The organism is Candidatus Accumulibacter sp. ACC007 (assembly GCF_907163205.1).
Lineage (GTDB): Bacteria > Pseudomonadota > Gammaproteobacteria > Burkholderiales > Rhodocyclaceae > Accumulibacter > Accumulibacter regalis.
Genome location: NZ_CAJQUD010000006.1, coordinates 339,179 through 396,849, shown reverse-complemented (window position 1 = coordinate 396,849; position 57,671 = coordinate 339,179). Strand labels below are relative to the sequence as shown.

The following is a 57,671-nucleotide window of genomic DNA, read 5'->3' as shown; positions in this document are numbered from 1 at the left end:
GTCGAAGATCAGCTGTTGCTCCCAGAGGCTTTCGACGAGCGCCTCCTCGGCTGCGCGGCGCGCGGTGATGTCCTGGAACAGCCAGACGTGACCTTGGTCATGGTTTTCCGGGTCGAGCAGGCTACCGGTGACCTGGCACCAGATCGGCGCGCCATCGGCCTTGCAATACTCGATCTCGCCGATGAAAGTCCCGCCCGCGCCGCTGCCGCGGACAACGCGTTCGTCGGCTTCACGCCACGCCAGCTCACTGGCGAAACAGACGCGCATTGACTGGCCGATCAGCTGCCCGGGCAAATAGCCGAAGATCGTCTCGAAACTTGGATTGCAGCGCTGAATGATCCGCTCGCGGACGAAAACGATGCCGATCGGCGCCCGTTCGAAAATCAACGTCTGTTCGCGCAGCAGTGCGTCCATCGCACGGCTCGCCTGACGCTTCTCGGTGACGTCCTCGTACAACCAGATGTAGCCATCCTGGGGCTTCGCCGGATTGATCATGCTGCCGGTGATATGGCTCCAGATCGCCGCTCCGTCGCGGCGGATAAACGTCGTCTCCCCGCGGTAGATGCCGGTCTCGGAAATTGCCGCGTAAGCCTTGCGGCCGGTCTCCAGCCAGGCCTCTTCACTCGGGTAGTAGATACGCGTCAAGCAACCGATCAATTCGTCTGGCTCATAACCCAGGATTTCGGCAAAACGTCGATTGCAGCGCTGGATGGCACGGTCGCGCAGGATGACGATGCCGGTTTCGGCGTTCTGAAAAATGAGCTGCTGCTCGCGCAGCAAGCGTGCGCCCGCTTCGCGTGCGTCCACCTCCTGCGTCACGTCACGCACGATCCACACGGCACCCTGGCCCGGCGCGGCAGGGTCGATCGCGCGGGCGATGAGATGCGCGACAAAGATACTGCCATCGCGGCGCGCCAGTTGCGTTTCGAGATCGAGGATGTCACCGACGCGCAGGGCCGCGCGCGCTTGCCGGCGCAAGGTCTCACACGCCGCGCTATCGGGGTAGAAAACGAGGTCCGGCTGCCCGACAAGCGTCCCCGCCGGCCAGCCAAAAAGCTCCTCGGCGCGGGGGTTGCAGCGGTACACGCGACGATTGCGCGTGCACACCACGGCAATCCCCGAATGCTCGAGGATGGCCTTGTACTCAAGTAGCTGTTGTTCCAGGGAACCGGACTCTCTCATGGCAACCGACGGCAATTGGTGCGGCCAGAGTCTACACGACTGCGGGAGGTCACGGTGGAGCAAGGCTCACGGTGTACAAGAGCTTGGGCAATCACGGTCCTGGCAGGACCATCGGCCGCCTCTCACAGGCGAGCGAGATGACGCGGCAAGTCGAGAATGGACGCCAGGCGCACGTCCACCCAGGCCGCCTGGCGCGTTGCCGCGCTCACCCAGACCGTTTTCATGCCGAGTCGCTTGGCAGTACGCAGGTTGGGCAGCGCGTCCTCGACCATGATGCAACGCTGCGCGTGCAGACGCTCGCTGCGCAACAGGTGGCGAAAACCGGCGACTGCCGGCTTGGGTTGAAAGCCGATGCGCTCGACCGAGTAGACGGCGTCGAAACAGCGGCGAATGCCGGTCATTTCCAGGACCGCCTCGCTGTAGCGCCCCGGCGCGTTGGAGAAGACGATCTTGCGCCCTGGCAAGCGACCGAGCATGGCCTTCAGGGCGCGCTCGAAGACCAGCATCGGCCGCAGATCGGGAAAGTCGTGCGTATGGCGAAGAAAATGGTTCGGATCGATCGCATGATGACGCATCAGACCGAGCAGCGTGGCGCCGTAGCGCTGCCAGTAATGCTGCCGAAGACGCGTTGCTTCGTCCTCGTCCACGCCGAGGTGCTGGCAGATGTACGCCACCATCGACCGATTGATGTGCGGAAAGATATGCGGGCTGGCGTCGTGCAGGGTGTTGTCGAGATCGAAAAGCCAGACCGGCAAGGAAGCGCTCAGCAGAATGCCCCGGTCAATGCGACTTGATCATCGTGCCGACGCCGTGATCGGTAAGGATCTCCAGCAACAGCGCGTGCTCGACGCGGCCATCAATGATGTGCACGCTCTTGACGCCGCTGCGGGCGGCATCGAGTGCCGAACTGATCTTCGGCAGCATGCCGCCCGACAGCGTACCGTCAGCAACCATCTCGTCGATCTCGTTGGGGGTCATGCCGGTGATCAGCTCGCCGCTCTCGTCGAGAACGCCTGGCGTGTTGGTGAGCAGGACCAGCTTTTCGGCCTTGAGGATTTCGGCGATCTTGCCGGCAACGACGTCGGCGTTGATGTTGTAGGTTTCGCCACCCTTGCCGACGCCGATCGGCGCCACGACAGGAATGAAACCGCCTGACTCGAGATGGCCGATCAGCGACGGATCGATCTGCGTGATGTCGCCGACCTGGCCAACGTCGATCAGGTCACCAAGGTTCTCGTGGTTGGCCAGCAACAGCTTCTTGGCACGAATGAAGCTGGCGTCCTTGCCGGTCAAGCCGACGGCCTTGCCCCCGGCCTGATTGATCAGGTTGACGACGTCCTTGTTGACCTGCCCACCGAGAACCATCTCGACGATCTCCATCGTTTCGGCATCGGTGACACGCATTCCCTGGATGAACTTTCCCTTCTTGCCGACCCGGGCGAGGAGGTTTTCGATCTGGGGGCCACCGCCGTGCACCACCACCACGTGCATCCCGACCAGCTTGAGCAGCACGACATCGCGCGCGAAGCACTGCTTGAGGTGCTCGTCGGTCATCGCATTGCCGCCGTACTTGACGACGATGGTCTTGCCGTGGAAGCGTTTGATGTACGGCAGCGCCTCGGCGAGAATGGCAGCTTCGTTGGCAGGGGTGAACACACGATCGCTCATGGCTGGAGTCCTTGTAATGACCGGCGCATTTTACGCGGCAGAGTTGGAAATAAAAAGGCGGCGTGCGCGGTGCGCTAGGCGGAGAGCGCGATGAGCCCATCCAGGGTACCGGAGGCCAGCGCTCGGCGCTTGCCTGCGCCTTATCGCGGCCGTTTTGCGCCCTCACCGACGGGCCCGCTGCACTTCGGTTCGCTGGTCGCCGCCGTCGGCAGCTATCTCGACGCCCGCGCCAACGGTGGCCAGTGGCTGCTGCGCATCGAGGACGTCGACCAGCCGCGGACGCTTCCCGGCGCCGCCGACGAAATCCTGCGCACCCTCGAAGGCTTCGGCTTCGTATGGGATGGCGAAGTACTCGTCCAGAGCCGGCGCCTGGATCTCTATCACGCCGAACTGGTGCGCCTGCAACTCGACGGCGAGGTCTACCCTTGCGCCTGCTCGCGAACGGAAATCGCCGCCTGCTCGCCACCGCGAGCGGTCGACGGCGGCCTGGTCTACCCGGGGACCTGCCGCAACGGCCTGACTGGCGGCCGTGCGGCGCGCGCCTGGCGGCTGCGCGTGCCCGACAGGAAGATCGCTTTTGGCGACCGCGTTCAGGGCCATGTGGAGCAGAATCTCGACCGCGCCGTCGGCGACTTCATATTGTTGCGCGCCGACGGTCAGTACGCGTACCAACTGGCAGTCGTCGTTGACGACGCCGCGCAAGGAATCAACGCGGTGGTCCGCGGCGTCGATCTGCTCGATTCGACGCCGCGGCAGATCTGGCTGCAGCAACGCCTGGCGCTGGCCACGCCGACCTACGCGCACCTGCCCGTGGTGACCAATGCCAGCGGCGAGAAGCTCGCCAAGCAAACGCAGGCGCCAGCCGTCGATCGGTCGGCCGGCAGCGCTGCCCTGGCGGCGGCGTTGCGCTTTCTTGGCCATACCGTACCGCCGGAAATCAGCAGCGGACCGCTGCGTGACTTCTGGCCCTGGGCGATTGCCGCCTGGTCGATCGAGCGCGTTCCCGCGCTGCGTGGCATCTTCCCGGGCTAGCGCTTGCCGCCATAACCGACGATGCCAACCATGATCCGTACCAGGTTGTAGCTCGCCCAGCGCAGCAGGCGCGAATGCCAGGGCAGGCGTTTCCAGCTATCGACCGGCAGTTCGCGCGCCCCGTTGCGCATTGCCTGGTCGAGACTTTCGCGCAGACTTTCAGCGAACAGCGAATCCTTGACGACGATATTCGCTTCCCTGGCCAGGAGCAGACTGAAGGGATCGATGTTCGACGAGCCGACGGTCGCCCAGTGGCGGTCGACGACCGCCACCTTGGCATGCAGGAAGCTGCGTCGATACTCGAAAATGCGTATGCCGGAGCCCAGCAGGCGGCCGTAAAGCGCCTGCGTGGCGTAGTGCATGAGCCGATACTCGATCCGCCCCTGCAACAGAATGACGACGCGAACGCCGCGCTTTACCGCGTCGTGCAAGGCGCGGCGAAACCGGCGACCGGGCAGGAAATAGGCGTTGGCGAGGAGAATGTCTTCCCGCGCAGCGCCGATCGCCTCGAGATAGGCCTCCTCGATATCGCGGCGGTGGAGAATATTGTCACGCACCAGAAATGCTGCGGTCTGCTCCCCGCACGGTGCGAGATCGGTCGGCACGCCTCTCGTCACGCGGTAACGACGATTGAGCTTCGCCCACAGCACGATTTCCCATAGCCGATGTTGCGCCTGCTGGATCGGCGCCAGCAAGGGGCCTTCGACGCGAACCGCGTAGTCGTAGCGGGGCGGAATCTGATAAGGCGTATTGAGATCATCGATGACATTGATGCCGCCAACAAAGGCAATTTCGCCGTCGATCACCGCCAGCTTGCGGTGCAAACGACGCAGACGATGGCGGCGCAAACGGAAGCGCGCGATGTCGGGTCGGTAGACCATTGCCTGCACGCCTGCGGCGACCAGCCCCGGTTGCAGGCGGTCGGCAAACTCGCGGGCCCCGAAGCCGTCGACCAGAACGCGTACCGTGACACCGCGTCGGGCAGCCATCGACAGCGCCGCAGCCACCGCCTGGCCCGTCGCATCGTCCTCGAATATGTAGCTTTCCAGGTGCACGTCGTGCCGTGCGCCGTCGATCGCCCTGATCAGCTCCGGAAAGTACTCGCTGCCGCTGTTGAGCAAGGTCAGGCGGTTCCCGGGCAGGAACTCAGCGGCCATGGAGTCGGCTCCGGCTGCGCCGCGTGCACCAGCTTGTTGCCATCATCTGCCCTGCGACCTCGAAAAACCCACTTAGAAACGCCGGCCAACCGGGTCCGCCACCGCCCCCATGCGCACCACGCCCATCACTCCACCATCGCCGCGACGGAGTCCAGCGCCCATTTTCAACGCTTCACGAAGCGGCGTCCAGCGCCATGCACAAAGCGGTTCGCGCAGCTCGGAGCGCTTGGGCGCCGTGAAAATGTGCCATGCCCATGCCCATCGGCAGCGCACCAATCAAGGAATCGACGGTCACAGCTTGCCGGCGGGAGAAACGAGGGTGAGAATGCGAGTTTCTCCCCTCGGCGAACAGCCGCCTGGCCAGGCTTGCGCCTGATCGCAGGCCCGGCACCGGATGGTCGGAGCCTTGATCCACGTCAAGGCCGAGCGGCCGGCACTGCTCTCTAATACACGGTTTTCTTTCGGGAAGTGCACGATGTTTCGAATCTCCCAGTACATGCAGGAACTTGTCGCACCCAAGCAGCCCGGCCCCAAGCAGAACCCGCCGGCGCCGGTGGTGATCTGGAATCTCATCCGCCGCTGCAACCTGACCTGCAAGCACTGCTATTCGATTTCCGCCGACAAGGACTTCCCCGGCGAACTGAGCACCGACGAAATTTTTTCGGTGATGGACGATCTCAAGCGTTTTCGCGTTCCGGTGCTGATTCTTTCCGGTGGCGAGCCGCTGCTGCGAGCGGACATCTTCGCCATCGCCCAACGGGCGAAAGCGATGGGCTTCTACGTCGGGCTGTCGTCCAATGGTACGCTGATCGACGCGACGAACATCGATCGCATCGCCGAGTGCGATTTCGACTACGTCGGCGTTTCGCTCGACGGCATGGGCGCGACACACGACAAGTTCCGGCGCATGGAAGGTGCCTTCGATGCTTCATTGAAAGGCATTCGCCTGTGCCGTGACCTCGGTCTGAAGATCGGCGTCCGCTTCACGATGACCCAGGACAATGCGCACGACCTGCCGCGCCTGCTCGAACTGGTCGAGGACGAAGGCATCGACCGCTTCTACTTTTCGCACCTCAACTACGCTGGCCGCGGCAACAAGAACCGCAAGGACGATGCCCAGCACAAGCTGACGCGCTGGGCGATGGATCTGCTCTTCGATACCTGTTGGGATTATCAGCAGCGCGGCCTGCACAAGGAATTCACGACCGGCAACAATGACGCCGACGGCGTCTACTTCCTCTACTGGGTCAAGAAGAAATTCCCCGACAAGGCGGCCAATATCCGTGCCCGGCTGGCGCAATGGGGTGGCAATTCATCGGGAGTGAATGTTGCCAACATCGACAATCTGGGCAACGTCCATCCGGACACCATGTGGTGGCACTACAACCTCGGCAACATTCGCGAGCGGCCCTTCTCGGAAATCTGGACCGACGTTTCCGATCCCCTGATGGCCGGTCTGAAACAGTTTCCGCGTAGCGTCTCCGGACGTTGCGGCGACTGCCAGCACTTCGACATCTGCAACGGCAACACGCGCGTGCGCGCCCAACAGCTGACCGGCGACGCCTGGGCCGAAGACCCGGGCTGTTATCTGGACGACGAGGAAATCGGTGTCGAGCCTGGCCGCGAACGCCTGACCGTCACCCCGCACATCAGACTGCGGAGAGCCTGATGAACTGGCGCCTGGGAATTTCTGCCGTCTGCCTAGCAGCGTCTCTTGCCAGTGGATCGTCGTTCGCCGGCGCAGCCGATGTTCCCGGCGTACAGGCACTGTACAAGGAGCACTGTGCCGCTTGCCACGGCGAGACGCGCTTCGGCGGTATCGGTCCGGCGCTACTGCCGGAGAACCTGGCCCGACTGCGCAGGCCGGAAGCGCTGAAAGTGATCGGCGAAGGACGCGTGGCAACGCAAATGCCGGCTTTCGGCGACAAGTTGAGCGCCGACCAGGTGCAGCAACTCGCCGACCTGATCTACAGCCAGGTGACGCCGGCGCCGCAATGGGACGAAAGCGAGATTCGCTCCTCGCAGATGGTCAACGCCGACGCCGCCAAGCTGCCCGACCGGCCTGGCGCCGGGCTGAAAGGCGCCGACCCGCTCAACCTCTTCATCGTCGTCGAAACCGGCGACAATCACGTCTCGGTACTCGACGGCGACAAGCTCGAACGCCTGTACCGCTTTCCCAGCCGCTACGCGCTGCACGGCGGACCGAAGTTCTCGCCTGACGGCCGCTTCGTCTATTTCGCTTCGCGCGACGGCTGGATCACCAAGTTCGACATCTACAACCTGGTCGTCGTCGCCGAGATTCGCGCCGGCCTGAACACGCGCAATGCCGCCGTGTCCGGTGATGGAAAGTGGGTGATGGTCGCCAACTACCTGCCGCACAGCCTGGTCCTGCTCGACGCCAAGGACCTCTCGCTGGTAAAGATCATCCCGACGCTCAACGCCGCCGGCGACAAGACTTCGCGGGTGTCGGCGGTTTACGACGCGGCGCCGCGCAAGAGTTTCGTCGCCGCACTGAAGGACGTTCCCGAAGCCTGGGAGATCAGCTACGATCCCGACGCCGAACCGGTTGCCGAAGGTCTCGTTCACGACTACCAGTACCGGGAAGGACACTTCACACCGGCCATGTTCTATCCGCGGCGAACGATGCTCAAGGACTATCTCGACGATTTCTTTTTCACCCAGAGCTACCACGTGATCCTGGGTGCGTCGCGCTCGGCAAGCAAGGGACAGGTGATCTTTCTCGATGGCCGCAAGAAAATCGCCGACCTCGACCTGCCGGGAATGCCGCATCTTGGCTCGGGCATCACCTGGCAGTGGACCGACGCGACGGGTCGCGAACGGGCGGTGATGGCCTCGCCGAACCTGAACGAAGGGGTGATCACCGTCATCGACCTCGAAACCTACAAGATCATCAAGGAAATCAAGACGCTCGGACCGGGTTTCTTCCTGCGCAGCCACGAGAACAGCCGCTACGCCTTCACCGACTCGATGATGAGCAAGGAAAACAAGAATGTCCTGCAGGTGATCGACAAACAGAGCCTGGAAGTGGTCGGACAGATCAGGGCCAAACCGGGACAGACGCTGGCCCACGTCGAGTTCACTCGTGACGGGCGCTACGCGCTGGCCAGCCTCTGGGAAGACGATGGCGCAATAGTGGTGATCGACGCACAAACGCTCAAGGAAGTGAAGCGGATTCCGGCCAGGAAACCGGTCGGCAAGTACAACGTGTGGAACAAGATATCGCGTTCCGAAGGCACCAGTCACTGACCCTGGCCATGAAAACAAACATCAAGCCTTCCGCGCGCGGCCTGCTGGCTGCCGCACTTCTGCTCTCTTGCACGACAACCCTGGCGGTACCGAAAGCCGCCGAGACTGCCACCGCCGAGGTAAGCCTCGGCGAAGCCACGGTGCACCCGAAGCCGGCAGCGAAAGCAGCAAAGAGTTCGTCATCCGTCAAACCCGTCGCGGCCAAGTCGAGCGCCACGACAAAAGCGCCAGCGCAGAAGGGCGCTTCGGCCAGGACCAATGCCAAGGCGAAGACCACAAGCAAGGCGCCAGCGAAGAGCAAATCACGGAAGTAGTCATGATCCAGCACCATCGTGACGCCTTGCCGGCGCGCTTGCTGTCGGCAGATCGCCGGTGATGCGCCTGCTGGTCAGTCCAACCTCCCTCCCGGAGTTCCCGATGTACAGGTTTTCTTGTTTCCTGATCGCGCTGGCCTCCTTGCTGGCTTCCCCACCCGTTCCCGCGCAGCTCGCGCGCATCGAGCTCAGCGCCGGCTTTCACCGCATCGAAGCCGAAGTGGCCGCCGATCAAGCCAATCGCGCCCAGGGTCTGATGAATCGCCGCAGCATGCCGGCCAACCACGGGATGCTCTTCGTCTTTACCCAGGCAGCCCGCCATTGCATGTGGATGCGCAACACCTTGCTGCCGCTGTCGGTCGCCTTTCTCGACGACGAGGGGCGCATTCTGAACATCGAGAAAATGCAGCCGCAGAGCGAGGACAACCACTGCGCCGCCGCTGACGCACGCTACGCACTGGAAATGAACCTCGACTGGTTCGCCAGCAAGGGAATCAAGCCGGGGGCGCGCATTGCCGGTATCGACAAGTCGCCGCGTGCCCAGTAAGCGAAGCCGGGCGGGTGTTCGACAGCAGCGCATCCCAGGGGCTTTGGCGCAGCCGGTTGCTGCGCACCCCCGCCAACGTCGCTTTCATCCCCTGGCTGCGAGACCGCGCCTCGCTGACCGCGCGCATCCAGGCCAGAGGAGGCTTCGCGGTACGTGTGCTGCGCCAGGGCCTCGGCCTGCCAACCACCGACGAGGCGCGGCTGCTGGGTATCGGGCCGGGCGTACTGGCATGGATTCGCGAAGTGGCTCTGCTCTGTGATGAGCAGGTGGTCGTCTTCGCCCACACCGTGCTGCCGTGTCGGCCACGCGGCCCGCTGCAGGTCTGGCTGGCGCGCCTGGGCAACCGCTCGCTTGGCGCGCTGCTCTTCGCGCACCCCGGCTTCAAACGCGGCAAGATCAACTTCCGGCGCCTCGATGACCGCCATGCCCTGTTCGCACCGGCGCTGCACGCCCTGCAACGTGACGCGACGGCGGCAGACAGCCTGTGGGCACGTCGGTCGCACTTCCGTTTTGGCGCACAATCGGTACTGGTCACCGAGGTTTTCGCAGCGCGGATACTGAAACTGAGCGAGGCAGGCAAAAAGGCGCCGCCTGCAGCGAGCTGATGCTATAATGCGCGGCTGCACTGAACGGCCACAGGCTGCACGGTGCGACGAGCATCGCGAACCTGGCCGTAACTCTCAAGCCCCCCTGCCTTCTGGTGTCGATTCATTCAGCGCCGCACTGGCACAAAGCTTTTGTGCCGATAGCTGCTGACTTCCGTGAATCGATCGAAGCGATCGAATCGATCGAAGCTTCTCTCAGCTTTTCGTTGGTTGGCGTTGCATTTGTTTCCTGGCAACGCACTATGCCCTAGAGGTAGCGTGCGGCGCATCCATCGAAAAGAGAACCATGACTTTTGCAGAAATCGGCCTCCACCCGGCCATCCTCAAAGCCCTTACCGATTCCGGTTACAGCGAACCGACGCCGGTCCAGAAACAAGCCATTCCGGCAGCCCTCGAAGGCCGCGACCTGATGGTTTCCTCGCAGACCGGCTCGGGCAAGACAGCCGCCTTCATGCTGCCGGCGCTGCATCGCTTCGCGGCGCAGGAACGCGCACCCGAAGCAGCCCGCCCGACGAGCCCGAGCAGCCAGGAACGTCGCCCGGCCCGCTCGCGCGGCAACGATCGCCAGCGCTTCCAGCCAGCGCAGCCGAAAATGCTGGTCCTGACGCCGACCCGCGAACTCGCCCTGCAGGTCACCGCCGCCACCGACAAGTACGGCCGCCAGGTGCACCACGTGCGCGCCGTTGCCATTCTCGGCGGCATGCCTTATCCGAAACAGATGGAACTCCTCGGCCGCAATCCGGCGATCCTGGTCGCCACGCCGGGCCGCCTGATTGACCACATGAGTTCGGGAAAGATCGACTTTTCGCAGCTGGAGATCCTCGTCCTTGACGAAGCCGACCGCATGCTGGACATGGGTTTCATCGAAGACATCGAAAAAATCGTGTCGGCGACTCCGGCCGGTCGCCAGACGATGCTCTTCTCGGCGACGCTCGACGGAACGGTCGGTGAGATGGCCAAGCGGATGACCCGCGACGCGCTGCAGATTCGCGTCGATGCGACCTCCGCCCGGCACGACAACATCGAGCAGCGCATGCACTTCGTCGACGACCTGTCGCACAAGAACCGCCTGCTTGACCACCTCCTGCGCGATGCGTCGATCGATCAGGCGGTGGTGTTCACCGCCACCAAGCGTGACGCCGATACGGTCAGCGATCGCCTCAACGTCGCCGGCCTGAACGCCGCGGCTCTGCACGGTGACATGCACCAGGGCGCCCGCAACCGCACGCTCACCGCCATGCGTCGCGGTCAGGTGCGCATCCTGGTGGCCACCGACGTCGCTGCACGCGGCATCGACGTGCCGACGATCACGCACGTCTTCAACTACGACCTGCCGAAGTTCGCCGAGGACTACGTGCACCGCATCGGTCGTACCGGCCGTGCCGGCCGCAATGGTCTGGCCATCTCGCTGGTTCATCACGCCGAGCACTTCAACGTACGCAAGATCGAGCGCTTCACCAAGCAGTTGATCCCGGTCGCCGTCGTCGAGGGTCACGAGCCGACGCGTCGGCCAGCGCCGGCAAAACCCCGACCGACCGGCAAGGCGGGCTGGAAAGGTGGCGACAACCGCCAGGGCAAGCCATTTGCTCCCCGCCGCGAAGGCATGCCGCGGACGCCTTACCGCGAAGGACCGAAGAGTGGCCATGGGGGTGGCGCGAACGCCAACCGCCGAGCCTACGGCGACCGCTGATCGACCAAAGCCGCCACGGAACTGAAAAAGCCCGCCGAGTGCGGGCTTTTTTTCGACCCCTCGCCGACCATGCGCCGCCGGTCGGCGGCACTCATCCAGGGAAGGCATGTGCTCCACGACAGCAATGCCGTCAAGCGCGTCAGCGGCAGTCGGAAACGTCAGAAGCGACTTTGTGCAGCAACCGCCGGCAGCCCGCCGTCCGCCGACCGGGTAAGACGGTCTTCGATTCCGGCAAGCGAAGTGACGATGTTGTTCCCCGACTGCTCGACTGCCGACAACAGCTCGGTCTCGACGCGATCGAGCCGGGCCAGAAGTGCCGGGTCAGTACCGCCCGACGCAGCGTTGCTCGCGTTCTGCCTGGCCATTGCCTGCAACTCGGTGGTGATGAAACCCCGCAGGTCGGTGAACCGAGAGGCCTCGGCCCGATCGGCCAGCTCCTGGTTCGCTTTCAACTCCTGCGCATGGCGACGGGAATCGAAGAGCGCCGACGCCTGCACGTAGATCACAAAGAGCAGAAAATACGCGGTCAGCACGCTGACCACACCCAGCATGATCACCCCGATCGGCGCCTGCACGTCGGTCACGCCCAGTGACAGGGTCGTCGGGGTAATGAACGCGTCCCAGTTGAGCGCGGAAAAGCCCGCCGTAGCGGCGAGGATGAGCAGCAGAAACAGGGTGCGAAACTTCATCGGGTAGTCACTCCTTCATGGGTTGCCGGAAAAGGACTCGCGCGGCGTGGACCGTAGCTCGATAGTATCCCAGGATTGGCGAATGGTCGCCATCTGCCGCCCGCCAGAGCCAAGGGAAGAATGCGCCCGCTCAGGGAACTGCGGCCGAACGCATGCGCGCCAGAATGACCTCGCTCTTCGCGGCCAGCGCCGGGGCGTTGCGGTTGCGGTCGTAGAAGCGCGGCCGGGGAACCATGGCCGCCAGGCGTGCCGCCTGTTCGGCCGACAGCTGGCTCGCCGCGGTGCCGAAATAGTGGCGGGCAGCGGCTTCGGCACCGAATACGCCGCTGCCCCACTCGATGACGTTGAGGTACACCTCCAGGATGCGCCGCTTGCTCCAGACGGTTTCCAGCATCAGCGTGATGACCGCCTCTTCGGCCTTGCGCAAGGGGGTCTTGGCCGGGCTCAGGAAGAGATTCTTGGCCAGCTGCTGCGAGATGGTCGAGCCGCCGGCAACCACGCGGCCTTTCTTCTGGTTCTTCTCGATCGCGTTCTGGATGCCTTCCCAGTCGAAGCCTTCGTGGTCGAGGAACTTGCCGTCCTCGGCGGCGACGATGGCGCGCTTGAGGTTGGGCGAGATCTGCCCATAGCCGATCCAGCGCTGCTGCAGCCGTGCCTGTGGATCCGCAACGCGCAACTCGGCGAGGCGAATGTCCATGAAACGCGTGCCTTCGGGATTGACCCAGTTCCACCACAGCACCCAGCCGAAAAGCCAGAACTGATAGAGCAGAAGCAGGCCGATGACAGCGAGCAGAAGCCGCTTCAGCCAGACGCCGGGAGCGATCATCCGCCCCGCCCCGGCCCGCTCCCCCCCCGTAGCGCGGCGATCACCGGCACGCTGTCGGGGCGGACACCACGCCAGAGATGGAAGGCTTCGGCGGCCTGCTCGACGAGCATGCCCAGGCCGTCGGCGAGTCGCGCCGCGCCCTGCTCTCTGGCCAAGGCCAGGAAGGGCGTGTCGCCTTGGCCATACATCATGTCGTAGGCCAGGCTGGCGGGGGCAAAAAAACCGGCCGCCACAGGCAGCGGTGGTAGCGCACCGGCGAGGCTTGCCGAGGTGGCGTTGATCACCAGGTCGAACGATTGCCCGGCGAGTTCCGGGTAGCCGCAGCCGCGCGGGACGAGACCGGCGGTGACCGCCGCGAAACGCTGCGCCAGGTCCTGCGCCCGCGCGATGTTGCGGTTGGCGATCACCAGGAGCTCCGGCCGGTGGTCGAGCAAAGGCGCGATGACGCCGCGCGCGGCGCCACCGGCGCCGAGCAGCAGGACACGTTTGCCGGCGAGCGAATACGCCAGGTTGACGCTCAGGTCGCGCAGCAAGCCGGCACCGTCGGTATTGTCGCCAAGAATCTCGGCACCGTCGAAACGCAGCGTGTTGACCGCCGTCGCGAGCTCGGCGCGAACGGTCAGCCGGCCCGCCAGGTGAAAAGCCTCTTCCTTGAACGGCACCGTGACATTGGCGCCACGCCCGTCGGCGGCGAAAAAAGCGCGCACGCTGGCGGCAAAACCGTCGAGCGGCGCCAGCAGCGCCTCGTAGCTGACGTCCTGCCCGCACTGCGCCGCAAAGGCCGCGTGAATCAGCGGCGACTTGCTGTGGCCGACGGGATTGCCGAAAACGCAGTAGCGGTCGCTCATCGTGGCCCTATTTCTTGCTCTCGAGACTGTCGCTCTGGGTGAAACGCAGGCTGCGGGTGAACACCAGAATATCCGTATCGTGCTGGATGGCGGGCGGGAAGTCGCCGTACGGCGCGGCCATGGTGACGATGCGGCGGGCGGCGTCGTCAAGGATCCGGTGACCTGACGAGCGATTGATTTCAATGCCGGCGAGGCTGCCGTCGCTCTTGATGCTGACGGTCATCACCAGCGTGCCGTAGAGCTTGCCTCTCGCCGCGTCGGGGTAATTGAGCGTACCGACGCGCTCGACCTTGCTCCGCCAGGCCTCGATGTACTGCGCGAAACGGTATTCGGTGGCCCGCGTGCCGATGAACTTCTTGCGTGGGCGCTGGTTGTACTCGTTGAGCTCCTTGTCGATCGCCCCTTCGAGACGGGCCATGGCCAGCGCGCTATGCGCCAGATCGCGGCCGCTGACAGCGGGTGCCGGTGTCGGCGTCGGCTGCTCTTCCTTGTCCGGTTTGGCGGCGACCGCCGTCCGAGTACGCGCTTTTGCGGCCAGCCTCTGCTGGTGCGCTTCGAGTTCCTGGACGCGTCGTTGCGAGTGTTCGAGGTCGTCGCCATCCTGCGCGCGGGGCGCCGGCGGCAAGGGCGTCGTCGCGCGATGCTCCTGCTCGGTGTTGCCGCCCCCGTCGAGGTTGGTTTGCGCCAGCACCTGCGCTTCGGCCGGCTTCCGCGGCGAGCGACTATTGACCAGAATGATATCCAGCGCCTGCTCCTGAAACGCCCGCGAAGCATCCGGAAAGCTGAAACGCACTGCCAGCAGCACGCCATGCAGCAGCAAGGAGATCGCCACGGCCAGCCACAGACTGCGTGCTGCCAGCGGCGATCGATAGCGGTCGCGGAGCACGGCGTTCACCTCAATCGATTGCCTCCAGCAGTCCGTCGTCGGCGCCTTCGATCGCCGCTGCCGCGGGGAGCAGCGTTTCGACATAGCGACAGTCGAGTTCGAGGGTCAGCAAGTCGATCGACTCGATACGCAACAGAATTTCCTGAGCGGGCTTGAGTTCCGGCGCCGACGGAATGCGCTGGACCAGCGGCAGCTGCTCGAGCCGGGCCAGATTCTCGCGACCGATGATCGTCGCCTTGATCGTTTCCACGCCATGCTGCAGCAACCAGCGCAGGCACCAATAGCGTTCCATGTTGCGCTGGAAGTCGGCGTAGGCGCCGTACGTCATGTCGAAATCGCGCAGCGCGGCGAACAGATCGTCCGAGCGGGCGGCAAACGGTGGCGTATCGCCGTTCAGATAGGCCACCAGCTGCCATTGATTGATCAGGTCGACGTAGCGCCGCAAGGGCGACGTCGACCACGCATACTGCTTCACGCCGAGACCCTCGTGCGCCTGCGGCGAGGTACTCATGCGCACCTTTCCGCCGGGCGTCTGGATGCGATAGATCGCGGTTACCCCCTTGTTGGCGAGCAGGCCACCCCAGGTACTATTGGCGACGATCATCATTTCGGCGACCAGCTTGTCGAGCGGGCTGCCGCGTCGGCGAGCACTGATCTCGACGCCACACGCGTCGGCATCGTCGAGGTCACCCTGGATGCGGAAGTTGTAGTCGAGATGGGTCTGCGTCGCCGAGGGCTTGCCGCGTCGGCCTTCGCAAGCATTGGCCAGTTGCCACAGGGTCATCAGTTCGTCACGAAAGGCGAACTCCGCAAGGCCGGCAGCTATGGTGGCTTCGTTGAACAGGGGTTCGAGGTCGTGGTGGCGCAGATTGGCCACCACCGGGACCATCTCGACACGCGACTCAAAGGCGGTGATCTCGAACTCGGGAGTCAGCGTCAGGTACAGCGAAATGGCGGCACAGTCGCGCCCGGCGCACAGCGTAAAGCCCTCGACCACCTTTTCCGGGAGCATGGTGATCTTTCTGCCGGGGAGATAGACCGTCGACAGGCGGTCGCGGGCAATCGCGTCGAGCGGCGATCCTGGTGCAATGCCCAGCGACGGCGCAGCGATATGAATGCCGACCCGCCAGCCGAGTCCGGGCAGCGCCTGTAACGAAAACGCATCGTCGATCTCGGTGGTCGCCGCGTCGTCGATCGAGAAAGCGCGCACATCGGCGCGCGGCAGACCGCTCGGCAAGGGTGGCGCGGCACAGGCGGCAAAACCGGTCCCCTGCGGGAAGTACTCGAGCAGAAAACGCTGCAGATGATAGTCGTGAGCCGAGGGGATGGCGCCACACCTGTGCAGCAGATGCAGCGCCGACAGGCCGCTTTCGCTACACGCCGCTTCGAGCGCCTTGGTCTCGCTGCGGTTGCGATCGGGCTTGTAGAGTAACTGGCTGAGAATCGGCGTAAACTCTGGCGGCAGCGTGAAGGCCTTCAGTTCAGCGACCATGCGCCCTATGCTCAGCGCCTGCTGACGCTTCTTTTCGAGACCGGCGAGAGCGGCCTGGAGAATGTCGGCCGGTGCTTTGCGGAAGCGACCCTTGCCCTTGCGATGAAAATAGATCGGCGCCGAATGCAGGGCCAGCAACAAGGCCGCTGCCTCGACCGAACCGGCAACGTGGCCGAAGTACTCGTTGGCAAAATCAGAAAAGGAAAACTCACCGTCGCCGAGGCACTCCCAGAGGAACTCCTGCTCGATACCGGCAGCGAGCGCCTCGGCCTCAGCGAGCAGGAGCGTCGGCGCCGGTTCGCTGTAGCGCAGCAGAACGCTGGTCGCCTTGATCTTGCTGCGCTTCCCGGAAGCCGTCTCGACCTGTAACGAGGTGTCATTGTCGCCCAGAATGCTGGCCGTCCGGAAGGCACCCTCTTCTTCGTATAGAACGTGCATCGCTACGATTGTAACCCACAGAATTCAATGATTTGCGGCACAAAGTCAGGAAAGCGGGCGAAGCTGTGATTGCCGCCTTCGACGACCAACTGTCGACAGCCGGCGTAGCGTGCGACGGCTCTCCGGTAATCGAGCACCTCATCGCCGGTCTCGACCAGGAGCAGGTAACGCGACGGCGTGATCAGCGGCGTGTCCAGCGCCAGCAACTGTTCGCCGTGCTCGGCGCCAAACTCGAAGCGGCAGCCGCTATAGTCATTGACGTGCGCCCCGAGCAGCCCCTCGAGCAGGGAGGGGGCCATCACCGCCGGGTTGATCAACACCGCTTGCAGGTCGCGCCGCTCAGCCAGCCAGGCCGCGTAATAGCCACCCAGCGAACTGCCGACCAGGGTCGTCGGCACCTCATCGCTGTCCAGCAAGGCTTCGACGGTGGCGATCGCGGCACGCGGCACGTGCGACAACATGGGGCAGAAAAAACGGTCGCCGAGGCCGGCGGCGGCGAGGAACTCGGCGAGCAGGCGCGCCTTCCACGACGCCGGCGACGAGCAGAAGCCGTGTAGATAGACGATGCGCGGGCCGGCCAACTCAGTGCTCTCCCCAGGAAATCAAATCGTACTGCCAGGTGACGAGGATCAGGATCCCGAAGGCAATGCGGTACCAGGCGAAGATCGAGAAGTCGTGCGTGCTGATATAGCGCAACAACCCGCGCACGGCCCAGAAGGCGGAAATGAAAGCGGCGACGAAGCCGACCACCCACATCCCGAGATCGTCGACGGAGAGCAGCGCGCGTTCCTTGTACAGCTGGTAGATGCTCGCCCCGATCAGCGTCGGCATGGCCAGAAAGAAGGAGAACTCGGTGGCTGCACGGCGCGACAGCCCGAACAGCAGGCCGCCGATGATCGTCGCTCCCGAGCGCGACGTCCCCGGAATCAGCGCCAGAGCCTGCGCAAACCCAAGTTTTACCGCGTCGGCGAGCGACAGGTCGTCGATCGACTCGACGCGGATGCGATGCTCGCGGCGTTCGGCCCAGAGAATGATCAGGCCACCTACGATGAAGGCAGTCGCCACCACCGGAGCATTGAACAGATAGGCCTTGATCGTCTTGCCGAAAAGCAGGCCGATGATCGCCAGCGGCAGGAAGGCGACCAGCACATTGAGCGCGAAACGCTGCGCGGCGCGATCACTGGGCAGGCCGCGCAGCACTTCCATGATCTTGGCGCGGAACTCCCAGCACACGGCAAGCATGGCACCGGACTGGATGACAATCTCGAACAGCTTGCCGCGCTCGTCGTTGAAATCGAGCAGGGCGCCAGCAAGGATGAGGTGGCCGGTCGACGAAACCGGCAGAAACTCGGTGACGCCTTCGACGATACCGAGAATCAGAGCTTTCAGCAGAAGCAAAGGGTCCACTTGGCACCTTCGAGAAAAACTCGCATTTTAGCACTCACGGTCGAGTTGCCTGCTCCAGTGCCGACAACCAGGCGATCGCCTGCAGCCGGTCGTCGCCGCACATCTCGCCGGACGGCTGCAGCCCGGCGCAGAACGCTGGTCGCTCGGGCCGCCCCCACAAGCGACAGCGCAGATCGTCGGCGAGATTGACGCAGCGTTCGCCAGCCGGCTTGCCGCTGGGATGACCGGGCATCGGCGTGGTGATCGAAGGCGCGATACAGCACGCCCCGCAACCGGCGCGGCAGCTGCCAGGCACAGGCAGCGAGCGCTCCTTGATTACGATGCTGCTGCGCCGACAGGCGCCGCGGCTTGCTCTCCTGCCGCGCCGTCGCTGCTGCCGTAACCGAGACGCCGGGAAAGCGTCGCCGCCGCCTCCCGCGTGCCCTGGGCAACGGAGCTCTCCAGCTCGACGCCGAAACTGCCGACGAGGCCGAGCGCGGTGACTGCCGCAACCATCCGCCCGGTGTGCCCGAAAACCGGTGCGCTGACGCCGTTGATGCCCCGCGTCATGCTGCCCGCCGCACGCGAGATGCCGTTACGGCGGATGTCTTCGAGTTGCAGCGCCAGGGCCGCCATCACCTCCGTCGCCGTCTTGCCCGCAGCCTCGGCAGTGGCCTGCACCTCGGCGTCGAGCATCTTCTTGAGGTAAGGCGAACGGTAGAAAGCGGAAAACGCCAGCCCGGTCGCCGAGGTCGTCAGCGGCAGCACGACGCCGGTGCGCAGGGTGACGGTCACCGCGCCGCCGGCTTCGACCCAGCGCACACAGGTGGCGCCGTGATTGCCCCACATGGCCAGCGCAACGGTGGCGCCGATCTGCTCGCAAAGATCGTCGAGCACCGGTCCGGCCAGGCGCACCGGGTCCAGCCGCGCCAAGCTGGCCAACCCCAGCTCCAGCGAAAACTCGCCGAGGTCGTAACGCCCGGTATTGGCATCCTGCTCGACCAGGCCCATGCGCATGAAACTCACCAGATAGCGACGTGCCTTGGCTGCCGGCATGCCGGCATTGCGGGCAACATCGCGCAGCATCATCGAGCGTGGGCTGGCGGCCAGGGCACGCAGCAGACGCGTGCCGACCTCGATCGACTGGATGCCCTGGCGCTGCTGAATCGCGTCAGCGCCGTCGTGGGCAGCCATTTGCGCTGTTCAACAGGTGTTGAGTGCTGGTGACGGGAGTCGACAGGCGCGGCTCAGGCAAGCGCCTGCAGCGCAGCGTCGTAGTCGGGTTCGTCCTTGATTTCGGCAACCAGCTGGCTATGCATTACCCGGTCATCACCGTCGACGACGATCACCGCACGCGCAGCGAGGCCGGCCAGCGGGCCGTTGCTCAAGGCAACGCCATAGTCCTCGAGGAACTCGCGACCGCGCATGGTCGACAAGGTCAGCACCGATTCGAGCCCCTCGGCAGCGCAGAAACGACTCAGGGCAAAAGGCAGGTCAGCCGAGATGCAGAGCACGACGGTGTTGGCCAGACTGCTCGCCTTCTCGTTGAAGGTACGCACTGACGTTGCGCAGGTTGGCGTGTCGACGCTCGGAAAAATGTTCAGGACCTTTCTCTGGCCGGCAAAAGCGCTCAGCGAAACATCGGCGAGATCCTTGCCGACCAGCGTGAACGCGGGCGCCGTCTGACCCTTCTGCGGGAAATTCCCGTTAACCTGAAACGGGTTGCCACCGAGAGTTACTGTGCTCGTCATGTTGATTCCTTTTCGTGGAGAAGGGGATGGTAAGAGTGGGCAATCAATAGGCACCGGGCGGGTACCAGGCCTGACCGTTCCGGTCAGCGCTCGTTGGTCATTATTTCACACGACAAGTTCTCCAGCGAGATTGACGGCGTCGCTGGCCAGAAGCTGGCGAGCACTGTCGCCTCTACCCCCCCCCCCCCCCCGAACGAGCAATCCTCTGCTACGATGCCGCGCTACCCGTTCCGCCGGCAAGGGCACCGAGGCAGGAGAACAACCCAGCGGCACTTGCGAGAGTCAAGCGTATGCCACCGAGTATCAAGGCTTTGAACAGCAGCGCAGCAATGCTATCAGCCAGCCAGCTACGCAAGCGGTACACCATGGCGCTAGCCGTAATCGCCATGCTGACGATCGCCGCGCAGGTGGTGATGCAGTTCGTGTTGGCCGATCAGAAGTACGACTCGCACGTGGTCAACATTGCTGGCCGGCAACGCATGCTCAGCCAGAAAATCACCGCCTTGAGCTATTACATCTCGACCGCCCAATCCGGGAACGAGGACACCCGTTACCGCAGGCAGCTCGCAGACGCGCTGAACCTGTGGGAACGTACGCATGCCGGATTGTTGCGGGGCGACAGCGAACTGGGCTTGCCGGGGCGCAACAGCAAAGCGGTGGAAAACCTGTTTGGGCCGCTGCGCGCGCACCATGAGGCCATCGCCGCTGCCGCCCGAGCGATTCTGTCGGCACCGGAAAGCGTCGCCACCCTGGATCGGAATATTGACACCATCAGGCAGCACGAGGCCGATTTCCTGGCGGGCATGAGCGCCATCGTCACCCTCTATGACCGCGAGGCGAACGCGAAGGTAGTCTTCGCCCGGTGGCTGGAAATCGCCTTGATGAGCACGACACTGCTGGTCCTGGTTCTCTCGGCCGCGTTCATCTGCGCGCCGGCCACGCGCCGTATCCAGCGCGACATGACCGAGCTGGCCGCTCGCGAAGAAGACCTGGAACGTCTTTTTTCGGCCAGTCCAACCGCATTGCTACTGGTGCTCGGCGAAAAGCTGACCATCCTGCACGCCAATCAGAAAGCCATGAATCTGCTTGGACTGCCGCCTGACCCGACACAGGGCGTCAAACTGGCTCCCGTGCTGGCCGGCGGACACGACGCCAATCAGCGATTCCTCGAAAAACTCGGCCAGGGGGAGACGCTCAACGAGTGCGAGGTTCTTCTCGTCGACGCCGTTGGTGAGGTGTTCGAGGCCCTGGTGTCGGTTAACGCCATCAGTTTTTCCGGACAGGCGGTCATGGTGCTCGGCATCACCAGCATCAGCGAGCTGAAAAGGGCACAACAGACTCTCGAACACTATGCCACCTTCGACGAACTGACGGGGCTACTGAATCGACGTACCGGCATGATGATGCTGGGAAAATCGATGTCGAGACTGCACCGGCAGGGTGGTCGGCTGGCGGTCTGTTTTGTCGATCTCGACGGACTGAAGGCGACCAACGATGACTTCGGGCACGCTGAAGGCGACTGGCTGATCAGCACCGTCGCCAGGGTGTTGATCGAAAGCATCCGTGCCAGTGACGCCGCCGTTCGACTCGGTGGGGACGAGTTCCTGCTGGTACTGCATGACTGCGATCTCGACGAAGGAAGCCGCCTGCTCGACAGAGCCGAAAAATGCCTTCAGGAAACGGCTGCCGCTGCAGGCAAACCCTTTCCCATCGCTTTCAGTTACGGCCTCGCCATCTACACGCCGGAGAATGGCACGACGGCGGACGAACTGATAAGTGCGGCCGACAGCCGGATGTACCAGGCGAAACTGGACAAGAAGCGGCTTCGTTGCGCCTCGTAAAAAGGTTCTCGACGTTCCCGCGCAGCGGCCGGGCCACGCCAATCGCTTGCCCTGGACCATCTGGCGACAGCCAGTCGCACACTGCTTCCGGCAAGCAGAAATGAGTTTTTTGCGTGCGTTGGTGTAGTGTTGCACGCAGGGTCGAACCTATACATCCCAGCCACCACAGGGGTTGCGCCCCGCTTTCAGCAGTCGCCAAAAGTCTCATCAAGATGTAGCACTACGCACTGCGCGCGACCGCTGGCCTGCGGTCAGCGAAGTCGACGCGCGAATCTCGTCCATCTCTTCGCCAGGCAGAGAAATGCGATGAACGAAATCCCCCAAATCACTCAAATCACCACCCTCGGCAGCGCGTCCGCAACGCTGCCTTTTTCCGCCTTCGTGCTGGCCAGCCTGGTGCTCGCCGCAACGCCGGGACCGGGAGTGATCTATATCGTGGCGCGTACCCTGGCGCAGGGCAGGCGGGCCGGACTGGCTTCGCTGACTGGCGTCGCGTTCGGCAATCTGGCCAACGCCATCGGGGCGTCGATCGGCCTGGCGGCGCTGTTCGCCATCTCGTCGCTGGCGTTCACCGTCGTCAAGTATGCCGGCGCAGCCTACCTCGTCTATCTGGGCGTCAAGGCGATCTGCGCCCCGTTAGCGCCGCAGACCGCCAGCGCCACCTTCGGCGCAGCCAGTCTCGCGCCAATTTTTCGCGATGGCTTTGTCGTCGCCCTGCTCAACCCCAAGACGGCGTTGTTCTTCGCCGCATTCCTGCCGCAGTTCGTCGACCCGGCCGCGTCAGCGCTGCTGCAGACCCTGCTTCTGGGATCGCTGTTCGTGCTCATCGCCGTCGTCACCGACAGCTTGTACGTGCTCAGTGCAAGCGCGACGCAGCCGGCGCTGATGCGCCACGGCAGGCTGCGCGGCGTTGGCCGCTACCTGAGCGCCGGTGTCCTGATCGGCCTCGGTGTCCTCGCCGCCGTCACGGACACGCGCAGCAGCAAGTAGATTCAGGCGGATGGTCGTCGTGCTGCGCCGCGCGCAACCGCTCAGCGCGGCACGCTGTTCAGCGCCCAGTCGTAGTCGATGAAGTCGATTCCCACCAGCTTCTGGCGCAGCAGCGCCTGTTCGGCAGGCGTTCTGGCCAGCAGATCGGCGTAATTGCCCAGGAACTGCCTGAGCGAGGTCACACCTCGATAGCCGGCCTGGAAATCCTTGCCGTACCAGTCGAAAATCTGCGAAACCATCAGCGTCGCGGTTCTCGGCTCGTAGCGATTGCGTGTGCGATCGGCGAGGAAGCGCCGCGTCTGTTGCTCCAACTGCTCATCAAGGCGCTCGCCGACGAAAGCCTCCTCACGCAGCATCGGACAGCCAAGCGAGGCGCAATTCACCGCGAAATGGATGCGCGGATCGTCGTAGGCGCCCGGCTTGCGAATGAGCTCGTGTTCGATCCAGTCCAGATGGCGCGGTTCGCCGAAGAGCGAGAAGAACTTCTGCTTCCACGGGCTGTTGAAGACGATGTTGCCTAGATCACGGATCGACTGCAGATCGGGATACCGGCCGAGAATCAGCTCGACGGTGAACGCGTTGTAGGCGTTGATCAGGAACGCCAGTTGCCGCGCCTTCGGCCAGGACTCGAAGTGCGCCCGCTGTACGGCCGACAGGCTTTCGAGATACGCCGTAAGCGCCGGACGCTCCCTGGCCAGACCGGCATAGTCCACCTGCGACGCCTTGCCGCCGTCGATCAGCACCACATGCCGCTTGAGCAGCGCCGTCCACGCGGCGTGGCCGTGGTCGAAGGCCGCACTGGCCGAAAACGACAGGCCCAGGAGCGCGAGCGCCAAGATCCGCTGCGGCCATTTCGCACCTGCCCTCCAACTCATCCAGTTCTTCATGACCTCTCCAGGATCCGGCCGCCACGCGGCAGACCTTCAGCGAATTTCCTTGAAAAACGACCGCCCCACGAGCGGCAAGCGCAAGCGATGGAAGGTCAGCAGCACGCCAACCCGCGCCAGGCTTGCCCACACACCCATCTGCTCGAACTTGCGCGCATCGGTGATCGCCTCCTCGCGCAGCAGAACCGGCGTGGTGACTTTGCGCAGCAGTTCGCCGAAGGCCACGTCCTCCATCACGTCGCACGGCGGAAAACCGCCGAGACGCTCGAACAAGGTTCGCCGCACGAAGATCGCCTGGTCACCGAAAGCGATCCTGGTCAGCCGGGCGCGGGTGTTGTCCAGGCGCGATATCAGCCGCAGGCGCCAGTCGTCACCCGAAAAACGATGCCTGAAAGCGCCGGCCAGGATGCCCTCCGGCTGTGCGTTGATGCGCTCCAGCGCCGACGGCGGCAAGAGCGTGTCGGCATGGAGGAACAGCAGCCAGTCGCCACGAGCTGCCGCCGCACCGGCGTTCATCTGGCGCGCACGGCCTTTGTCCGCCTGCAGAACGCGCACGCCGATCATCGCCGCGGCGATCGCCACCGTCGCATCGCTGCTGTGACTGTCGACCACCAGCACTTCCGCAGGCCGCTGCGGAAGGACGCTGGCCAGCGTGGTGCCAATGCGAGCCTCTTCGTTCAGCGTCGGGATGATCACGGAAATCGTGTCGAATTCTGGCATTCAGGCGTTCCGGCTGCGGGTCAACAAAAACCTAAGTCGTCCCGCTGCGGAGATCCTTACCCTTTCTTGGCCAGCGTCGCTGTCGCCTGATGGATGGGGCTCCGACAAGGGGTCCGCAAGCCCCGGGTAGGAGCTCGACTCATCGGGCGATCGCTTCGCACCACCACAGAACCATCATCGTCAACGGCGCCAGGGTGTAGCTGGAAGTGACCCGCTCAAAGCGCAGCGCGTCGGCCCGCACCACGATCGGCTCGCCCGAGCCCGGCACGGCCTACGCCGTGCTCAGCTCGGCCATGCGATGCGCGAGGCGAATGATCTGTACCCAGTCGTGCGAGACGATGTCCTGCGCATGGGCAAGATGATTGCGCAGCGATTCGAGATCCTTGATCAACGCCTTGGCGGCCCGCTTCGACGGTAGGCCGAGGGCGTCCCGTGCCGGGGGGTATTCGAGGGTGAGCATCGCCTTATCGGCCAGTTGCAGGCATTCGATCAACTCGCAATGCTGATTGCGACGCTGTCGCTCACGTTGCAGTTCGCGCGCCTTTTCCAGACGCCCGGCAGGCAGGATGCCTTGCCAACTTCCGTCGGGATAGATCTTCTCGATCAGCGTCAGCAGCCCCATTTCGTAGAGCGTGATGGCGCCGAAAAGCCACATCCGTACTGGCGGCTTGTTCACCGCATCACGCTCGATGAGGCCAACGACGGAATCGAAGACGGAGACAAAGCACTGGTCGTGACGGGTCAGAATGCCGACCACATCCATCAGCGGGGCGTTGATGGCCAGCACCTGGTCCGCCGCGATGTGCTGCAACTGCCGTCCGCTCGGAGCAGCGCCCCCTCGGTCGCCATCGCCGACATCGCCGGCGGCGATGTCCACCAGGCGCACATAGGCCTGGACGACGCCATCGACGCGGATACCGGCAATCTGCAGGTGCCGCGCCTTCATGATTCTTGCGCTGTCGCGCTCGGGCGCGTCGGTGTCGAAGGAGAGCAGGGGTTCGGCAATGTCGCCGGCGGTAAACACCTCACGAAAGCGGCGCAGGAGCGGCGAGTTTGCCACCTGGGGAAAGAGCGCCGCCAGGCCGATGGTGGACGGGCTCGCTTCCGCGCCGGCACGCTGCGACAGCTTTTCCTGACACTCGCCGTGCAGTGCCCGGGCTTTGTTCAACAGGCGGGCATTGCCTTCGCCCAGGACGGCCAGGAGCGCATTCATTTCGCTCAGGTAAACCCTGGCGAAGCGGGCGTCGTGGCCGGTGATGTCCTGGCAGTTGTCGATCAGGTCGGCCAGCTTGATGGTCTTGGCACGCGGCGAGGCGTGTGCCGTATGCTGGCGATCGGTCTCCTTGCGGATGGCGCGGTTGCCGTCGCTCGGTCGGCTGACGTCGGTGAGATCCTGGACCAGCGCGGCAACCGCCGGGCCGAACTCGCGCTCGACATCGCCGAGCGTCGCCGGCGTATCCTCGACGACGTCGTGCAACCACGCAGCGGCGATCATTTCGGCGTCATCGCTCACCGACGCCACCATGCGCGCCACCGATTCCAGATGTACCTGGTACGGTTGATCGCTGTACTTGCGGCGATGGCCAATGCGCTGGTGGGCAGAGGTCGCGAAATTCTTGGCGCGCTGGATCAGTTCGGACATGTGCTCACCTGGAATGGGGATTGGCAATGCCCGCCGCCAACGGGCTCGCGTGTAGGCCAGCGCGGCGAACGCCCCCTGGCCGCCAGCTCATCTCCGCCAACCCCTCCCCGCGAGGCGGAGACGCGCGGGGCAGGCGGGAAGGGGGTTGAGCGGCAACCGTCGGCAATCGCTACTGCAGAATACCGAGCAGATTGGAGAAGCTGTCGGTCCATACGGGAAAAGCGGGGCGTGGAACGAGTTTTTCACCGCCGTGGAAGGCCTTCGACAGTTGCGCGGCGCGCTCGGCGGGGAGCAGCAGCACCCATACCGAATGACGGCAGAAGCGGTCGCCTGCGGCGGGATCGAGGTCGAAGATCAGCGCGCTGACGCCGAGCTGCTCGGCGGCGGCAGCGATCACCGGCCGCAGGTCGAGGTAGCGGTTGGTGATATGCACGGCCAGCACGCCGTCGCTCGTCAGGTGGCGCCGGTAGGCCTGCATCGCCTCGAGGGTCAACAGGTGGGTGGGAATCGAATCTCCGGAAAAAGCGTCGATGGCCAGCAGGTCGAAATTCTGGGCGGGCTCGCGTTCGAGCATCAGGCGGCCGTCGCCGAGCACCGGAACGATCGTCGCCTTGCTATCGCCGAGGTAGCTGAACTCGTTGCGCGCGAGATCGAGCACCTGCTCGTTGATTTCGTACATGCGCATTTCGTCGCCACTGCGGCCATAGGTGGCAAGCGTACCGGCGCCGAGGCCGAGGATGCCGATCTTGAGTGGCTTCTTGCCGGCGATGGCACGCAGCGCCTGACCGACTCCAGAGCTCTCGCAGTAGTACGCGGTCGGCTGCCGGCGGTGCTCGGCGGCAAGATACTGCTCGCCGTGATTGATGCGCCCGTGCAGGATCCGGCGCTTGATGCCGAGCGCTTCCTCGTCGACGTCGTCGACGCGCAACTGGCCATAGAAGTTGCGCACCACGACGCGGTAGTTCTGGACGTAATCGATGGCGATGCCACCGAGCCGGTAAGCGTAGGCCAGCAGCGCCACGACGAGCAGGACGCGCCGGATCAGTCGCAGCTCACGCCAGAGAACGATGGTCACCAGCAGGGCGCAGAGAAAGAGCCCGATCGGCAGTTCGAAATAGGCATTGAAGATCGCCGGCGCCAACAGACCGACGAAGGTGCCGCCGAGCGCGCCGCCAATTGACAGCATCAGGTAGAACAGGGTCAGATGGCGAACCGGTGGCCGGCGCCTGACCAGCTCGCCGTGACAGACCATGCAGAAGACGAACAGCGACAGGCACATCAAGGTGACCAGCAGCGGCACCTCCATGCCGCCACCATCGAGCACGCGGTCAAGAACCACGAAGGCAATCGGCAGCGCGACCAGAAATCCCGGTCGATAGTAGTAACGCGGGGCATCGAAGCAGAGAATGAAACTGAGCAGATAGATGCTCAGCGGCACGACCCACAGGAAGGGCACCGGCGCGACGTCCTGCGTCAGGTGGCGGGTCATCGCCAGCAGCAGCAGCGACGCGGTCATCGCCAGGCCGATCCAGAGCAGACACTCGCCAAGGGGCGGTCGTGGTACCGGCTCGCTGCTCACCTTCAGCACCTCGCGCTCGCTGGACACGCCCTTCCACGACTGCCAGGCGCTGCCCAGGCAGGCGACGACGAACAGGGCGTACGCGGCCGACCAGGCCATGGCCTGATCGTGCACCCGAAAATATGGTTCGACGAGAACCGGGTAACTGAGCAGCGCGATCATCGACGCCAGGTTCGACAGCGCGTACAGGCGATAGGGCATGGCACTGGCAAAGCTGCGTGCATACCAGGCCTGCATCAGCGGACCGGTGGTCGACAGCAGCAGATAGGGCATACCCACCGCCGCAGCGAGCACCACCAGCACGTTCCACGTCGGGTTGGCGAAAGCGACGTCCTTCAACGCCGGGTCGGCAATGACCGGCAGCGTCGCCAGACTGAGCAGCAAGAGGACGCAGTGGACGACATTCTGCCGTCGCGGCGAAAGCGACTCATGCAGCAGATGGACGTACAGATAGCCGAGCAGCAGTTCGGCCTGGAAGAAAACCAGGCAGGTGCTCCACACCGAAGACGAACCGCCGAACCACGGCAGAATCATCTTGGCAATGATCGGCTGGATCTGGAAGAGCAGAAAGGCCGACAGGAAAACGGTGATCGCGAAGCTGAGCATCAGGACATCCTAAGGGAATACGGTAGAGCGTCGGCACCAGCGGCGGGGCCGGTGCGCCTCGCACGCCCTGCCGCGGCGCCAGGCGTACCGATCGGAAAGGTCGGCGGGTTTCCCCGCTTCGCTGCCAGCCGGCGGGGTGATCAGGGCTTTCCGCTGCCGCTATCCGGCGTCGCGGGTGCGGCGTGCCAGGCCTCGGGCGGAACGACCAGATTGTTGGCGGGCTGCGCGTTGAAATGTGGCGACATGATCTGCACGCCGTAGGTGTTGAATTGATCCTGGATATTGGCGTGCAAGGCAGACAGGACCGGTACCCGCTCGAGCGGCTTGTCCATGTGCGCGAAGAGCTCGTATTCGACGTACCAGTCGGCCAGCCCCTTCTGATAGACAAAGGGCGTCGGAACAGATCGCAAGCCGGGCGTCTGCTTGGCGGCGGCGATGAGCATCGCGTGCACCTGCCGCCACGGCGTATCGTAGCCGATGGTCACCTTGGTCGACACCAGCGTGCCGCGCTCACCGGCAAGCCGGGAAAAGTTGCGGATCGGGTTGCCGACCAGCACCGCGTTGGGAATGGTGATCTCTTCGTTGCGCATATTGATGATTTTGGTGGACAGCACGCCGACCTGGCTGACCACGCCGGCGTTGTCGCCGATCTCGACGAAGTCGCCGACCGACAGCGCGCGGGCATAGACCAGCACCAGTCCACTCATCAACTGGTTGACGATGCCGGCAGAACCGAGCGTAAACATGAAGCCGAGCATCACCGACAAGCCCTTGAAAGCGTCGCTGTTGGACATCGGAATGAAGGGGTAGGCGATGGCGATGCCAAGCCCCCAGACGATGACCGTCACCAACCGGTGAGTGGCGCTGACCGTATCCGAGTGCAGGCCGGGTGCATGCACCCGGCCGTCCTTGGCAGCCTGGAAGAAGTTGCCGATAGCGTCGTTGGCGGCCTTGGTCATGAACAGGATGACCACCACCGTGGTCAGCGATGGCATGGCGCCGATGAAACTCGTGCCGATGGTCTCCAACAGGTCGAGAAGGAAGTCGCCGAGGCGCTCACCGAGAGGCTCGGTGAGCGGAAAGCGCGCCAGCACGTAGGTCAACCAGAGATAGGCGACGCTCAACCATAGAAAACCCATGAACAGCTGCGATATGCGCTGCACGAGCAACCAGCCGTGCCGTGCCCAGCGCAACTTGCTACCAGCATCTTCCTCTTCGATGATTCGTTGCAGACGGCCGACCAGCAGCCGCGTCGCACGAGCGATCAACCAGAGCAACGCAAAGGCGATCACCGTTGCCGCCGCAGACAAGCCAACTCCCTTCAGCAGGACTTCGGGGCGACGCTGCGTGGCGTCCGCCAGCAGTGCAGCGCTGAGTGCCTCGCGCGCGCGCTCGGCGGCCTGCTCCAGAGTGAGTTTTTCCTGCGGGTCCAGGTCTCCGTCGACCAGGGCAAAGAGAATATTGTCGTTATTGGTCAGGGTGATGCCACGCCCACCATCAAAGCTGAAAGGCGTCAAACTAATCTCTTGCACCATCTGGGCCGGCGTCAGCTGGTTGATGCGCTGCTCGGATTTGCGTGCGCGTGCGACCGGCGGGGCGCCGAGGAGGGTCGCCCGAAAGGTGACGATCGGCCGGAAATTATGGAGCAGGATCGCCTCCCCCGCTTGCACCTGCTCCGCGGCCGAAGCGAGCACTGCCGCTCCGGCCAGGAAGGGCCAGCAGGCCAGCAGGAAGAATGACAGCGCCGCGGCGAGCTTCGAGAAGGCACGGGTGGATGTCATGGGGGAACTCCAGTCAGCAGCATGGGGAGGCTGCGATTATACGACTGGAAGACGCTGTTATGACTACGGAAATACCTTGTCAGGCCATCCGGAAGGGGGCGGGCAACCCGGCCCTGATCTGCCCGGGACTGCCCTTTCGCCGCCTACGCCGTGCCGCCGACGGTCAATCCGTCGATGCGCAGGGTCGGTTGGCCGACGCCCACCGGTACGCTCTGCCCTTCCTTGCCGCAGGTGCCGACACCGGGGTCGAGACACATGTCGTTGCCGATCATCGACACCTGGTTCATGGCGTCCGGGCCGCTGCCGATCAGGGTTGCGCCTTTTACCGGACGGCCAATTTTTCCGTTCTCGATCAGATAGGCTTCGGACATCGAGAAAACGAACTTGCCGTTGGTGATATCGACCTGGCCGCCGCCGAAGTTGACCGCGTAGATCCCCTTCTTGACCGACTTGATGATCTCTTCGGGGCTCTTGTCACCGTTCAGCATGGTGGTGTTGGTCATGCGCGGCAAGGGCAGGTGCGCGAAGGATTCGCGACGGCCGTTGCCGGTCGGCGCGACGCCGCTCAGGCGCGCGTTGAGGCTGTCCTGTATGTAGCCCTTGAGAATGCCGTCTTCGATGAGCACCGTGCGCTGCGTCGGATTGCCTTCATCGTCGATGGTCAGCGATCCGCGGCGGTCGGGAAGCGTACCGTCGTCGATCACGGTGACGCCTTTCGACGCCACCCGGCCGCCGATACGGCCGGCAAAGGTCGAGCTGCCCTTGCGATTGAAGTCGCCTTCAAGGCCATGACCAACGGCTTCGTGGAGCAGGATGCCGGGCCATCCGGGACCGAGGACGACCGACATCGTGCCGGCCGGCGCCGGCTGGGCGACGAGGTTGGTCACCGCCTGATGGACCGCTTCACGCGCGTAGCCGTGCAATACATCGTCTGTAAAGCAGCTGTAGTCGGTTCGCCCACCGCCTCCGGCGGAACCCTGTTCGCGCTGACCGCGCTCGTCGACGATGACCGTCAGCGACACCCTCACTAGCGGCCGGATGTCGGCGGCGAGCCGACCATCGCTGCCGGCGACGAGAATCACCTCGTATTCGCCCGCGAGATGCGCCATCACCTGCGTCACGCGGCTGTCCTCGGCGCGCGCCAGCGCTTCCAGCCGTTCGAGCAGCTTGACCTTGCTCGCCGCGTCGAGCGACGCCAGAGGGTCGTGCGGCACGTAAAGGGCGCGCGGCGCGCGGCCTTTCTTCAGCGCCGGAACGCCTTGCTGCTCGCCGACGGCGGCAATCGCACGCACCGTCGCGGCAGCGTCACTGAGCGCCTGCGAGCTGATGTCGTCCGAGTAGGCAAAAGCGGTTTTCTCGCCGGCCATGGCACGTACGCCGACGCCTTCGTCGATGCTGAAACTGCCCGACTTGACGATTCCTTCTTCCAGACTCCAGGCCTCGGAGCGGCTGTACTGGAAATAGAGGTCGGCGTAGTCGACCTGGTGCGACATGATCTGGCCAAAAACCTTGTTCAGGTCGGCGACGTCAAGACCGTAGGGGGTGAGCAGGGTTTTCTGGGCCTGCACGAGAAGCGTGGGTTGTTTGGCGTTCATCGGATTTCCGTTAATGCTGCGGTTGGCGTGTCGCTCGGCGGCCTGCATGACTACATCACGCGGTGTTTGAGCGCCGGCAGGTTGGCGCGGACCGAGTCCAGGCGGTCACGTTCGAGCGTGCCGACGACGACTCCCGGCCCTTTCAGCTTGCGATCGAGGATCTCGCCCCAGGGGTCGATCAGCATGCTGTTGCCGTGCGTCTCGCGGCCGTTCTCGTGCCGGCCACCTTGCGCAACAGCCAGCACGTAGCACTGATTCTCGATCGCCCGGGCGCGTAGCAAAATCTCCCAGTGCGCCCGCCCGGTGGTTTCGGTGAAGGCCGCCGGAACGACCAGTAGCTCTGTGACCCCAAGCGCGCGATAAAGCTCCGGGAACCTGAGGTCGTAGCAGATCGACAAACCGACGCGGCCAAAAGGCGTGGCGAAGGCGACCGGCTGCCTGCCGGCCTGGATGGTCACGCTTTCGTCGTAGGCCTCGGCACCCTGCCGGAAACCGAAGAGATGGATCTTGTCGTAGCGCGCCACCCGCTGACCGTGTGGATTGTACGCGACGCTGGAGTTGAGCACCTTGTCCGGGCTATCGGCAGACAAGGGCAAGGAGCCGCCGATCAGCCAGATGCCGTGCTGGCGCGCGCTGGCGGCGAGGAAATCCTGGATCGGTCCGCTGCCGTCGTGCTCGCGTACGCTGACCTTGTCGCTATCGCTCATGCCCATGATCGCGAAGTACTCGGGCAGGGCGACCAGCTCGGCGCCCAGCGCGACGGCCTCGGCGATACGCGCCGCCGCCGTGCGCAGGTTCTCGTCGACCCGCGGCGTTGACACCATCTGTACTGCCGCGACACACAGGCTGGACGCGGCCTGCTGCCGGTCGTCTGCGGGCGCCTGGCTGGCTGGGTTCATGGCGTGCTCCGAAGAGTTGGTTGGGGAGGGCGAAATCCGCTCACTGCGTGGAGTTTGCTGGCGTTGCTGGCGTCGGTGTGGCGGTGATTCTCTCGACTTTCGGATCATCCCACTTGCCGGTAACCAGGTACTCGAAACTGAACATCTTGTTCAAGGGATTCTGCAGAAACTTGTTCGCCAACAGCGCGGCCATGCCGGCAAGCGGGTTGATCACCGCCACCCCCAGGGCGGCGCTACTACTCAACTCCGGCTGAACGCTGACATTCAGGCGCTGCGTTTCCTTCTTCAGGTCGGTTTCGCCACGCATCAGGACGCGCGCCGCCGGGCCATCGATCTGCAGCTGGTCGGTGCTCATCAATCCGTCTTTCACGGTCATCTTGCCGCTGATGGTGTCGAAAGCGAAACCTTCGCTGAAGACATCGCCGAAATCAAGCGTGAAGCGGCGCGGCAAGCCCTGCAGGCTGATCAGGCCAAGGAGTTTGCCGGCAGCGCCAGGGTCAAGCTTGAGGAACTCGCCTTTGCGTGCCTCCAGCTGCAAGTCGCCGCTGAGCGTCGCGTAGTCGAGCCCCTCCGGGGGCCCGTTCCAGCCAAGTTTCCCTTTCATGCGCGTGCTACCGGCACGCACGCTGCCAGGATAGCCAAGGCGATCGAGCAGCTTGCCGACGTCGCTGCTGTCGAGGGCGAAATCGAGCTGGGTGCGATTGCCGTTGGCGACCTGCCACTGGCCGCTGGCCGAAAACTTCGCGACCGGGTTGAGGAGCTCGACTTTATCGAGCCGCCAGATACCGCCATCGTTATGGGCCTGCACGTCGAGGCGACCGAAGCGGCGAACGCCAACCTCGAATTCGTCCACCACGATATCGAGCGCCGGCAACTTCTGCAGGGCATCGCCCGACTGAACGGGTTCGATCGACCGCTCGTCCTTGCCCGGCAGCTGCCATTTTTTCAGACGCGCGCTCAGCTTGCCGGTACCCGCACCGTCCCATTGCAGGGCACCCGTCGCTTCGCGCGACAGCAGGCTGGCAACCCAGCGCGGATGCTCGCCGGAAAGCGCCAGCGTGACGTCGCTGTAGCGCCAACCCGAAACGACCACCTGGCCCGCTTTAAGCTCGACCAAGATCGGCAGGCCGCCAGCCGATGCGCCCTCGGAAGCCGCGTCAACGCCCACCCCCGGCTCGACGACCGGCGTATCCTTTCCGGGGCCGGCGAGGACCTTGCGCCAGGTGTCAATATCGAGCAGCTGGGTGCTGATCCCGACGTTGATGCCCCGTTCCGGCAGCACCTTCATCGGCCTGCCGATGGCGATCGCCGCACGTTCGAGCGAATGCCGGCCGTCCTGTTGGCGGTGGATCAGGTGCAGGTTGAGCACGCTGCCGAGCGCCACGCGCAGCTGCTCACGCACGATAGGTAGCGCTTTGCCGGCCTGTACTGGTGGCAGGACGCTATTGTCGAGATGCAGGCGCATCGGCTCGCCACGACTCTTGGCGAAGGGAGCCGGCAGCGTCGACGCGATATCGAGCAGATCCGACTCGAGCACCAGTTCGACATTGCGCTTCCTGACCTGGATCTGGGCATTGTAAGCAGCGCTTCCGGAGAGCTGGGCGAGCAGTGGCCAGCTGGCCAGTCCACGCAATCCGTTGACGTCGACGCTCCCATCGACGTCAACCCGCACCTTGCCGTTGTCCGCACCGCCCTTGATCTTCACCGGGCCACCCGCCAGTTTCGCCTTGATCTCGGGAATGCGCAGATCGTGGGCGGTGAACTGCAGGCGACCATTGACCTCGTGCAAGGGCGGCAGGGCCGGATCGACGCTGACTTCGTTGCCCAGGAAGACGTATTCCCCATCGATCTTCGACTCGCCGAGGCGCACCTCTTCAAGAGGAATCACCAGCCCGATATCGAGACGCCCCTTGCCGCTGGCGCGCATGGCATCGGAAAAATGGTCGATGCGCTCGGCGACCGGGCTGTCGACGATGAACTTGAGGAACTGCGCCGTATCCCCATCGGCGCGCCCCTCCACTTTCAAGGTCGACACCGGCGCGTCGAAATCTGGAATTTCGGCACGCGTCTGCGACAGGCTGGCGCCGAGGATGGCGCCGCGGCGTACGTCGACCAGCATGCCATTGCCCGCGAAGCGCAGATCCGCGTCGAGGCCGGTAATCTCTGGCCAAGCGCTGCCATAGTCGAGCGTCACGCCCTGCGCCTTGACGGTCACCAGAAACTGGCCCTGGGTGCGGTCGACAAACGGGAAGTTGGCCAGATTGCCCTTGAGGACCAGCTTGGCCTCACTGGCACTTCCCGCCTTCAGTGCGTCGCGAACCCAGTGGCGAGCGTCGCGATTCAGCGCCAGCGGCAGGTACCGCCAGACGGCACGCGCGTCGGCGCGGGTGAGTGCAGCGCTGAGGTCGATGCTGCCCGGCCCATCGCCGCGGTAGCGGTAAGTTCCCTTTGCCGAACCGGTCGCGTCCGGCCCGGAGAATTCTGCGCGCAGCAACTCGGCCTCGAGCACACCCTGGTGAATCTTCCAGCGCGCCTGTGCGTTCAGCTTGCCCAGGCGCATTGACGAGTCCGGCAGGACGCTGGGCAGATCGATGTCCGCGTTCCCCGAACGCAAGGTCGCGCTGCCGCCCTGCTCACTGGCATCAAGAACTCCGGATAGCCCGGAAAACCCTGGAAACGAATCCTTGGCGCGCACGGCCAGCTCGTCAAAATGAGCTTTCAGCGAATAGCTGTGCAGTCGTTCGGCGTCACCGACCCAGGCCGCACGCAGTTGGCTGATGCGGCCACGCGGCGCATAGTCGGCGAGCAGCTGCCGCGATCCGGCGTCCAGCGGCAGGTAGCCGGCCAGGCTGGCGAGAGCAGTCAGTTCGAGGACGCTGGCAGTAAGCCTGCCGCGCAACGCGCCGCCATCTGGGGCGCGCTGCCAGTCGACGTGGAAGTCGGTCGGTGCGAGGCGGATGAACTCCTCCTCCCGGGCGCCCTTGCCTTTGCGCTCCTGGGTGAGCAACTCCACGCGAGACCCGTCGACGCTCATCCCGGTCGCCGATAGACGCGCAGCGATACGGCCGGAGAGCTGTTCCAGCTCGAGCGCTGGCAGGTCGTTCGCCAGGCGCAGATTGACGTCGTCGAGCGCCAGATCGGCCGTCAGCGCTTCGAGCTTGCCTTCGGCGAAGCCGGCCCAGGCGCGCATTGCGCCGCGGCCATGCTGGAGCACGATCGGGTAGTCGATCCAGGTACGCCAGACGGCGAGGTCGGCGTAGTCGATCTGGACGAAGGCCTGGCCATTCCAGGCCTCGAGCTCGCCGAGATGCTTGCCCCGAAAATCCCCACGCAGGTCGATCGCGGCTGCCAGCGCGGGCGGCGGCAAGGCAGTCAGAGCGAGGCGGTGGCGGTGACCGTCGTTGTCGAGCGCAAAATTGACGGCTTCGAGAATCAGCGGCGGCGCCTGGCGCTTGGCGTCCTCCCAGACGACCGTCGCGCCGCGGATGCGAACTTCCTTTTGCGCCAGTATCCAGTCACCTACCGCGTTGTCGCCTCCGGCATCGGCGAGTGCGATCCCGGCGACAAAAAAGCGTCCGTCGCTATCCCGACGCAGATGCAGGGTCGGCTCGTCGATCTGCAGCAAGCGCAGACGCAGCGCCAGGCGCGGTAGCGAAGACCAGGAAAGGACGCCATGAACCCGTGGCAAGGCAAGTGCCGGCTGTCCCTTGCTATCGGCGATAATCACATCGGAGAGCAGCAGATCGGGATGGATGCCATCCCAGCTGGCCGCAATTTGTCCGACGCTGACCGAAAGGCCGATCGCCTGGCTGACCTGCGCCTCGATGTCGACTCGGTAGGCTTCGATGTTCGGCAAGATCAGGTAGCGCAGCGCCAGAATCAGCAGCACGAAACCAAAATAGACGAGCCAGAAAACGCGTACCAGAAGCCGCCAGATGCGGCCCGTTGCCGGATGCGAGAGCAGCGGCATCAGCAAATGAAGGCGATGATAGAGCGCTGGGCGCAATTCGTCCTGGCGCATCAGGCCTGATCGTCGCGTACGGAGTTTTGCCAATAGCCGCTGGGCATCACTAGAATGTCGGGAGAGCTAGACAACGGCGAGGGAAGTCCGCGCTGCAGCGCGGACGCAGGATGCTTCGGGCGATTGACCGGATGGGCGCGGGGCAGCGCTGCTGTGCATGCGCATGGTGATGTCCAGGAACAAAAATGGCAGCCAGGTTGGCGGCGAGCGACTGCTGTTTTCAGCTTCAAGCCAGCATTGTAACGGCTTTGCCCCTGCTCCCCGGCACCAGGCACAGCGACCCCGCGCAACACTCCATTTACCGAGAACATCATGGATCCGACGATAGAACCCTCCAGCACGTGCCCGGCACCATTGACAAGCGCGCTGCAGGCAGCGCAGAAGCACAGTCATTACCTGCGCAATCTACTCGCCGCCCGCCCCGAAATTGCTGCCTGGCTGGAGGTGCACGCAGCGCAGGCGCTCGGCGTCGAGCAGATGAACGACTTCCTCAACGGCGCTGCGGCGAGTGGTACGCCTGCAACGACTGGCGATGGCCCGCTGAAAAGTGCCCTGCGCGGCCTCCGTCAGCGGGTAATGGCGGCGCTGGTGGTGCGCGACATCGGCGGTCTGGCGACGCTCGCCGAAGTCGTCGAAAGCATGACCGTGCTCGCCGAAATCAGCACCAATCGGGCCCTCGATTTCCATCATCGGCAGCTCTGCGAGCAGTTTGGCGAGCCGCTCGACAGTCACGGGCAAGCACAACGGCTGCTGGTCATCGGCATGGGCAAGCTCGGCGGACGCGAGCTCAACGTCTCGTCCGACGTCGATTACATCTTCATCTATCCGGAGGATGGGCAGACCGCCGGCGAAGGCCGCCGAATCGACAACTACGACTTCTTCCAGCGCCTCGGCAAGCGCCTGATCGGCACTCTCGGCGAGCTCACCGAGGATGGCCGGGTTTTCCGGGTCGACATGCGCTTGCGCCCGAACGGCGATTCCGGACCGCTGGTCTGCTCGCTGGACTCACTCGAACACTACCTGATCGCGCAAGGCCGCGAGTGGGAACGCTACGCCTGGATCAAGGCCAGGGTCTTGAACCACGGCGAGAATCTGCAGCCGCAGTGGGTGAGCGCGCTACAGAACATCTGTCGCCCTTTCGTTTTTCGCAAGTATCTCGACTTTGGCGCCATCAATGCCATGCGCGATCTGCACGCGCAGATTCGCCGCGAGGTGGCGCGCAAGGAAATGGCCGAGCACATCAAGCTGGGCCCGGGTGGCATCCGCGAGATCGAGTTCATCGCCCAGGTCTTCCAGTTGATCCGTGGTGGCCGCGATCCCGTCCTGCAAATAAAACCAACGCTCGAGGTCTTGGCGCTGCTTGCCGAACGCCGCCTGCTGCCCGCCGACAACGAACACGAACTCGCCGCTGCCTACGCTTTCCTGCGCCGCCTCGAACACCGCCTGCAATACGTCAACGACGCCCAGACGCACCGCCTGCCGGGAACCGAAGAGGAGCGTCAGCAAATCGCCAGCTCGCTGAGCTTTGCCGACTGGAGCGCGTTCCTCGCCGTTCTCGACGAGCATCGGGCAATCGTTTCCCGCTGTTTCGAAGCCGTCTTTTCCGAACCGGAGGAAGGCACCCACCCGCTTCTCGGCATCTGGGAAGAAGTCGTCGCCGGCGACGATGGGCTCGAACGTTTGTCCAGCCTCGGCTTCCGCCAGCCGAAAGCAATTCTCGAACGACTGCACGGTTTCCGGCAAAGTAGTCGCTACGTGCAGCTGCCGGCGCCCAACCGCGAGCGCCTCGACGCTCTCGGGCCGCGCCTGATCGAAGCGGCGGCGGCCACCAGCAACCCCGACGCGACCTGGCAGCGCGGCCTCGACTTTCTCGAGACGATCAGCCGCCGAGGCGCCTATCTGGCGCTCCTGCAACAGTACCCGCAAGCGCTGAGCCACCTCGCCGAACTGATCGGCAGCTCGTCCTGGGCCGCCGACTACCTGAACCGGCACCCAATCCTGCTCGACGAGTTGCTGGACTCGCAAATCTTTGACGTGAAGACCGACTGGCAGGAGTTTCGCGACGAACTGCAGCTGCGACTGGCCCAGCATCGCGACGATACCGAGCGCGAGATGGACATCCTGCGCGAGGTGCACCACGCGCAGGTCCTGCACTTCCTGGCGCAGGATATCGCCGGCCTGCACACCGTTGAACACCTGGCCGACCGACTCAGCCAGCTTGCCGACATCCTGGTTCAGACGACGATGGATCTGTGCTGGCGGCGCTTGCGCGATCGCCATCCCCATCCCGAGCAGGCGCCGCGTTTCGCGGTCATTGCCTACGGCAAGCTCGGCGGCAAGGAGCTCGGCTTCGCCTCGGATCTCGACCTGATCTATCTGCACGACGACCCCGCGGACGGCGCGGGCGAAGTCTACGCGCGCCTGGGCCAGCGGATGAGCACCTGGATGTCGAGCCGTACCTCGGCCGGCATGCTCTTCGAGGTCGATCTGCGGCTGCGCCCGAACGGTGATTCGGGAATGCTGGTGTCGCCGATCAGCGCTTTCCGCGACTATCAGTTGAAGAACGCCTGGGCCTGGGAGCATCAGGCGCTGACCCGAGCCCGCTTTTGCGCCGGTGACCCAGCGGTCGGACAGCAGTTCGAAGCGCTGCGCATCGAAATCCTGCGCCAGCCGCGCGATCTGGCCAGGCTCAGGGAAGACGTGCTGTCGATGCGCCAGCGCATGTTCGACGAGCACGGCTCACGCAGCAAGGAAGACTTCGATATCAAGCACGACCGTGGCGGCCTGATCGACGCCGAGTTCATCGTCCAGTACCTGATCCTCGGGCACGCACACGCGCATGCCGAACTATGCGGCAACCTGGGCAATATCGCCCTGCTCGGGATCGCTGCCGAGCTGGGCCTGATCCCGGTCGAACTGGCCGACCCGGCGCGTGACGCGTATCGCGAGCTTCGCCGCTTGCAGCACGTTCTGCGGCTGAACGCGGACCGCCGGGCGCGCGTCGAGCGTGCTTCGGTGAGGCGTCAGATCGAAGCGGTCAGCGCACTGTGGCAGCGGGTCTTCGATGCGTCGTGAGCAGGCGCGGCGGGTGAGCCGCTGCGCTGGCACTGAACAGCAGCGCCAGCGCAGGCATGCGTAAACCTGCCGCCGGAGGGCTGGTCTACTCCACCGACGCCGGCCGCATGTGCCCGTCTTGCCGCAGACCGCTAGCCGGCTGCGTCTGCGCCGCGACGCAGGCGCCATCGCCTGGCCAGGGTGACGGCGGCGTGCGCGTCAGCCGCGAAAGCAAGGGGCGAGGCGGCAAGACAGTCACCCTGGTACGTGGGCTGATGCTCGATGCCGGTGATCTCGCGGCGCTGGCGAAACGCCTGAAGGCCGCCTGCGGAGCCGGTGGCACGGTCAAGGACGGCGTCGTCGAAGTGCAGGGGGATCATTGCGACCGTCTGCTCGAGCACCTCAGAAAGGAGGGGTTCGCAGCCAAGCGGGCGGGCGGCTGAAATGCGCTCGCGCCAGACAGCCGCCGCAGCCAAGGAGCTGGCAGCTCAACCGGAGGCGGCGGTCATTGCCTGGCGGCACCGACGACGTTCTGCGCCCAGTCCAGCGCCTCCAGCATCAGCGCCGCGACCTGCCTTGCGTCGAGCGCACACACGAGCGCGGCGGCGGCGATCTCCTCGGGCGATTTCGATTCGACGGCGATGGCCAGGGCCAGCGCATCGCGCATCGCGCCCGGCTCGCCCTGCAGCGCAGATACGACGTCATCGGGCAGCGAAACCTGCTTCAGAATCTCGGCCAGCGGCTGTTTCATCATGACATCGAGCAGGGAAAACAGCCCGATCATGAACAGTTTGTCGGCGTCCTTCGGCAACTCGCCGCGTCCGGCCAGCCTTTCCATGAAGCGCGCGCGGGTCAGCGCATTCTCGTTCAGGACGCGTCCGACGTAACCCGGCTGATTCAGATCGAAGAGCAGCAGCGAAAGCCAGCGAGAGAACTGGTCCCGACCCAGAATCAGCAGCGCTTGCGGAATCTTGTCGATACTCCTGAGCATGCCGATACCCGGCGAATTGATGTAGCGCAGGAGCTTGTAGGTCAGGATCGGGTCGTTGCGCAGCCGATCGGCGATGTCGGCAAAATCGGCCCCCGAACGAATCATGTTCAGGACTTCGAAAACCAGCAGCCGGTTGACTTCGCTTTTCGGCGGATGCCAGTTCTCACGGCTGCAAACGAAGGGCCCCATGAAATAGTCAAAACCGCTCTGATAGCAGAGACTGAAGTCGTCGGCGGTCTGGATCCTGCCGGCAATGACTCTCGGTTTGGCCTTGCTGGCGTGCAGGTCGACGCACATCTTCTTCAACTGGATGCCGTCGAAAGCCGTGGTGTCGATCTCGACGAGGGTCGCCTGCTCGACAAGATCGGCCATCCCGGGAAGCGGCCGATCGAGCGACCAGCCGTGCCTGACGCCAAGGTCCTGCAAGCGTCGAAGCGCCGTTCGCACCGCAGCGAGATCAGCCTCCACCGCGGTCGCTGGGGTAATCATGATGATCACATTGCGATTGGCGAAGGTGGGCAGGAGAAGGCTGCTCAGCGACGCCGATGACAAGCGAATGAAGGCAAAGCGATTGCCGAGAAGCGAAGAAACCGCCAGCGGCGACAGGTTGTGCAGCAGGGCTTCGTCATGGACCTGACGCAGCTTCGCGCTTTTCTCCAGCATCGCCGATTGCAGGTTGCGCCCAAGAGCGAACTCGTAGCCGGCTATCTGTTCGTTGCGATCGAGCAGCTCCTCGCGGCAGACAAAGGACGTGACGCGCAGCGTTTTGTCGGCTGCCTCCGGCCTTCCCGCCGACCGGAGGGGAGCCAGCGCGTCGAGCTGCTGGGTAGCGGTGTCCGACACGGAAGCCGGAGCAGGAGCAGGAGCAGGCGGGACAAGACCCAGCCAGCGCAGGACAGTCTTAAACACAGGCACTCCCCCTCAGCACTGATCGCATTCTGCCCGGGCATTCGCGCGCCAGCCGTAGCTGCTGGCGGAGTTCCCGGTGGGCCGCCGCCGTTTTGCCATCGTTGACCGCTCCACCCCGAGCCGACGTCGCTTGCGAGCGCATCCATTGCGCATTTCTTGATTCCACGTGCATCCGCAGCGCAAGCCAACGACAGGGCGACTGCCAACGCCCGGCGATTCTAGCACGTCGAAGCTTTCCGACTTCGCTCTGCGACGCCTGCCCAGCAAGTCCCGCCGCGCCGTTCGCCTCAGGAGGCGCCGGGCCGACCCGAATCGACACGCCACCAGCCCAACTCGGGAGGAGTTTGGCGACGAGCTTCTTGACCATTCTAGACAGACAGTCCAATATGGCTGCCAATGGAAACCGCTCGCTCACTCCCTCGCCGTCCGCGCGGTCGCCCGGCCCGCAACGGTCTTGATTACGCTGACACCCGCGCCTTGCTGATTCGCCGCGGGCTTGAAATCCTCACCACCCAGGGCGTCAGTGCAACTGCTCTCGACGATGTCCTGAAATCGATCGACGTGCCGAAGGGCTCCTTCTATCACTACTTCGAGAGCAAGGATGCTTTTGTGGCTGTGACCCTCGACGCCTATGCCGAGTACTTTGCACGCAAGCTCAAGCAACATTTTGACAACCCACTCCTGACACCGCTGACACGACTGGCAGCGTTTGTCGATGACGCCTGTCGCGGCGTCGAGAGACATGCCTTCAGCCGCGGCTGCCTGGTCGGCAATCTGGGCCAGGAAGTCAGCGCACTCGACGAAAGTTTGCGCCTTCGCCTGGAAGCGGTTCTTTGCGACTGGGAGCGAGCCCTAGCGGCGTGCCTGTCCGGCGCAGCAAGCTGCGGCGAACTGACGGCAGACGCCGACTGTCCGGCACTGGCGCACGCTTTCTGGGTTGGCTGGGAAGGAGCCATACTGCGCGCCAGGCTGACGCGCTCGACGGAGCCGATGCGCGCATTCTTCAAGCTCTTCCTGGCGGCCCTGCCACGCCGCTGATATTTTTTGCACGTATAGTTTTCTGGTCCAATTTTCACCACCAAGGAGAAAGACGATGTTCAAGGGAATCCTGATTACCAAAGACGACGGCGTTTACCGGGCGCAGCTGCAGGACATCGACGACGCCGTGCTGCCGGACGCCGACACCACCGTCCAGGTCGAGTGGTCGACGCTCAACTACAAGGACGGTCTGGCCCTGACCGGCAAGTCGCCGGTGGTTCGCCGCTTTCCGATGGTCCCGGGAATCGACTTTGCCGGCACCGTGATCGAGACTTCGAATCCGGCCTGGAAGGTCGGCGACCGTGTCGTTCTCAACGGTTGGGGCGTCGGCGAAACGCACTGCGGCGGCCTCGCCGCGAAGGCCCGCGTCAAGGGTGAATGGCTGGTAGCGCTGCCGGCAAGTTTCAGCGCGCGGCAGGCGATGGCCATCGGCACCGCCGGCTATACCGCGATGCTCTGCGTCCTCGCTCTCGAGAAGCACGGGATCAAGCCTGCCGACGGCGAAATTCTGGTGACCGGCGCCAACGGTGGTGTCGGCAGCGTGGCCATCGCCGTGCTCGCCAAGCTCGGCTATCAGGTGGCTGCCTCGACCGGCCGCCCCGGCGAAGCCGAGCACCTCAAGTCCCTGGGCGCCAGTTCGATCGTCGAACGCAGCGAACTCTCGGCGCCGGGCAAGCCGATCGGCAAGGAACGCTGGGCGGGGGTGATCGACACCGTCGGCAGCCATACCCTGGCCAACGCCTGCGCAACGACCAAGTACCGCGGCGCCGTGGCAGCCTGCGGCCTGGCCGGGGGAATGGATTTCCCGGCGACGGTGGCCCCTTTCATCCTGCGCGGTGTCACGCTCTACGGAATCGACAGCGTGATGGCCCAGCTGACCGTCCGCCAGGAAGCCTGGGAACGCCTCGGTCGCGATCTCGAAATCGCCAAGCTGGACGCCATCACGCGTGAAATTCCGCTTTCAGAAGCGGTTGCCGTCGGCGCCGAACTGCTCGCAGGCAAGGTGCGCGGTCGGGTGGTGGTAGACGTCAGTCGGTAGAGCACAGCGGCAGGCTTGGCCGGGCGCGAACGAGCAGCAGTCGTCGCTCCCGGCGGCGGCGGCGCGCGCTTCAGCGACCGCAGGATGCTTCGTCGAGCCGCTTCATGCCGAGCTTGACCATGAGACTCTCGGCCGGGCAGAAGCGGGTGAAGCCGCTCTGGAGGAGGTTGGCGCCGACGAAGGTGGTCAGCCACAGGAAGTGCCCGGAAACGAAGAGCGGGCTGGCTTCGACGCCCAGGGCGAGCGAGATGAGGATGAAGCTGCCGGCCATGATGTGCACGGCACGATCGGTGGTCATATCTGGTTCTCCTTTCTGAAGGCTGCGTAGTACAACACCGGGATCACCACCAGCGTGAGCAGGGTGGAGACGAAGATGCCGAAGATCAGGCTGATCGCCAGCCCGTTGAAGATCGGGTCGTCGAGAATGAACATTGCGCCGAGCATCGCTGCCAGCCCGGTCAGCGCGATCGGTTTGGCGCGCACCGCGGCGGACTGGATTATGGCTTCGCGCAGTTCCATTCCCTCGCCGATCTGCTGACGAATGAAATCGACCAGCAGGATCGAGTTGCGCACGATGATCCCGGCCAGGGCGATCATGCCGATCATCGATGTGGCGGTATATTGGCTGCCGAGCAAGGCGTGCCCCGGCATGACGCCAATGATGGTCAGGGGGATCGGCGCCATGATGATCAGGGGCACCAGGTAGCTCTTGAAGTGCGCGACGACCAGCAGGTAGATCAGGATCAGGCCGACGCCGTAGGCGATGCCCATGTCGCGGAAAGTCTCGTAGGTCACCTGCCACTCGCCGTCCCATTTGATGCTGTACGAGGCGTCCGGCGCGGTCGGCTGCGTGATGAACCACTCGTCGAGCGTGCCGGCGGCGTGATCTACCCCGTCCAGCGCGCGCCCGACGATCTCGCTGCGCGCGGCGAACATGCCGTAGAGCGGCGAATCGAGCTTGCCGCCCATATCGGCAACGACGTAGACCACTGGCAGCAGGTTCTTGTGGTATATCGCCTGCTCGCGACCCAGCTCGCGCACTTCGACGAGTTCGGAAACCGGCACCAGCTGCCCGTCGCGCGAGCGCACGCGCAGCTTGAGCAGCGCGTCGAGCGTGCTCTGCTGCTCGGCCGGCAGCGTCAGACGAACCGGGATTTCGTACTTCGAACCGGTATTGTGCACCGGCGTGACGTCGTTGCCGGCGATGGCCATGCGGGTGACCTCGACGATGTCGCTTTGCGCGACGCCGAGCAGCGCAGCCTTGTTCTGCAGAACGTGCAGGACACTGCGCTGGCCGCCGGCATTGACCGAGTCGTCGATGGCCACCAGATCCGGCGTCGCTTCGAGGACCTTGCGTACTTCCTTGGCCACCGCCCTCTGCCCGCGGTAGTCCGGACCATAGACCTCGGCGACGATCGGCGAAAGCACCGGCGGCCCCGGCGGCACTTCGACGACCTTGGCGTTGCCGCCGGCGCGCTTGCCGATCGCTTCGATCGCCTCGCGCACCGAGATGGCGATCTCGTGACTCTTGCGTGCGCGCTGCTGGTGGTCGACCAGGTTGACCTGCAGATCGCCGAGTTCGGGTGCGGCGCGCAGGTAGTATTGACGCACCAGCCCATTGAAGTTAATCGGGCTGGCGGTACCGGCGTAGGCCTGGTAGTTGCTCACTTCCGGCACTTTGCCGATGGCGGCGCCGAGCTCGTGCAACACGCGCGCTGTTTCCTCGAGCGGCGTGCCCACCGGCATGTCGAGCACCACCTGAAATTCGCTCTTGTTGTCGAAGGGCAACATCTTCAGCACGACCAGCTGCACCGCTGCCAGGGCCACCGAACCGGCGATCAGCAACACGATCACGAGGAGCAGCCAGCGGCGCGCCGCGCCACCTTTCCGCGCATCGAGAAACGGCGTCAGCAGGCGGCGAAACAGGCGGTCGAGCCGGCTTTGGCTTGGCGAATCGCCCACCCCGTGCGACACACCATCGGCAACCGCGTGCGGAGTCTTCGCCAGCAGCCGGGCGGCCAGCCACGGCGTGACGACAAAGGCGACGGCCAGCGAAATGAACATGCCGAGCGACGAGTTGATCGGGATCGGGCTCATGTACGGCCCCATCAGGCCGGTGACGAAAGCCATCGGCAGCAGCGCGGCGATGACCGTGAAAGTGGCCAGTATCGTCGGGCCGCCGACCTCGTCGACGGCCAGCGGGATGATTTCGAGCAGCGGCTTGCCCGGCTGCAGTGCCTGCCAACGGTGAATGTTCTCGACGACGACGATGGCGTCATCGACGAGAATGCCGATCGAGAAGATCAGCGCGAAGAGCGAAACGCGGTTGAGCGTGAATCCCCAGGCCCAGGAGGCAAAGAGCGTCGCGGCGAGGGTCAGGCTGACCGCAACACCGACGATCAGCGCTTCGCGTCGGCCGAGGGCGAAGAAGACCAGCAGAACCACGAAAGCGGTGGCGAAGACCAGCTTGCCGATCAGCTTCTGTGCCTTGTCGGTTGCCGTCTGGCCGTAATTGCGCGTCGTCGTGACCTCGATGCCAGCCGGGATCAAGGTGCCCTTGAGTGATTCGGCGCGGGCAATGACCGCGCTGGCAACGTCGGCAGCATTGACTCCGGGCTTCTTCGAGACCTGTACGGTGACCGCCGGAAATTCGCCGTCGCGGTTGCCGAACCAGACGTACTGGCGCGGCTGATCAGGTCCTTCCTCGACGTCGGCGACGTCGCTGATGAAAACCGGCTTGCGCTCGCCAGCGCTGCCACGAACGGCGACGACCAGTTGCCTGACGTCGGCGGCCGATTCGAGATAGCTGCCCGTCTCGACGAGGACCTCGCGGTTGCCGGCGACCAGGTTTCCCGACGTCTGGCGGGCGTTACCGAGCCGCAAGGCGGCGGCAATATCCTGTGCCGTCACCGCAAAGGCGTTCATGCGCTCGCTGTCCATCGACACGCGCAGAACATGATTCGGGCCGCCAAGCGTGGACACGTCGCGTGTTCCCTTGACCCGCTTGAAGTCGACTTCGGCAGCGCGCGCCACCTGCTGCAGCTCGAAAGCCGAGCGCGCAGGATCGGCGGTCCAGAAGGTCAGCGAGACGATCGGCACGTCGTCGATGCCGCGCGGCTTGACCACCGGTTCGAGGACGCCGAGATTCGGCGACAGCCAGTCGCGATTGGAATGCACGCTATCGTACAGACGCACGACGGCATCGTTGTACTTGACGCCAACTTCGAACTGCACGGTGACCACCGCCATCCCCGGCTGCGACATCGAGTACACGTGTTCGACGCCGGACATGCGCGACAGGACCTGTTCGGCCGGCGTGGCCACCAGGTTCTCGACATCTTGTACCGACGCACCGGGGAAGGCGATGAACACGTCGGCCATGGTGACATCGATCTGCGGCTCCTCCTCACGCGGCGTCACCAGGGTGGCGAAGATGCCCATCAGCAGAGCGACCAGCGCCAGCAAGGGCGTCATCTGCGAGCTGACGAAGTAGCGTGCAATGCGGCCGGAGGCACCCATCGTGCTACTCACCCGGCCGCTTCGCCGACTTCAGCACGATGGCCGCTTTCACTGGGTCGAGGACGACGCGCTCACCGGCGTGTAGACCAGCCAGCACTTCGACCTCGCCGACGCCGACGCCTTCGCCAAGACGCAGCTGACGCAAGGACAGTGCGCCGTCCTGATTCTGGACGTAAACCGCAGCCACCGCGCCGCGGCGCACGACTGAGGCCTGCGGCACGGTGAGCTTGGTCGCCTGGCCGATGACGAAGTGCACCCGCGCGTGCATGCCGGGGACGATTTCGATGAGGTCGTTGCCAGCAGCGGGCAGGCCGACACGCACTGCCGAGACATGCGTCGCCGCGTCAGCGGTCGGCAGCACGGTGACGCTGCCGGCATCCACCCACTTGCCAAGTTCGGGGAATTCGACGCGCGCCTGCTTTACCGCGCGCATCTGCGCCAGCCGATACTGCGGGACGCTGGCGGCGACGCGAAGGCCGTTCGGATCGTGGATGATCAACAGCGGCCTTCCCGGCGCCGCCATCTCGCCGAGCTCGGTCAGGCGCGCGGCGACGACTCCGGAGATCGGGGCCCGTACGGTCGCGTGTCCGGCACCCACTGCGCTTTGCCCGCGCGCCGCCTGCGCGGTGTCCAGGTCGGCTTTCGCCTTATCCACCGCCGCCTGGCTGACGAAGCCTTGCTGGCGCAGACTCAGGGTGCGCTCGTAGTGAGCGCGCGCATTGCCATACACGGCTGCCGCGGCAGCCGCAGCCTCGTTGGCCTCGCGCGCGTCGATCTTCATCAAGAGATCGCCTTTGCGGACCACCTGCCCGGCGTCGACCAGCACTTCGACGACGCGACCGGAGACCTGCGCCGCCAGCGTCGCCTGAGTGACCGCCTCGACCACGGCCTCGGCGGGCAACGTCAGCTCAACCGCATGCGGCTCGACAACGACTGACGGCAACGCTTCCGCGTGCACGGCAAGGGAAACGGCGGCGGCCACACTGGCCAGCAGTCCATGCCACCAGAAGATTCGGGGTGCGGGGTCGTTCATCATGTATATAAGCATATACTGATATAGATTCGCAGACAAGGCCTGTATCGCTTAGAGAGTATTCAGGTTCGTTTCCCCTTGACGTTTGCCTGCCTTCAATGAGACAAAGTGCTGTTCTGTCCACCCGGATGCCACCATGAAGCCTGCCTATTTGGTTCTGCTCTCGGCCTTGCTCGCTGCCGGCTGTTCACACGTCCCAACGACAGCGCACACGAGCAGCGCCTCCGCTAGCGGAGTGCATCAACCGGAAGGGACCTCAGCGCCGACCGCGCAGTCCGGCTGGAGCGGGCAGTACTTCGCGATTGCCGCCGCACATCCGCTGGCCAGTGACGCGGGACTGGAGATTCTGCAGGCCGGCGGCTCGGCAGTCGATGCGGCAATTGCCGCGCAGATGGTCCTGACGCTGGTCGAACCGCAGTCGAGTGGCATCGGCGGCGGTGCTTTCCTGATGCACTACGATGGTCGTGAAATCACCGCTTTCGATGGCCGCGAGACGGCACCGGCAGGAGTCAGCGAAACGCTGTTCATTCGCGCCGACGGTAAACCGATGGCCTTTCGCGAGGCAGTGGTGGGCGGCCGCGCGGTCGGCGTTCCGGGTACCGTGCGGATGCTTGAAATGGCGCACGCCGAGTACGGGCGGCTACCCTGGGCACGTCTCTTCGCGCCGGCGATAAGCCTCGCCGAGGATGGCTTCCCGCTCAGCTTTCGCCTGTACACGCTGCTCAGGAGCGAGCGGGATCTGCGCAAGGATCCCAAGGCAGGGCCCTACTTCTACGACCGCGATGGCGAGCCGCACCCGGTGGGCACGATCCTGCGCAATAACGAGCTGGCGGCTGTCCTGCGCCGGATCGCCAGCGAAGGCTCGAAGGCGTTTTACGAAGGCGAGGTCGCGCAGGCGGTTGTCGACCGGGTGCGCCAGCACCCGGACAACCCGGGCCACCTGAGCCTGGCCGACATGGCCGGCTACCAGGCGAAGCGGCGCGCGCCGCTGTGCTCCACCTACGAACCGCGGGCGGTGTTGCCGCCGCGCAGTTACCGCATATGTGGCTTTCCGCCACCCAGTTCAGGGGAGATCGCGATCGCCCAGATTCTCGGTATTCTCGACCGCACACGCGCCCCCTTCCTGCGCTTCGAAGATCCCCTGTGGATGCACTATTACACTGAAGCGGCACGCCTGGCGTTCGCCGATCGGGCCCAGTATATTGCCGACCCGGACTTCGTTGCCGCACCGGCGGGCAGCTGGGCGTCGCTGATCCGGCCGGACTACCTGGCCGAAAGGGCGCGGCTGATCGGTCCGCAGAGCATGCAGGTCGCCAAGGCGGGCACCCCGACGGCGCTCAAGGCGACTCTTGCACCGATGCCCGAGCAGGTCGAGTACGGTACTTCGCATATCAGCGTCGTGGACGCCTACGGCAACGCCGTGGCGATGACCAGCAGCATCGAGGACGCCTTTGGTGCGCGCCAGATGGTGCGCGGCTTCCTGCTCAACAACGAACTCACCGATTTTTCGTTCCTGCCCAGCGACAGCAGCGGCACGCCGATCGCCAACCGCGTCGAGCCGGGCAAACGGCCCCGCTCGTCGATGAGCCCGACGCTGGTATTCGACAACGACAGCGGCGAGCTGCTGATGACTGGCGGCTCGCCGGGTGGAGCGATGATCATCCACTACACTGCCAAGCTGCTTTACGCGACGCTCAATTGGGGCCTGACCCCACAGGAGGCCATCAACCTGCCCAACTTTGGCTCGCTTAACGGTCCGACCCTGCTCGAGGAGCAGCGTTTTTCGCCCGACTTTGTCACCGCCCTTCAGGCCAGAGGCCACACGGTCCGGGAGATCGGATTGAGCAGTGGTCTGCAGGCGATTCAGAAACGGCGGGGCGCTTACCTCGGCGGCGCCGATCCGCGCCGTGAGGGCCGGGTGATGGGCGAGTAGGGTGAGGGTCCTGGTTCTCGCACGCGCCGCCCGCCTGGCGGTCGCCTGTCGCGCCGGACCTGGCAGCCGAGGCCTGGTTCCCGATCGCGGCCGCCGGGAAGATCCGCAAACCCTCTACACACCGGCATGCCTGGTGTTGATCGCAGCCGCCCTCGCCGGCTGCGCGACTGACGGCGGCTACGAATCGCGACCAGCCCCCGTGCCACACGAAGCGCAACCACCCTCGCCAGCGCCCTCCGCAGGCAAGGTGCCGCCGACTCCTTCGCCGGCGGCACCGGTTACGCTGCCAGCGCGAACACCGTACCCTGGCAACCTCGAAGGCCAGGCGCGGGTCGGCCGCCTGCTGCCCCGGCAGATCGCTGATCGCGCCGGCTGGGCGACGGATATCTTTGCCGCTTTCGCAGCGCTGCGCATTCCGCCAACACCCGAGAATCTCTGCGCAGCGGTGTCGGTCATCGCGCAGGAATCGAGCTTCCAGGCCGATCCACCGGTTCCTGGCCTGGCCCGAATCGTCTGGAAGGAACTCGAACGGCGGCGCGAGAAATACGCCATCCCGCAACTCGTACTCGACCTGGCGGTGCGCAAGTCATCACCGGATGGCAGCACTTACAAGGCACGCATCGACGCCCTGCGCACCGAAAAGCAGATGAACACCCTTTACGACGACATGATCTCGGAGCTTCCCGGCGGCAAGACACTGTTCGCCGGCTACAACCCGGTGCGCACCGGGGGCCCGATGCAGGTCAGCGTCGACTTTGCAGAGGAGCACCTGCGGAACCGGCCCTACCCCTACCCACGCCAGGGCAGCGTCCGGGACGAGGTGTTCACCCGCCGCGGCGGCGTCTATTTCGGGGTAGCCATCCTGCTCGACTACCCGACCAGTTACAGCCAGATGATCTACCGCTTTGCCGACTTCAACGCCGGTCGCTACAGCAGCCGTAACGCTGCCTTCCAGAACGCCGCCGCCGGCCTTGGCGGGCAGCGGCTGACCCTCGACGGCGACCTCTTGCGCTACAAGGATGGCAGGCCCGCCGGCGAATCCAGCGACACCCTGCGCGCGCTACTCGCCCTGGGACCACGCCTGCAACTCAGCGCGGCCGAGATCGAGCGCGATCTCAAACTCGAGAAAAGCTTCGCCTTTGAGCAGTCGACGCTCTATCGCCGCTTATTCACGACTGCCGACGCGACGCGCCAGGAAAACTGGCCGCGCGAATTGCTCCCCCGCATCGAACTGAAAAGTCCGAAGATCACTCGCCAGCTGACCACCGAGTGGTTCGCGAGGCGAGTCGACGACCGCTACCGAAGCTGTCTCGAACGAAGCAAGGACGAGAGCTGACTCAAACCGCCAAGCGGCCACGCGCGGCCCGGCTCACTTCGGCAGGCAGCCTCCCGGCCGGGAAGCAAGCCACCCCATGTGCACTCGGAGCAATTACTCAGAACTTGATCAGTTTTCCGAGTTCGCGGATGAAGCCCTTAGGCTCGGCGTCGTCCGGGTAGCGAAAGACGAGGAAACCCCGCCGGTCTACGAGATTGATCTTGCGCGCGTCAGCTCCCCCGAGAAGCGCGAAGAGCTTCTCATCGCTGGCCTTGACGAGCACCAGATCCGGGTGTGCCGCGAGCAGCTCGGTCGCCGGTGCCGTGCCATCGGTAATCAGCCAGAGCCGTTCCAGGCGCGCCATATTGCGCCCCTGCGCCGTCCGCGCCTGGCGGGTCAGGTAGAGCGTGTGTTGACAGCGTTCATCGCAAGCGCCAGGGGCCGCGAAAATCGCCAGCCACCTGCCGCTGACTTCCGGATGCTCGACGACCGCGCCGTCCCAGCGCTGCAGCATCTCGAAAGGCAGCTGCACCGGCTCTGCCAGCGGCTGACCGACCATCGCCGCAGCCTCGGGGGGCGAAACGAAGCGAAAGTACAGGGCGGCGAGAAGAGGCAGCACACATACCGCAATGACGGCGAGCAACGTCAATCGACCCTTGCGCTGGCGGGCGCGCATGCCCGCGGGGGTGAGGGTGGGAGGGGAAGCGCCTTCGAGCGGCTCTATCGTCTGTTGCGGTGTATTCATTTATCCTGCCATGCAAAGAAGCCGTAGGCTACGGCCATGAGAGCGAAAACCAGCCACATGGCCGCGTAGCCATAGTGTTTCGTCCCGGGATTATCCGCACTGCCCCAGTCACGGGCCAGGCCATCGCCTTCTCCGCCCGTTTGCAGGAGGATCACCGGCAGGGCGTCGAGACCGCTGCGCTGACGGTAATCGGCTTCGCGCACGTGTTGCCAGAGGGGCCCTTCGGGCTCGCTTCGCTGGAGCTCGAAAATCCGCGTTTCGAAGCCGCGGGTCACCCCGACGACTTCGATCTCGCCGGCCGGCGTCACCACGGACGGAATATCGGAACGCAGCCGCGGCGCGGCTATCCAGCCTCGATTGACGAGCACGACGGTGTCGCTGCCCGACAACTGCAAGGGCGTCAGGACATGATAGCCCGGTCGGCTACGATTGATCTTGTTGTCCAGAAACAGCACCTTGTCCGCCAGCCAATGGCCGCGCGCCGTCGCTGCTCTATCGATCAGCTCGTCGCCGTCTCGCTGCCGCGCCGACAAGGCGATTGGCGCCGCGATCAGCGCGGCCTGCTCGCGTTCGAAGCGCTCACCGCGGGTTTCAGCGCGCCAGAGCTGGAAGCGCGCCATGGCCAGGCAGGCGAGAACCACCAGGCTGACCAGCAGCAGGCGTACGATACGACGCTTGAACGGGAAAATCGGCATTGGAGAACGCTTGGCCCAGCCCGGGGTCCTATGAGGTCGCTAGTCCGGTAGACTGCGAGCTTTCTGGAGGAAATGCGATGCACATCATCGTTGCGCTGATGCTGATTACGATTGTCGCCAGTCTTGGCAGTGCCCTGGTGTTCATCTACCGCGACCAGGGCCAGGGGAAGACCCGTGCGGTCAAGGCACTCTCCCTGCGCGTCGGTCTGTCGTTTGCGCTGTTCGCGCTGCTCATCGCCTCGCAGCGATTTGGTTGGGTTGGCGAGCGCCTGATGTGACTTGCGGGTGCAGCGGCGCACCATGTGTGCGCCGCGATCCCTGCAATCCGCAATCCCGCTTCTACAGCCAGTAGATGACGATGAACAGACCGAGCCAGACGACGTCAACGAAGTGCCAGTACCAGGCAACCCCTTCGAAGGCGAAATGACGCTCGGCAGTGAAGTGGCCCTTCAGTACTCGGAACAGAATCACCGTCAGCATCGTCACTCCGAGAGTGACGTGGAAACCGTGGAAGCCGGTGAGCATGAAGAAGGTCGACCCGTAAACGCCGGTGGTCATCTTCAGATTCATGTGCCCGTAGGCTTCGGCGTACTCGAAGACCTGCAAGCCAAGAAAGAGCACACCCAGCGCGATGGTCAGCACCAGCCCGATAATCAGCTGCGAGCGCTTCTCCGCAACCAGCCCCCAGTGCGCCCACGTCAGCGTGGCACCGGAAGTCAGCAAAAGCAGCGTATTGATCGCCGGAATTCCCCAGGCGTGCATCTTCGAGAAGGGATCGGTCGCCCCGGGACCCGCACTTGGCCACGAATTCTGGAAGCCTTCCCACAGCGCGGCCTGCGCCGGACTCGCCAGGTCGGGAATCGACAGTACGCGAATATAGAAAAGCGCACCGAAAAAGGCGACGAAGAACATCACCTCGGAGAAAATGAACCAGGCCATTGCCCAGCGAAACGAACGATCGACCTGCAGGTTGTAACGCTGGCCCTCCGATTCGCCGATCACCCGCCCAAACCAGCCGAAGAGCATGGTCGTCAGGACGGCAAAGCCCGCCAGCACAACGAAACCGCCGTTGGCCACCGAATTCATCATCAGCACGGCGCCGCTAGCCAGCAGGAGCAATGCGCACGAGCCCACCAGCGGCCAGTACGACGGCTGGGGAACAAAATAGCGGCTTGCGGATGCGGGGTGACTCATCTTGACTTCCTCCAGATCATATTATCGTTGTTACCCGGTTACTTCGTTGATGCGTCCGATCACTGACGGCTGATGTAAATTGCGACGCTCACCAGCACGAGCACAAAGATCAGCATGAAAACCAATGCAGTGATCAAAATCTGCAACGGCGACAAGGGTGCTACGTCGTGCTCGTGCGGCTTGTGTCCGCGTATTCCCAGCAGAGCCCAGGCAACCGTGCGAATGGTGCTGAGGCGTCGGCCTTTCCCGGTCTGCGTATCGGATGGCGACATTGCTCACTTCCGGCTTTCCACCGGCACCTCGAAAAACGTATATGAAAGCGTGACCGTATTGACCTCTTCGGGCAGCCTGGTATCCAGGAAGAAGACGACCGGCATTTCACGCACTTCGCGCGGCGCAAAAGTCTGCTGCTTGAAGCAAAAGCAATCCAGCTTCTTCACGTAGTTACCCGCATACTGCGGCCCGTAACTGGGCACCGCCTGACCAATGACCGTATGGTCCCGCGTGTTTTCGACCCGATACACGACGTGCACGATATCGCCGGTCTTGGCCGGCAGAATAGGCGTCTGGGGACGAAAAAGCAGCGCCCCGTCATGACTGTTGGCGTCGAACTGCAAGGTCACCGGACGGCCCGGAATTGCCGACGCCGAGATTTCTTGCGCGCGGTCGATATCATACAGCCCGGTCCACTCGCAGAAAGCCCGGTACAGGCCCGGCTGCACCGACACGAAGAGCAGGCTCCCAACCACTATCGCCAGCAGGATCAGCACCAGGCGCCGGTTCTTCCCGGACCGCGACGGCGACTGGGCAGTCTCCGTCGCTGGCGGATGAAGAGCAGGATTCACGTGTTGCCCAGCCACTGCCGGATGATGAAGCTGAGAAAAACGGCGGCCGCGAACAGACCCAGGCCGATCGCGATACGCCGGTTGCTCTGATTTCGTGACGGGTCACGAGTCATCCGTGCGCCTCGGCCTGGTTGAAAGGCGGCGGATCTTCGAAGGTATGGTACGGCGCCGGCGACGGCACGGTCCATTCCAGCCCGTGCGCCCCGTCCCACGGGCGGCTGGCCGCGCGGGCACCGCCCTTGACTGCCTGGATGACGACAACCAGGACCAGCAACTGGCTGAAGCCGAAGCCGAAGGCGCCGATGCCGGAAATCACGTTGAAGTCGGCGAACTGCTGGGCGTAGTCCGGAATCCGTCGCGGCATCCCGGCCAGGCCGAGAAAGTGCTGCGGGAAGAAGGCGATGTTGAAGAAGATCATCGACAGCCAGAAGTGCCACTTGCCGAGGGTTTCGTTGTACATGTGGCCGGTCCACTTCGGCAGCCAGAAGTACAGGCCGGCGTAGGCGGAGAAGAGCGCACCCGCGACCATCACGTAGTGGAAGTGGGCGACGACGTAATAGGTGTCCTGCAACTGGATGTCCACCGCGGTCATCGCCAGCACCAGTCCGGTCAGGCCGCCGATGGTGAACAACACCAGGAAACCTATCGCAAACAGCATTGGCGTCTCAAAGGTCAGCGAGCCGCGCCACATGGTGGTGACCCAGTTGAACACCTTCACCCCGGTCGGCACCGCGATCAGCATCGTCGCGTACATGAAGTAGAGCTGGCCGGTGAGCGGGATGCCGGTGACGTACATGTGGTGCGCCCAGACGAAGAACGAAATCAGTCCGATCGCGGCAATCGCGTAGACCATCGAGACGTAGCCGAACAGCGGCTTGCGCGAGAAAGCCGGGATCACGTGCGAAACGACGCCAAAGGCCGGCAAGGCGATGATGTACACCTCCGGATGGCCAAAGAACCAGAAGATATGCTGGAAGAGCACCGGATCACCGCCACCGGCAGCGCTGAAGAAGCTGGTGCCGAAGTGGCGGTCGGTCAGCAGCATGGTCACCGCACCTGCCAAAATGGGCATCGAGGCGATCAGCAGAAAGGCCGTGACCAGCCAGGTCCAGCAGAACAGCGGCATCTTCATCAGCGTCATGCCGGGGGTGCGCATGTTGAGGATGGTGGTAACGATGTTGATCGAACCCATGATCGACGACATGCCGAGGATGTGCACCGCGAAAATGGCCATGTCCATGCCCATGCCCATCTGGATCGACAGGGGCGGGTACAGGGTCCAGCCGGTACCGGCGGCGCCGCCGGGAACGAAGATCGAGGCGGTCAACAGAATGGCGGCCGGCGGCAACAACCAGAAACTCCAGTTGTTCATGCGTGCGAAGGCCATGTCCGAAGCCCCGATCATCATCGGGATCATCCAGTTGGCGAAGCCGACGAAGGCCGGCATGATCGCACCGAAGACCATGATCAGCGCGTGCAGCGTCAGCATCTGGTTGTAGAACTCGGGCGACACGTACTGCAGCCCGGGCGTAAAGAGCTCGGCGCGGATGATCAGCGACATCGCGCCGCCAACGAGGAACATCACGAAACTGAACCACAGGTACATCGAACCGATGTCCTTGTGGTTGGTGGTGGTCACCCAGCGCTTCCAACCTGTCGGGTGCCCGTGGCTATCGTGGTCGTGGTGGCCGGCGTAACCGGTGTGTGACGTGGCTTGCATAATCAGATTCTCCTGATGGCCTGTGGCGCGATTACTTGCCGCGAAGCGCCTTGACTTCGGCGGGCTGGATGACTTCACCGAGCTTGTTGCTCCATGCGTTGCGCTCGTAAGCGACAACGGCGGCGATCTCGGTGTCCCTCAACTGTTCTCCAAAGGCGGCCATGGCCGTACCGGCCTTGCCCTTGAGAACCATCTCGACATGCGCAGCTAGTGGCCCCTTGGCAACGGCCGAGCCGTCGAGCGCCGGGAACGCCGGCGGCAATCCCTCGCCGTTCGCCTGGTGGCAGGCGGCACAGTTGGTGGTGTAAACCTTCTCACCAAGGGCCAGCTGTTCGTCAAGCGTCCAGACCTTGTTCGGATCCTCGGCAACCGCAGCCATCTGCTGCTTCTGCTCGCCAGCCCAGGCCGCGTACTTTTCCGCGGAAACGACCTCGACGACCACCGGCATGAAGCCGTGGTCCTTGCCGCAAAGCTCGGAACACTGGCCGCGGTAGGTGCCTTCCTTCTCGGCCCGGAACCAGGTGTCGCGCAGGAAGCCGGGCACGGCATCGGTCTTGACGGCGAATGCCGGCACCGACCAGTTGTGAATCACGTCGTTGGCCGTCGTCAGAATGCGCACTTTCTTGCCGACCGGCACCACCAGCGGGCGATCGACTTCCAGCAGGTAGTGCTCGCCCTTGGGGGCCTTGTTTTCGATCTGCTCGCGCGGCGTCGACAGCACGCTCATGTACTTGACGCCGGCTGCGTCGCCAGTGAGGTATTCGTAGCCCCATTTCCACTGATAGCCAGTGACCTTGACCGTCAGATCGGGCTCCGAGGTGTCGCGCATGTCGACCAGGGCCGACGTCGCCGGAAAGGCTATCGCCACCAGGATCAGCGCCGGCACGATCGTCCAGGCCAGTTCCACGGTGGTGTTGTCGTGGAAAGTCGCCGCCTTGTGACCCTTCGACTTGCGGTGATAAACGAAAGAGTAGGCAACGACTGCAAAAACGCCGACAAAAATGACGACGATCACCCACAACAAAAGACTGTGCAGCTCGTAGACGCGGCGCGCGACAGCGGTGACGGGTTCCTGCAGATTGAGTTCCCAGGCTGCGTTCGCAGCGCCGCTGAACAAGCCGAGCAATCCGGCAATGAAGCGTCCGCTAGAAGCGCTTCGTAGACGATTGCTGTTTGAGTTTCGTGCCATCTTCTCCCTTTCCCCGCAAGGTTCCGCGCCTGCCCTGCGGCAGAACATCGGCGCCAGCCCCTGACGTTCTCGAAAACGTGCCAAAAAGAGCCCGCGCGGGCTCCGTTCCAGTT

49 protein-coding genes (1 of these 49 cut by a window edge) are annotated in these 57,671 nt (G+C 64.2%); 16 read left to right on the top strand and 33 right to left on the bottom strand.

All coding sequences use genetic code 11. The features are described from left to right. The 3 genes from QZ634_RS15635 to argB all read right to left on the bottom strand — a co-directional run. Positions 1-1,182, bottom strand: partial view of a PAS domain S-box protein gene (locus QZ634_RS15635; protein ID WP_291988711.1) — the 5' end (the start) only. 2,427 nt of this gene lie to the left of the window's left edge; the window shows 1,182 of its 3,609 coding nt (coding positions 1-1,182); its start codon is at positions 1,180-1,182; the stop codon falls past the left edge of the window. A gap of 122 nt (positions 1,183-1,304) precedes the next feature. Next, a complete protein-coding gene (locus QZ634_RS15630) occupies positions 1,305-1,937 on the bottom strand; it encodes a pyrimidine 5'-nucleotidase (RefSeq protein ID WP_291989934.1) in 633 nt (210 codons plus the stop codon). Positions 1,938-1,962: 25 nt separating this feature from the next. After that, positions 1,963-2,850, bottom strand: a complete 888-nt coding sequence (argB, locus tag QZ634_RS15625; protein WP_043562703.1) for an acetylglutamate kinase — start codon at positions 2,848-2,850, stop codon at positions 1,963-1,965. A 90-nt stretch (positions 2,851-2,940) separates the two neighbouring features. On the opposite strand from argB, the gene gluQRS reads away from it, so the two are divergent. Next, positions 2,941-3,882 carry a tRNA glutamyl-Q(34) synthetase GluQRS gene (gene gluQRS / locus QZ634_RS15620; protein ID WP_291989932.1) on the top strand — a complete coding sequence of 314 codons (942 nt, stop codon included), beginning with the start codon at positions 2,941-2,943 and terminating at the stop codon, positions 3,880-3,882. Here gluQRS and clsB read toward each other — a convergent pair. Further along, positions 3,879-5,039, bottom strand: coding sequence for a cardiolipin synthase ClsB (gene clsB, locus QZ634_RS15615; RefSeq protein WP_291989930.1), 1,161 nt, complete (start codon positions 5,037-5,039; stop codon positions 3,879-3,881). The two genes, gluQRS and clsB, sit on opposite strands and share 4 nt — an antisense overlap. A gap of 475 nt (positions 5,040-5,514) precedes the next feature. On the opposite strand from clsB, the gene nirJ reads away from it, so the two are divergent. The 6 genes from nirJ (at position 5,515) to QZ634_RS15585 (ending at position 11,462) form a co-directional block, all read left to right on the top strand. Beyond that, positions 5,515-6,708, top strand: a complete 1,194-nt coding sequence (gene nirJ / locus QZ634_RS15610) for a heme d1 biosynthesis radical SAM protein NirJ (protein WP_291989928.1) — start codon at positions 5,515-5,517, stop codon at positions 6,706-6,708. Beyond that, on the top strand, positions 6,708-8,306 hold the full coding sequence (locus tag QZ634_RS15605; RefSeq protein WP_291989925.1) for a nitrite reductase: 1,599 nt from the start codon (positions 6,708-6,710) through the stop codon (positions 8,304-8,306). The genes nirJ and QZ634_RS15605 overlap by 1 nt, the downstream gene beginning before the upstream one ends. Before the next feature lie 8 nt (positions 8,307-8,314). Next, positions 8,315-8,620 carry a hypothetical protein gene (locus QZ634_RS15600; RefSeq protein ID WP_291989923.1) on the top strand — a complete coding sequence of 102 codons (306 nt, stop codon included), beginning with the start codon at positions 8,315-8,317 and terminating at the stop codon, positions 8,618-8,620. A gap of 103 nt (positions 8,621-8,723) precedes the next feature. Then, positions 8,724-9,167, top strand: a complete 444-nt coding sequence (locus tag QZ634_RS15595; protein ID WP_291989921.1) for a DUF192 domain-containing protein — start codon at positions 8,724-8,726, stop codon at positions 9,165-9,167. A gap of 56 nt (positions 9,168-9,223) precedes the next feature. Then, positions 9,224-9,772 carry a chorismate lyase gene (locus QZ634_RS15590; protein WP_291989919.1) on the top strand — a complete coding sequence of 183 codons (549 nt, stop codon included), beginning with the start codon at positions 9,224-9,226 and terminating at the stop codon, positions 9,770-9,772. Positions 9,773-10,058: 286 nt separating this feature from the next. After that, complete coding sequence (locus QZ634_RS15585; RefSeq protein WP_291989917.1) at positions 10,059-11,462, top strand: DEAD/DEAH box helicase; 1,404 nt, start codon at positions 10,059-10,061, stop codon at positions 11,460-11,462. Positions 11,463-11,620: 158 nt separating this feature from the next. Here the strand turns inward: QZ634_RS15585 and QZ634_RS15580 are convergent, their stop codons facing one another. From QZ634_RS15580 to tpx, 10 genes are all read right to left on the bottom strand, one after another. Beyond that, positions 11,621-12,151: a LapA family protein gene (locus QZ634_RS15580; protein ID WP_291989915.1), complete on the bottom strand. Its 531-nt coding sequence runs from the start codon at positions 12,149-12,151 to the stop codon at positions 11,621-11,623. 130 nt (positions 12,152-12,281) lie between these two features. Then, positions 12,282-12,977, bottom strand: a complete 696-nt coding sequence (gene mtgA, locus QZ634_RS15575) for a monofunctional biosynthetic peptidoglycan transglycosylase (RefSeq protein WP_291989913.1) — start codon at positions 12,975-12,977, stop codon at positions 12,282-12,284. Continuing rightward, complete coding sequence (gene aroE, locus QZ634_RS15570) at positions 12,974-13,825, bottom strand: shikimate dehydrogenase (protein WP_291989911.1); 852 nt, start codon at positions 13,823-13,825, stop codon at positions 12,974-12,976. The genes mtgA and aroE overlap by 4 nt, the downstream gene beginning before the upstream one ends. A 7-nt stretch (positions 13,826-13,832) precedes the next feature. Continuing rightward, positions 13,833-14,720 (bottom strand): TonB family protein, encoded by an 888-nt coding sequence (locus tag QZ634_RS15565; RefSeq protein WP_291989909.1) that lies wholly within the window; start codon positions 14,718-14,720, stop codon positions 13,833-13,835. A gap of 1 nt (position 14,721) precedes the next feature. Next, positions 14,722-16,641 carry an RNB domain-containing ribonuclease gene (locus QZ634_RS15560; RefSeq protein ID WP_291989908.1) on the bottom strand — a complete coding sequence of 640 codons (1,920 nt, stop codon included), beginning with the start codon at positions 16,639-16,641 and terminating at the stop codon, positions 14,722-14,724. 2 nt (positions 16,642-16,643) lie between these two features. Continuing rightward, entirely contained in the window at positions 16,644-17,222 is a 579-nt protein-coding gene (locus tag QZ634_RS15555) for a YqiA/YcfP family alpha/beta fold hydrolase (protein ID WP_291989905.1), read from the bottom strand. Position 17,223: 1 nt separating this feature from the next. Next, a complete protein-coding gene (locus QZ634_RS15550) occupies positions 17,224-18,048 on the bottom strand; it encodes an undecaprenyl-diphosphate phosphatase (RefSeq protein WP_291989904.1) in 825 nt (274 codons plus the stop codon). Positions 18,049-18,082: 34 nt separating this feature from the next. Next, complete coding sequence (locus QZ634_RS15545; protein WP_291989969.1) at positions 18,083-18,370, bottom strand: YkgJ family cysteine cluster protein; 288 nt, start codon at positions 18,368-18,370, stop codon at positions 18,083-18,085. Then, on the bottom strand, positions 18,364-19,221 hold the full coding sequence (locus QZ634_RS15540) for an IclR family transcriptional regulator (protein ID WP_291989902.1): 858 nt from the start codon (positions 19,219-19,221) through the stop codon (positions 18,364-18,366). The genes QZ634_RS15545 and QZ634_RS15540 overlap by 7 nt, the downstream gene beginning before the upstream one ends. A 53-nt stretch (positions 19,222-19,274) precedes the next feature. After that, on the bottom strand, positions 19,275-19,778 hold the full coding sequence (tpx, locus tag QZ634_RS15535; protein ID WP_291989900.1) for a thiol peroxidase: 504 nt from the start codon (positions 19,776-19,778) through the stop codon (positions 19,275-19,277). Positions 19,779-20,107: 329 nt separating this feature from the next. On the opposite strand from tpx, the gene QZ634_RS15530 reads away from it, so the two are divergent. Then, positions 20,108-21,619, top strand: a complete 1,512-nt coding sequence (locus tag QZ634_RS15530; RefSeq protein WP_291989898.1) for a diguanylate cyclase — start codon at positions 20,108-20,110, stop codon at positions 21,617-21,619. A 306-nt stretch (positions 21,620-21,925) separates the two neighbouring features. After that, entirely contained in the window at positions 21,926-22,609 is a 684-nt protein-coding gene (locus tag QZ634_RS15525) for a LysE family translocator (protein ID WP_291989896.1), read from the top strand. A 41-nt stretch (positions 22,610-22,650) separates the two neighbouring features. Here QZ634_RS15525 and QZ634_RS15520 read toward each other — a convergent pair whose 3' ends face one another. The 8 genes from QZ634_RS15520 to QZ634_RS15485 all read right to left on the bottom strand — a co-directional run bounded on the left by QZ634_RS15520 (position 22,651) and on the right by QZ634_RS15485 (position 36,339). After that, positions 22,651-23,484 carry a DUF547 domain-containing protein gene (locus QZ634_RS15520; RefSeq protein ID WP_291989894.1) on the bottom strand — a complete coding sequence of 278 codons (834 nt, stop codon included), beginning with the start codon at positions 23,482-23,484 and terminating at the stop codon, positions 22,651-22,653. Between the two features lie 48 nt (positions 23,485-23,532). Next, positions 23,533-24,216, bottom strand: coding sequence for a TIGR04283 family arsenosugar biosynthesis glycosyltransferase (locus QZ634_RS15515; RefSeq protein WP_291989893.1), 684 nt, complete (start codon positions 24,214-24,216; stop codon positions 23,533-23,535). Positions 24,217-24,487: 271 nt separating this feature from the next. Next, the gene (locus QZ634_RS15510) at positions 24,488-25,858 is read right to left on the bottom strand and encodes an HD domain-containing protein (RefSeq protein WP_291989891.1); all 1,371 of its coding nucleotides are present in this window, start codon (positions 25,856-25,858) and stop codon (positions 24,488-24,490) included. Positions 25,859-26,027: 169 nt separating this feature from the next. Continuing rightward, positions 26,028-28,043, bottom strand: a complete 2,016-nt coding sequence (locus QZ634_RS15505) for a fused MFS/spermidine synthase (protein ID WP_291989889.1) — start codon at positions 28,041-28,043, stop codon at positions 26,028-26,030. Positions 28,044-28,183: 140 nt separating this feature from the next. Continuing rightward, positions 28,184-29,824 (bottom strand): mechanosensitive ion channel domain-containing protein, encoded by a 1,641-nt coding sequence (locus QZ634_RS15500; protein ID WP_291989887.1) that lies wholly within the window; start codon positions 29,822-29,824, stop codon positions 28,184-28,186. 143 nt (positions 29,825-29,967) lie between these two features. Then, positions 29,968-31,419: a metalloprotease TldD gene (gene tldD, locus QZ634_RS15495; protein WP_291989885.1), complete on the bottom strand. Its 1,452-nt coding sequence runs from the start codon at positions 31,417-31,419 to the stop codon at positions 29,968-29,970. Positions 31,420-31,469: 50 nt separating this feature from the next. Beyond that, complete coding sequence (locus QZ634_RS15490) at positions 31,470-32,318, bottom strand: carbon-nitrogen hydrolase family protein (protein WP_291989883.1); 849 nt, start codon at positions 32,316-32,318, stop codon at positions 31,470-31,472. Positions 32,319-32,358: 40 nt separating this feature from the next. Then, positions 32,359-36,339: a YhdP family protein gene (locus tag QZ634_RS15485; RefSeq protein WP_291989882.1), complete on the bottom strand. Its 3,981-nt coding sequence runs from the start codon at positions 36,337-36,339 to the stop codon at positions 32,359-32,361. Positions 36,340-36,651: 312 nt separating this feature from the next. On the opposite strand from QZ634_RS15485, the gene glnE reads away from it, so the two are divergent. Further along, the gene (gene glnE / locus QZ634_RS15480; protein ID WP_291989880.1) at positions 36,652-39,414 is read left to right on the top strand and encodes a bifunctional [glutamate--ammonia ligase]-adenylyl-L-tyrosine phosphorylase/[glutamate--ammonia-ligase] adenylyltransferase; all 2,763 of its coding nucleotides are present in this window, start codon (positions 36,652-36,654) and stop codon (positions 39,412-39,414) included. A 56-nt stretch (positions 39,415-39,470) separates the two neighbouring features. Continuing rightward, a complete protein-coding gene (locus QZ634_RS15475) occupies positions 39,471-39,836 on the top strand; it encodes a translation initiation factor Sui1 (RefSeq protein WP_291989878.1) in 366 nt (121 codons plus the stop codon). A gap of 62 nt (positions 39,837-39,898) precedes the next feature. Here QZ634_RS15475 and QZ634_RS15470 read toward each other — a convergent pair whose 3' ends face one another. Further along, positions 39,899-41,293 (bottom strand): HDOD domain-containing protein, encoded by a 1,395-nt coding sequence (locus QZ634_RS15470; RefSeq protein WP_291989876.1) that lies wholly within the window; start codon positions 41,291-41,293, stop codon positions 39,899-39,901. A gap of 396 nt (positions 41,294-41,689) precedes the next feature. Here QZ634_RS15470 and QZ634_RS15465 point away from each other — a divergent pair, with 396 nt between their 5' ends. Continuing rightward, entirely contained in the window at positions 41,690-42,331 is a 642-nt protein-coding gene (locus tag QZ634_RS15465; RefSeq protein WP_291989874.1) for a TetR/AcrR family transcriptional regulator, read from the top strand. A 55-nt stretch (positions 42,332-42,386) separates the two neighbouring features. Beyond that, positions 42,387-43,370, top strand: coding sequence for an MDR family oxidoreductase (locus QZ634_RS15460; RefSeq protein ID WP_291989872.1), 984 nt, complete (start codon positions 42,387-42,389; stop codon positions 43,368-43,370). A gap of 70 nt (positions 43,371-43,440) precedes the next feature. Here QZ634_RS15460 and QZ634_RS15455 read toward each other — a convergent pair whose 3' ends face one another. Genes QZ634_RS15455 through QZ634_RS15445 form a run of 3 tightly spaced genes read right to left on the bottom strand, consistent with a single transcriptional unit; the run spans position 43,441 to position 47,925 of the window. After that, entirely contained in the window at positions 43,441-43,668 is a 228-nt protein-coding gene (locus QZ634_RS15455; RefSeq protein WP_291989870.1) for a DUF2892 domain-containing protein, read from the bottom strand. Continuing rightward, positions 43,665-46,889, bottom strand: coding sequence for an efflux RND transporter permease subunit (locus QZ634_RS15450; RefSeq protein ID WP_291989868.1), 3,225 nt, complete (start codon positions 46,887-46,889; stop codon positions 43,665-43,667). The genes QZ634_RS15455 and QZ634_RS15450 overlap by 4 nt, the downstream gene beginning before the upstream one ends. A gap of 4 nt (positions 46,890-46,893) precedes the next feature. After that, the gene (locus QZ634_RS15445; protein ID WP_291989866.1) at positions 46,894-47,925 is read right to left on the bottom strand and encodes an efflux RND transporter periplasmic adaptor subunit; all 1,032 of its coding nucleotides are present in this window, start codon (positions 47,923-47,925) and stop codon (positions 46,894-46,896) included. Between the two features lie 133 nt (positions 47,926-48,058). Between QZ634_RS15445 and ggt the strand changes: the two genes are divergently transcribed. Then, positions 48,059-49,855 (top strand): gamma-glutamyltransferase, encoded by a 1,797-nt coding sequence (ggt, locus tag QZ634_RS15440; RefSeq protein ID WP_291989864.1) that lies wholly within the window; start codon positions 48,059-48,061, stop codon positions 49,853-49,855. Between the two features lies 1 nt (position 49,856). Further along, positions 49,857-51,191 (top strand): DUF1615 family protein, encoded by a 1,335-nt coding sequence (locus tag QZ634_RS15435; RefSeq protein ID WP_291989862.1) that lies wholly within the window; start codon positions 49,857-49,859, stop codon positions 51,189-51,191. A 97-nt stretch (positions 51,192-51,288) separates the two neighbouring features. On the opposite strand, the gene QZ634_RS15430 is transcribed toward QZ634_RS15435, so the two are convergent. Together QZ634_RS15430 and QZ634_RS15425 are read right to left on the bottom strand one after the other, a co-directional pair. Continuing rightward, positions 51,289-51,915: a hypothetical protein gene (locus QZ634_RS15430; RefSeq protein ID WP_291989860.1), complete on the bottom strand. Its 627-nt coding sequence runs from the start codon at positions 51,913-51,915 to the stop codon at positions 51,289-51,291. Further along, positions 51,912-52,610, bottom strand: a complete 699-nt coding sequence (locus tag QZ634_RS15425; protein ID WP_291989858.1) for an SURF1 family protein — start codon at positions 52,608-52,610, stop codon at positions 51,912-51,914. The genes QZ634_RS15430 and QZ634_RS15425 overlap by 4 nt, the downstream gene beginning before the upstream one ends. A gap of 77 nt (positions 52,611-52,687) precedes the next feature. On the opposite strand from QZ634_RS15425, the gene QZ634_RS15420 reads away from it, so the two are divergent. Then, positions 52,688-52,888: a twin transmembrane helix small protein gene (locus QZ634_RS15420; RefSeq protein WP_291989856.1), complete on the top strand. Its 201-nt coding sequence runs from the start codon at positions 52,688-52,690 to the stop codon at positions 52,886-52,888. A gap of 61 nt (positions 52,889-52,949) precedes the next feature. On the opposite strand, the gene QZ634_RS15415 is transcribed toward QZ634_RS15420, so the two are convergent. The 5 genes from QZ634_RS15415 to coxB all read right to left on the bottom strand — a co-directional run bounded on the left by QZ634_RS15415 (position 52,950) and on the right by coxB (position 57,558). Next, complete coding sequence (locus tag QZ634_RS15415; protein ID WP_291989855.1) at positions 52,950-53,804, bottom strand: cytochrome c oxidase subunit 3; 855 nt, start codon at positions 53,802-53,804, stop codon at positions 52,950-52,952. A gap of 59 nt (positions 53,805-53,863) precedes the next feature. Continuing rightward, a complete protein-coding gene (locus QZ634_RS15410) occupies positions 53,864-54,076 on the bottom strand; it encodes a DUF2970 domain-containing protein (RefSeq protein ID WP_291989853.1) in 213 nt (70 codons plus the stop codon). A 3-nt stretch (positions 54,077-54,079) separates the two neighbouring features. Then, on the bottom strand, positions 54,080-54,649 hold the full coding sequence (locus QZ634_RS15405; protein ID WP_291989851.1) for a cytochrome c oxidase assembly protein: 570 nt from the start codon (positions 54,647-54,649) through the stop codon (positions 54,080-54,082). A gap of 109 nt (positions 54,650-54,758) precedes the next feature. After that, positions 54,759-56,369 carry a cytochrome c oxidase subunit I gene (gene ctaD / locus QZ634_RS15400; RefSeq protein ID WP_291989849.1) on the bottom strand — a complete coding sequence of 537 codons (1,611 nt, stop codon included), beginning with the start codon at positions 56,367-56,369 and terminating at the stop codon, positions 54,759-54,761. A gap of 31 nt (positions 56,370-56,400) precedes the next feature. After that, complete coding sequence (coxB, locus tag QZ634_RS15395) at positions 56,401-57,558, bottom strand: cytochrome c oxidase subunit II (protein WP_291989847.1); 1,158 nt, start codon at positions 57,556-57,558, stop codon at positions 56,401-56,403. Between the last annotated feature and the right edge of the window lie 113 nt (positions 57,559-57,671).

Bases quoted from the DNA above. Each gene is read 5' to 3' on its own strand.
- argB (WP_043562703.1), bottom strand. From the start codon at position 2,850: ATGAGCGATCGTGTGTTCACCCCTGCCAACGAAGCTGCCATTCTCGCC.
- gluQRS (WP_291989932.1), top strand. From the start codon at position 2,941: ATGAGCCCATCCAGGGTACCGGAGGCCAGCGCTCGGCGCTTGCCTGCG.
- clsB (WP_291989930.1), bottom strand. From the start codon at position 5,039: ATGGCCGCTGAGTTCCTGCCCGGGAACCGCCTGACCTTGCTCAACAGC.
- nirJ (WP_291989928.1), top strand. From the start codon at position 5,515: ATGTTTCGAATCTCCCAGTACATGCAGGAACTTGTCGCACCCAAGCAG.
- QZ634_RS15605 (WP_291989925.1), top strand. From the start codon at position 6,708: ATGAACTGGCGCCTGGGAATTTCTGCCGTCTGCCTAGCAGCGTCTCTT.
- QZ634_RS15600 (WP_291989923.1), top strand. From the start codon at position 8,315: ATGAAAACAAACATCAAGCCTTCCGCGCGCGGCCTGCTGGCTGCCGCA.
- QZ634_RS15595 (WP_291989921.1), top strand. From the start codon at position 8,724: ATGTACAGGTTTTCTTGTTTCCTGATCGCGCTGGCCTCCTTGCTGGCT.
- QZ634_RS15585 (WP_291989917.1), top strand. From the start codon at position 10,059: ATGACTTTTGCAGAAATCGGCCTCCACCCGGCCATCCTCAAAGCCCTT.
- QZ634_RS15580 (WP_291989915.1), bottom strand. From the start codon at position 12,151: ATGAAGTTTCGCACCCTGTTTCTGCTGCTCATCCTCGCCGCTACGGCG.
- mtgA (WP_291989913.1), bottom strand. From the start codon at position 12,977: ATGATCGCTCCCGGCGTCTGGCTGAAGCGGCTTCTGCTCGCTGTCATC.
- aroE (WP_291989911.1), bottom strand. From the start codon at position 13,825: ATGAGCGACCGCTACTGCGTTTTCGGCAATCCCGTCGGCCACAGCAAG.
- QZ634_RS15560 (WP_291989908.1), bottom strand. From the start codon at position 16,641: ATGCACGTTCTATACGAAGAAGAGGGTGCCTTCCGGACGGCCAGCATT.
- QZ634_RS15540 (WP_291989902.1), bottom strand. From the start codon at position 19,221: ATGGCTGCCCACGACGGCGCTGACGCGATTCAGCAGCGCCAGGGCATC.
- tpx (WP_291989900.1), bottom strand. From the start codon at position 19,778: ATGACGAGCACAGTAACTCTCGGTGGCAACCCGTTTCAGGTTAACGGG.
- QZ634_RS15530 (WP_291989898.1), top strand. From the start codon at position 20,108: ATGCTATCAGCCAGCCAGCTACGCAAGCGGTACACCATGGCGCTAGCC.
- QZ634_RS15525 (WP_291989896.1), top strand. From the start codon at position 21,926: ATGAACGAAATCCCCCAAATCACTCAAATCACCACCCTCGGCAGCGCG.
- QZ634_RS15520 (WP_291989894.1), bottom strand. From the start codon at position 23,484: ATGAGTTGGAGGGCAGGTGCGAAATGGCCGCAGCGGATCTTGGCGCTC.
- QZ634_RS15515 (WP_291989893.1), bottom strand. From the start codon at position 24,216: ATGCCAGAATTCGACACGATTTCCGTGATCATCCCGACGCTGAACGAA.
- QZ634_RS15510 (WP_291989891.1), bottom strand. From the start codon at position 25,858: ATGTCCGAACTGATCCAGCGCGCCAAGAATTTCGCGACCTCTGCCCAC.
- QZ634_RS15505 (WP_291989889.1), bottom strand. From the start codon at position 28,043: ATGCTCAGCTTCGCGATCACCGTTTTCCTGTCGGCCTTTCTGCTCTTC.
- QZ634_RS15500 (WP_291989887.1), bottom strand. From the start codon at position 29,824: ATGACATCCACCCGTGCCTTCTCGAAGCTCGCCGCGGCGCTGTCATTC.
- tldD (WP_291989885.1), bottom strand. From the start codon at position 31,419: ATGAACGCCAAACAACCCACGCTTCTCGTGCAGGCCCAGAAAACCCTG.
- QZ634_RS15490 (WP_291989883.1), bottom strand. From the start codon at position 32,318: ATGAACCCAGCCAGCCAGGCGCCCGCAGACGACCGGCAGCAGGCCGCG.
- QZ634_RS15485 (WP_291989882.1), bottom strand. From the start codon at position 36,339: ATGCGCCAGGACGAATTGCGCCCAGCGCTCTATCATCGCCTTCATTTG.
- glnE (WP_291989880.1), top strand. From the start codon at position 36,652: ATGGATCCGACGATAGAACCCTCCAGCACGTGCCCGGCACCATTGACA.
- QZ634_RS15475 (WP_291989878.1), top strand. From the start codon at position 39,471: ATGCGTAAACCTGCCGCCGGAGGGCTGGTCTACTCCACCGACGCCGGC.
- QZ634_RS15465 (WP_291989874.1), top strand. From the start codon at position 41,690: ATGGAAACCGCTCGCTCACTCCCTCGCCGTCCGCGCGGTCGCCCGGCC.
- QZ634_RS15460 (WP_291989872.1), top strand. From the start codon at position 42,387: ATGTTCAAGGGAATCCTGATTACCAAAGACGACGGCGTTTACCGGGCG.
- QZ634_RS15455 (WP_291989870.1), bottom strand. From the start codon at position 43,668: ATGACCACCGATCGTGCCGTGCACATCATGGCCGGCAGCTTCATCCTC.
- QZ634_RS15450 (WP_291989868.1), bottom strand. From the start codon at position 46,889: ATGGGTGCCTCCGGCCGCATTGCACGCTACTTCGTCAGCTCGCAGATG.
- QZ634_RS15445 (WP_291989866.1), bottom strand. From the start codon at position 47,925: ATGATGAACGACCCCGCACCCCGAATCTTCTGGTGGCATGGACTGCTG.
- ggt (WP_291989864.1), top strand. From the start codon at position 48,059: ATGAAGCCTGCCTATTTGGTTCTGCTCTCGGCCTTGCTCGCTGCCGGC.
- QZ634_RS15430 (WP_291989860.1), bottom strand. From the start codon at position 51,915: ATGAATACACCGCAACAGACGATAGAGCCGCTCGAAGGCGCTTCCCCT.
- QZ634_RS15425 (WP_291989858.1), bottom strand. From the start codon at position 52,610: ATGCCGATTTTCCCGTTCAAGCGTCGTATCGTACGCCTGCTGCTGGTC.
- QZ634_RS15420 (WP_291989856.1), top strand. From the start codon at position 52,688: ATGCACATCATCGTTGCGCTGATGCTGATTACGATTGTCGCCAGTCTT.
- QZ634_RS15415 (WP_291989855.1), bottom strand. From the start codon at position 53,804: ATGAGTCACCCCGCATCCGCAAGCCGCTATTTTGTTCCCCAGCCGTCG.
- QZ634_RS15410 (WP_291989853.1), bottom strand. From the start codon at position 54,076: ATGTCGCCATCCGATACGCAGACCGGGAAAGGCCGACGCCTCAGCACC.
- ctaD (WP_291989849.1), bottom strand. From the start codon at position 56,369: ATGCAAGCCACGTCACACACCGGTTACGCCGGCCACCACGACCACGAT.
- coxB (WP_291989847.1), bottom strand. From the start codon at position 57,558: ATGGCACGAAACTCAAACAGCAATCGTCTACGAAGCGCTTCTAGCGGA.